This window comes from Thioalkalivibrio sp. ALE17, from assembly GCF_000425605.1.
In the GTDB taxonomy this organism is placed as follows: domain Bacteria; phylum Pseudomonadota; class Gammaproteobacteria; order Ectothiorhodospirales; family Ectothiorhodospiraceae; genus Thioalkalivibrio.
Genome location: NZ_AUDT01000002.1, coordinates 284,276 through 325,802, shown reverse-complemented (window position 1 = coordinate 325,802; position 41,527 = coordinate 284,276). Strand labels below are relative to the sequence as shown.

The 41,527-nt window shown below is 67.5% G+C and carries 45 protein-coding genes and 2 tRNA genes (1 of these 47 only partly in view); 25 read left to right on the top strand and 22 right to left on the bottom strand.

Annotated elements, in window-relative coordinates; genetic code table 11:
- Together H609_RS0103165 and H609_RS0103160 are read right to left on the bottom strand one after the other, a co-directional pair.
- A partial coding sequence (locus tag H609_RS0103165; protein WP_028484303.1) for a BCCT family transporter occupies positions 1–422 on the bottom strand: 422 nt, incomplete at its 3' end.
- Between the two features lie 375 nt (positions 423–797).
- The gene (locus H609_RS0103160) at positions 798–1,853 is read right to left on the bottom strand and encodes a porin (RefSeq protein WP_038036026.1); all 1,056 of its coding nucleotides are present in this window, start codon (positions 1,851–1,853) and stop codon (positions 798–800) included.
- Between the two features lie 370 nt (positions 1,854–2,223).
- Here H609_RS0103160 and H609_RS0103155 point away from each other — a divergent pair, with 370 nt between their 5' ends.
- The 8 genes from H609_RS0103155 (at position 2,224) to asnB (ending at position 10,032) form a co-directional block, all read left to right on the top strand.
- Positions 2,224–2,760: a MarR family winged helix-turn-helix transcriptional regulator gene (locus H609_RS0103155; RefSeq protein WP_028484301.1), complete on the top strand. Its 537-nt coding sequence runs from the start codon at positions 2,224–2,226 to the stop codon at positions 2,758–2,760.
- A 24-nt stretch (positions 2,761–2,784) separates the two neighbouring features.
- A complete protein-coding gene (locus H609_RS0103150; RefSeq protein WP_018876762.1) occupies positions 2,785–3,186 on the top strand; it encodes a hypothetical protein in 402 nt (133 codons plus the stop codon).
- 78 nt (positions 3,187–3,264) lie between these two features.
- Positions 3,265–4,506: a Zn-dependent hydrolase gene (locus H609_RS0103145; protein ID WP_018867657.1), complete on the top strand. Its 1,242-nt coding sequence runs from the start codon at positions 3,265–3,267 to the stop codon at positions 4,504–4,506.
- A 25-nt stretch (positions 4,507–4,531) separates the two neighbouring features.
- Positions 4,532–5,275 (top strand): cysteine hydrolase family protein, encoded by a 744-nt coding sequence (locus H609_RS0103140; RefSeq protein ID WP_018867658.1) that lies wholly within the window; start codon positions 4,532–4,534, stop codon positions 5,273–5,275.
- Positions 5,272–6,729 (top strand): sodium:solute symporter family protein, encoded by a 1,458-nt coding sequence (locus tag H609_RS0103135; protein WP_028484300.1) that lies wholly within the window; start codon positions 5,272–5,274, stop codon positions 6,727–6,729. The genes H609_RS0103140 and H609_RS0103135 overlap by 4 nt, the downstream gene beginning before the upstream one ends.
- Positions 6,726–6,848 (top strand): hypothetical protein, encoded by a 123-nt coding sequence (locus H609_RS14320; protein WP_018867660.1) that lies wholly within the window; start codon positions 6,726–6,728, stop codon positions 6,846–6,848. The genes H609_RS0103135 and H609_RS14320 overlap by 4 nt, the downstream gene beginning before the upstream one ends.
- A complete protein-coding gene (locus H609_RS0103125; protein ID WP_028484299.1) occupies positions 6,845–7,918 on the top strand; it encodes an aspartate carbamoyltransferase in 1,074 nt (357 codons plus the stop codon). The genes H609_RS14320 and H609_RS0103125 overlap by 4 nt, the downstream gene beginning before the upstream one ends.
- 95 nt (positions 7,919–8,013) lie before the next feature.
- Positions 8,014–10,032: an asparagine synthase (glutamine-hydrolyzing) gene (gene asnB, locus H609_RS0103120; protein WP_019584314.1), complete on the top strand. Its 2,019-nt coding sequence runs from the start codon at positions 8,014–8,016 to the stop codon at positions 10,030–10,032.
- A gap of 243 nt (positions 10,033–10,275) precedes the next feature.
- Here the strand turns inward: asnB and glnA are convergent, their stop codons facing one another.
- Complete coding sequence (gene glnA / locus H609_RS0103115; protein ID WP_018867663.1) at positions 10,276–11,685, bottom strand: glutamate--ammonia ligase; 1,410 nt, start codon at positions 11,683–11,685, stop codon at positions 10,276–10,278.
- Positions 11,686–11,903: 218 nt separating this feature from the next.
- Positions 11,904–13,127 (bottom strand): cation diffusion facilitator family transporter, encoded by a 1,224-nt coding sequence (locus H609_RS0103110; protein ID WP_018876757.1) that lies wholly within the window; start codon positions 13,125–13,127, stop codon positions 11,904–11,906.
- 162 nt (positions 13,128–13,289) lie between these two features.
- Between H609_RS0103110 and glyQ the strand changes: the two genes are divergently transcribed.
- From glyQ to H609_RS0103090, 4 genes are all read left to right on the top strand, one after another.
- Positions 13,290–14,234 carry a glycine--tRNA ligase subunit alpha gene (glyQ, locus tag H609_RS0103105; protein WP_018867665.1) on the top strand — a complete coding sequence of 315 codons (945 nt, stop codon included), beginning with the start codon at positions 13,290–13,292 and terminating at the stop codon, positions 14,232–14,234.
- Between the two features lie 62 nt (positions 14,235–14,296).
- On the top strand, positions 14,297–16,378 hold the full coding sequence (gene glyS, locus H609_RS0103100) for a glycine--tRNA ligase subunit beta (RefSeq protein ID WP_018876756.1): 2,082 nt from the start codon (positions 14,297–14,299) through the stop codon (positions 16,376–16,378).
- Positions 16,379–16,387: 9 nt separating this feature from the next.
- On the top strand, positions 16,388–17,143 hold the full coding sequence (locus H609_RS0103095; RefSeq protein WP_018867667.1) for a 1-acyl-sn-glycerol-3-phosphate acyltransferase: 756 nt from the start codon (positions 16,388–16,390) through the stop codon (positions 17,141–17,143).
- Positions 17,133–17,774 (top strand): hypothetical protein, encoded by a 642-nt coding sequence (locus H609_RS0103090; protein ID WP_018879234.1) that lies wholly within the window; start codon positions 17,133–17,135, stop codon positions 17,772–17,774. The genes H609_RS0103095 and H609_RS0103090 overlap by 11 nt, the downstream gene beginning before the upstream one ends.
- 152 nt (positions 17,775–17,926) lie before the next feature.
- On the opposite strand, the gene H609_RS0103085 is transcribed toward H609_RS0103090, so the two are convergent.
- The 7 genes from H609_RS0103085 to H609_RS0103055 all read right to left on the bottom strand — a co-directional run bounded on the left by H609_RS0103085 (position 17,927) and on the right by H609_RS0103055 (position 25,006).
- Positions 17,927–18,667 carry a ThiF family adenylyltransferase gene (locus H609_RS0103085; protein WP_018867669.1) on the bottom strand — a complete coding sequence of 247 codons (741 nt, stop codon included), beginning with the start codon at positions 18,665–18,667 and terminating at the stop codon, positions 17,927–17,929.
- On the bottom strand, positions 18,664–19,446 hold the full coding sequence (locus tag H609_RS0103080) for a TatD family hydrolase (protein ID WP_028484298.1): 783 nt from the start codon (positions 19,444–19,446) through the stop codon (positions 18,664–18,666). Before H609_RS0103080 ends, H609_RS0103085 begins: the two co-directional genes overlap by 4 nt.
- A gap of 10 nt (positions 19,447–19,456) precedes the next feature.
- Positions 19,457–20,491 carry an NADP(H)-dependent aldo-keto reductase gene (locus H609_RS0103075; RefSeq protein WP_028484297.1) on the bottom strand — a complete coding sequence of 345 codons (1,035 nt, stop codon included), beginning with the start codon at positions 20,489–20,491 and terminating at the stop codon, positions 19,457–19,459.
- Between the two features lie 17 nt (positions 20,492–20,508).
- On the bottom strand, positions 20,509–21,639 hold the full coding sequence (locus tag H609_RS0103070; protein ID WP_028484296.1) for an FIST C-terminal domain-containing protein: 1,131 nt from the start codon (positions 21,637–21,639) through the stop codon (positions 20,509–20,511).
- A complete protein-coding gene (locus H609_RS0103065) occupies positions 21,636–22,094 on the bottom strand; it encodes a hypothetical protein (protein ID WP_018867673.1) in 459 nt (152 codons plus the stop codon). Before H609_RS0103065 ends, H609_RS0103070 begins: the two co-directional genes overlap by 4 nt.
- A 134-nt stretch (positions 22,095–22,228) precedes the next feature.
- Positions 22,229–23,119 (bottom strand): phosphoribulokinase, encoded by an 891-nt coding sequence (locus tag H609_RS0103060; protein ID WP_018876750.1) that lies wholly within the window; start codon positions 23,117–23,119, stop codon positions 22,229–22,231.
- A gap of 48 nt (positions 23,120–23,167) precedes the next feature.
- The gene (locus H609_RS0103055) at positions 23,168–25,006 is read right to left on the bottom strand and encodes an SLC13 family permease (protein ID WP_018878800.1); all 1,839 of its coding nucleotides are present in this window, start codon (positions 25,004–25,006) and stop codon (positions 23,168–23,170) included.
- Between the two features lie 254 nt (positions 25,007–25,260).
- Between H609_RS0103055 and H609_RS0103050 the strand changes: the two genes are divergently transcribed.
- Positions 25,261–26,121: a universal stress protein gene (locus tag H609_RS0103050; protein ID WP_028484295.1), complete on the top strand. Its 861-nt coding sequence runs from the start codon at positions 25,261–25,263 to the stop codon at positions 26,119–26,121.
- A gap of 21 nt (positions 26,122–26,142) precedes the next feature.
- On the opposite strand, the gene trmB is transcribed toward H609_RS0103050, so the two are convergent.
- Genes trmB through thiS form a run of 3 tightly spaced genes read right to left on the bottom strand, consistent with a single transcriptional unit; the run spans position 26,143 to position 27,930 of the window.
- Positions 26,143–26,871 carry a tRNA (guanosine(46)-N7)-methyltransferase TrmB gene (trmB, locus tag H609_RS0103045; protein WP_028484294.1) on the bottom strand — a complete coding sequence of 243 codons (729 nt, stop codon included), beginning with the start codon at positions 26,869–26,871 and terminating at the stop codon, positions 26,143–26,145.
- Between the two features lie 2 nt (positions 26,872–26,873).
- On the bottom strand, positions 26,874–27,680 hold the full coding sequence (locus H609_RS0103040) for a thiazole synthase (protein WP_028484293.1): 807 nt from the start codon (positions 27,678–27,680) through the stop codon (positions 26,874–26,876).
- A gap of 43 nt (positions 27,681–27,723) precedes the next feature.
- Complete coding sequence (gene thiS, locus H609_RS0103035; RefSeq protein ID WP_018867679.1) at positions 27,724–27,930, bottom strand: sulfur carrier protein ThiS; 207 nt, start codon at positions 27,928–27,930, stop codon at positions 27,724–27,726.
- 66 nt (positions 27,931–27,996) lie between these two features.
- On the opposite strand from thiS, the gene H609_RS0103030 reads away from it, so the two are divergent.
- From H609_RS0103030 to H609_RS0103020, 3 genes are all read left to right on the top strand, one after another.
- Positions 27,997–28,070: transfer RNA gene (locus H609_RS0103030), tRNA-Gly, on the top strand.
- A gap of 103 nt (positions 28,071–28,173) precedes the next feature.
- Complete coding sequence (locus tag H609_RS0103025; RefSeq protein WP_018867680.1) at positions 28,174–28,611, top strand: Fur family transcriptional regulator; 438 nt, start codon at positions 28,174–28,176, stop codon at positions 28,609–28,611.
- Between the two features lie 63 nt (positions 28,612–28,674).
- A tRNA-Thr gene (locus H609_RS0103020) sits at positions 28,675–28,750 on the top strand.
- 32 nt (positions 28,751–28,782) lie between these two features.
- On the opposite strand, the gene H609_RS0103015 is transcribed toward H609_RS0103020, so the two are convergent.
- Entirely contained in the window at positions 28,783–30,069 is a 1,287-nt protein-coding gene (locus H609_RS0103015; protein WP_018880972.1) for a DEAD/DEAH box helicase, read from the bottom strand.
- 114 nt (positions 30,070–30,183) lie between these two features.
- Between H609_RS0103015 and trxA the strand changes: the two genes are divergently transcribed.
- The gene (gene trxA / locus H609_RS0103010; RefSeq protein WP_028484292.1) at positions 30,184–30,510 is read left to right on the top strand and encodes a thioredoxin TrxA; all 327 of its coding nucleotides are present in this window, start codon (positions 30,184–30,186) and stop codon (positions 30,508–30,510) included.
- Positions 30,511–30,699: 189 nt separating this feature from the next.
- On the top strand, positions 30,700–31,959 hold the full coding sequence (rho, locus tag H609_RS0103005; protein WP_018867683.1) for a transcription termination factor Rho: 1,260 nt from the start codon (positions 30,700–30,702) through the stop codon (positions 31,957–31,959).
- A 194-nt stretch (positions 31,960–32,153) separates the two neighbouring features.
- Here rho and H609_RS0103000 read toward each other — a convergent pair whose 3' ends face one another.
- From H609_RS0103000 to rph, 5 genes are all read right to left on the bottom strand, one after another.
- On the bottom strand, positions 32,154–32,402 hold the full coding sequence (locus H609_RS0103000; protein ID WP_018867684.1) for a transcriptional antiterminator, Rof: 249 nt from the start codon (positions 32,400–32,402) through the stop codon (positions 32,154–32,156).
- Positions 32,399–32,593, bottom strand: coding sequence for a CPXCG motif-containing cysteine-rich protein (locus tag H609_RS0102995; RefSeq protein ID WP_026279307.1), 195 nt, complete (start codon positions 32,591–32,593; stop codon positions 32,399–32,401). The genes H609_RS0103000 and H609_RS0102995 overlap by 4 nt, the downstream gene beginning before the upstream one ends.
- A complete protein-coding gene (gene hemW / locus H609_RS0102990) occupies positions 32,593–33,861 on the bottom strand; it encodes a radical SAM family heme chaperone HemW (protein WP_028484291.1) in 1,269 nt (422 codons plus the stop codon). Before hemW ends, H609_RS0102995 begins: the two co-directional genes overlap by 1 nt.
- A gap of 276 nt (positions 33,862–34,137) precedes the next feature.
- Positions 34,138–34,758, bottom strand: a complete 621-nt coding sequence (gene rdgB / locus H609_RS0102985; RefSeq protein ID WP_019584463.1) for an RdgB/HAM1 family non-canonical purine NTP pyrophosphatase — start codon at positions 34,756–34,758, stop codon at positions 34,138–34,140.
- A gap of 3 nt (positions 34,759–34,761) precedes the next feature.
- Positions 34,762–35,481 (bottom strand): ribonuclease PH, encoded by a 720-nt coding sequence (gene rph / locus H609_RS0102980; RefSeq protein WP_026279309.1) that lies wholly within the window; start codon positions 35,479–35,481, stop codon positions 34,762–34,764.
- An 84-nt stretch (positions 35,482–35,565) separates the two neighbouring features.
- Here rph and H609_RS0102975 point away from each other — a divergent pair, with 84 nt between their 5' ends.
- The 5 genes from H609_RS0102975 (at position 35,566) to H609_RS0102955 (ending at position 39,684) form a co-directional block, all read left to right on the top strand.
- Complete coding sequence (locus H609_RS0102975) at positions 35,566–36,429, top strand: YicC/YloC family endoribonuclease (protein WP_026280345.1); 864 nt, start codon at positions 35,566–35,568, stop codon at positions 36,427–36,429.
- 3 nt (positions 36,430–36,432) lie between these two features.
- On the top strand, positions 36,433–36,654 hold the full coding sequence (locus H609_RS0102970) for a DUF2835 family protein (RefSeq protein WP_018867690.1): 222 nt from the start codon (positions 36,433–36,435) through the stop codon (positions 36,652–36,654).
- A gap of 88 nt (positions 36,655–36,742) precedes the next feature.
- The gene (locus H609_RS0102965; RefSeq protein ID WP_018867691.1) at positions 36,743–37,174 is read left to right on the top strand and encodes an Hsp20/alpha crystallin family protein; all 432 of its coding nucleotides are present in this window, start codon (positions 36,743–36,745) and stop codon (positions 37,172–37,174) included.
- 211 nt (positions 37,175–37,385) lie between these two features.
- Positions 37,386–38,306 (top strand): DnaJ C-terminal domain-containing protein, encoded by a 921-nt coding sequence (locus tag H609_RS0102960; protein WP_018880194.1) that lies wholly within the window; start codon positions 37,386–37,388, stop codon positions 38,304–38,306.
- Positions 38,307–38,334: 28 nt separating this feature from the next.
- Positions 38,335–39,684: a DegQ family serine endoprotease gene (locus H609_RS0102955; RefSeq protein WP_028484290.1), complete on the top strand. Its 1,350-nt coding sequence runs from the start codon at positions 38,335–38,337 to the stop codon at positions 39,682–39,684.
- Positions 39,685–40,001: 317 nt separating this feature from the next.
- Here H609_RS0102955 and H609_RS0102950 read toward each other — a convergent pair whose 3' ends face one another.
- Both H609_RS0102950 and moaD read right to left on the bottom strand, forming a co-directional pair.
- Entirely contained in the window at positions 40,002–40,439 is a 438-nt protein-coding gene (locus H609_RS0102950) for a molybdenum cofactor biosynthesis protein MoaE (RefSeq protein ID WP_018866571.1), read from the bottom strand.
- A 1-nt stretch (position 40,440) separates the two neighbouring features.
- Positions 40,441–40,674 (bottom strand): molybdopterin converting factor subunit 1, encoded by a 234-nt coding sequence (gene moaD / locus H609_RS0102945; protein ID WP_018866572.1) that lies wholly within the window; start codon positions 40,672–40,674, stop codon positions 40,441–40,443.
- Between the two features lie 45 nt (positions 40,675–40,719).
- Here moaD and moaC point away from each other — a divergent pair, with 45 nt between their 5' ends.
- Together moaC and H609_RS0102935 are read left to right on the top strand one after the other, a co-directional pair.
- Entirely contained in the window at positions 40,720–41,208 is a 489-nt protein-coding gene (moaC, locus tag H609_RS0102940) for a cyclic pyranopterin monophosphate synthase MoaC (protein WP_018881938.1), read from the top strand.
- Positions 41,205–41,527: the start of an AsmA family protein gene (locus H609_RS0102935; protein ID WP_028484289.1), read on the top strand. The gene runs 1,858 nt beyond the window's last position; 323 of the gene's 2,181 nt are visible here — the first part of the coding sequence; it begins with the start codon at positions 41,205–41,207; its stop codon lies off the right edge, out of view. The genes moaC and H609_RS0102935 overlap by 4 nt, the downstream gene beginning before the upstream one ends.

The following is a 41,527-nucleotide window of genomic DNA, read 5'->3' as shown; positions in this document are numbered from 1 at the left end:
GGTTCGGCCACGCTCCAGAACATCAGGCCGATACCCATGCCGGCGGCAAACAGCATGGAGAACCAGGAGATCACGGAGAACTCCGGCTTGGCGTCCTGGCCGCCAATGCGGATGCGCCCGATCGGCAGCAGGATCAGGGCCAGACAGAACAGAACGAAGATGTTGCCGGCCGACAGGAACAGCCAGTCGAAGGTCTCGCCGATCCATTCGCGCGTGGCGCCGAGGTGTTCGTTGGCCTGTTCGGGGAACAGGAGGGAAAGGATGACAAAAAGGATAATCAGCGCGGCGCTAACGGCAAACACGGGGTTGTGCAGATCCAGCCCCAGCGGGTTGACGTTCTGTTCGCCGATCTCGTGATCGGTCTCGTAACGAGCCTCTAGCTCCTCGATCTCCTGTTTTGTATCTTCTGTGTTGTCGCTCATGGGCTCCTCCTGCGGATTGTGGCTACCTTGCCAGCTGGCGCATCAGGCGTTTTGTTGTTCTAAAGCCGTAGCTGACAGAGCGCGATTTTGTGCGGGCCGGATGGCCCTTGGTCATTGTTCGAGCTTGCCTGGGGAAACACTGATGAATGTACACGCTCGCGTTGGCACCCCAGGTTTTCCGAGACAAGGCGCGCCGTGCAGCGGGTAGAGGGTCTACCGGCCCGTTTCTGAAGGATCCGGGGCGCAACGCAGGATCGGGGAACCTGGGGAGCCAACGCGAGTGTGTACATTGATCAGTGTTTCCCTAAAGGCAGTGTAGGTGTGTTCCGCGCCGTATCGCACGGAACACACCGATTACAGCTCGGGCAGGTCAGCTTAGAAGCTGTAGTGCATACCCACCATGAAGACATTGTTGCTGCCGTCACCGGGCCCAAATCCGGCCGGATCACTACCGGTATCGCGGGCCTTCAGGGCAGGCACGGCACCGGTGGATTCCTCTTCGTAGTAGTACTCGGCGAACAGGGTCAGGCCGTCCATCCAGTTGAAGGCGTAGCCCAGGTGGAAGACGTCTTCGCCGTAGTTGTCCACGTTGGCGTAGGTACCATGGACGACATGCTGACCCATGGTATACGACGCGTAAATGTTGGCGGCGATATCGCCGTCGTCACCAAAGGCGCCAGCATCCTGGTCACTATCGATGTACTCCACCTTCGCGCCCATGGCCCACGGACCCATGCTGTGCATCGCCGAGACACCCCAGATCCGGGTGTTTTGCTCGCCGTTGGCATCGTCGACCCCGATCGAAAGCGTGGTATCACCAAAGCTGTAGGAGCCGGTCAGCTGGTAACGGTCATCCTGAGATCCCGATGCGTCCGCATATCCCGCGTTCGCACTGTAGGACGCGGCGAAGGAGAAGCCGTTAAAGTCGGGCGAGTAGTACATCAGGCTGTTGCTTTCGCGGAACGTGGTGTAGGTCGCGAAGCCACTCTGGTACGAGTAGAACATGTCCACCGGGAACGCGATGGCGTTGTAGTACGGCAGCCAGTCGCGGCCGTATGCAACGGTACCGAAGGCTCCACTGAGCCCGACCTTGCCGATTCGGATATCTTCGTCTTCACCGTTGAAGGGATCCTGGATCTTGCCGTTGGCCAGATCGATCGGTACTTCCAGCTGTGCGAAGGCGTTGACGTCCGAGTTGATCTCGTAGTTGGCGTTAAAGCCCATGCGCGAATAGGCGTCACGGAAACCGTCGTAGCTGTCGACGCCTTCCGGGTCGGCGGCTTCATACTGAAGGCGCAGAGAGCCGTAGAAATCGAACTCCACTCCGCCGGCACCTTCCTGCTGTGCAAAGGCGGCATTCGGGCCCAGGAATAGGGCCAGGGCAACGGCACCGGACAGGGGCGCCAGGGTCCAGCTCATCGTCTTCTTCATTGCGATTCCTCTTTATGGTCGAGCGGTTCGGTTGCCGCCAGTGGCCTCGGGGCCGACACGGCGTGCGCGTGGCATCTTCGGATCCAGCACGGTCGACTTTATAAGCGTTTTATAAATCGTTGTAAACAGGACACGACTGTGTGACAAGCTGTGGTGTAACCGCGACACCTTCCCCGTGTTCCTTTTCTTGCGCGAGGGCCTTCAGCCGACCGACGCCCCGTGCACCGGGACGGCTTCTGGCCGGGGGCAGGCTACCCAGTGCGCTAGTGTAGATCCCATGGCGGTATTTCCCCAGTCGGTGCGTAAGTTGCAATGGAACTATTTTTGTACAAAAATAACTAAACGAGTGATTCAATTGCGGGAAGTTTCGATGACATCCACCCAGGCCGTGCCCCAGGCACACGACAACGAATCCGGTGCCGCCGTCGGCGCGAGTGGCGAGCCGGATCTGGCGCGTTCGGTGATCCGCCAGTTGCGGGTGATCATCCGCGCGCTGCAGGGGCACTCGCGCACGGTCGAGCGGGCCTGTGGGATCAGCGCCTCGCAGCTGTGGGCCCTGTGGGAACTGCAGCGCACGCCGGGGCTTAACGTCAGCGACCTGTCGCGTCGGCTCTCGGTGCATGCCTCCACGACCTCCAACCTGCTGGACAAGCTGGAGCACCGCGGGCTGATCGAGCGCCGCCGTCCGGAAAAGGACCAGCGCATCGTGCGGCTCTATGTCACCGATGCCGGCCTCGAACTGCTGGACCAGGCCCCGGCCGCGCCGCAAGGCGAACTGAACCGGGCCCTGCAGTCGCTGCCGAAGGGGTGTCTGGAGGAACTCGACCAGAACCTCGACCTGCTGGTCGAGGCGATGAACACCACCGAGCCTCGGGCCGGGCTGCAACCGTTCGACGGCAAGGCCTGAGCCCGGGCCCGTCCGGAGGCTCCGATGCGCATCCTTCGCCCCCTCCTGCCCGCGCTGCTCTTCCTGCCGCTTGCGGTGGGCGCCCAGCCGGCCTTCGACGCCCCGCCGGAGCGCTCCACCGATGGCGGGTTCACCCTCGCCTGGGAGGCGGATGCGGCGGTGGTTCTGGAGCAGGCCTCGGGGCCGGATCACGCGGATGCCCGCGTGATCTACCAGGGCGGTGATACCAGCACCGTCATCAGCGGACTGCCCGATGGCGAGTACCGGTTCCGCCTGCGCGCCGCGGATGCGGATGACTGGGCCGACCAAACCACCGTCACGGTGGAGCATCACAGCCTGACCCGCGCCTTCGGCTTCTTCGCGGTGGGCGCGATCGTCTTCCTGGTCCTGATCGGGGCCATCCTGCGCGGGCGTCCGCGCGACTGATTCACCCGGTCCGTCCTGCCGATACGCTCGAGGCCCCGCCCTCGCGTAGCAGGGACGGACCCGTTTCCGGAGGGTTCCATGACGGATCTCAAGATCAACATGCAGCGCCTGCAACAGGACATCAACGACCTGGGCCAGATCGGCCGCGATGCCGACCGCGGCCTGCATCGCCGCGCCTTCAGCGAGGGCGACCGTGCGGGCCGGGAGTGGTTTCGCGGTCGCCTGGAGGCCGCCGGCCTGGACGTCTGGCAGGACGGTGCCGCCAACCTGCATGGTCGGCTGGACTATGACGGCAAGCGCCCGGTGGTCGCCATGGGCTCGCACCTGGACACGGTGCCCGGGGGCGGCCCGCTGGACGGAGCGCTGGGCGTGCTGATCGGGCTGGAGGTGCTGCGCACGGCCAAGGAGAACGCGGTCGATCTGCAGTACCCTCTGGAGGTGATCGATTTCACCGACGAAGAGGGTCGTTTCGGTGGCATGTTCGGCTCCCAGGCGATGGCCGGCAAGCTGACCCCGGAGAGTATCAGCCATGCCCGGGATCTCGAGGGCGTGACCCTGGTCGAGGCCATGGCCAACTGGGGCCTGAATGCCGACGACGCCCTGAGCGCACGGCGCGACCCGCACACCCTGCATGCCTTCATCGAGACGCATATCGAGCAGGGGCCGGTACTCGACCGGCGCGGCCTGAGCGTGGGCGTGGTCGAGGCGATTACCGGGTTGTTCAAGTGGGAGGTGCGCCTGAAGGGGCAGCCGAACCATGCCGGCACCACGCCGATGGACATGCGCATCGATGCCTTCCAGGGCCTGGCCGAGTTCGGCGGCGAGATCGATCGCCTGCTGGAGGAGCACGGCAGCCCGAATTCGCGTGCCACCATCGGGCGCGTGGAGCTCTCGCCCGGGGCGCCGAACACGGTGCCCGGGGTGGCGACCTTCTCCTTCGAGGTGCGCGATACCGACGAAAAGGTGCTGACCGCGCTGGCGCATGCGGCCCGTCGCACCCTGTCGAGCCTGGCCCGTCGGCGTGATCTGATGTTCGAATTCGACGTGCTCTCCGAGATCGACCCGGTGCGCTGCGATCCCGGCATTGTGCAGACCATCGAGGCGCAGGCCGAGCGCATGGGTCTGGAGTACATCACTATGCCCAGTGGCGCGGCCCACGACACCCAGAGCATGAGCCGGATCACCCGTACCGGCATGATCTTCGTGCCGAGCCTCCAGGGGCGTAGCCATTCCGCCGCGGAATGGACAAACTGGGAGGACATCGAGATCGGCGCCAACGTGGCCCTGCAAAGTGCCCTGGCGCTGGCGGCCCGGCAATAAACCCCGACGAAAGGAAACGCCCGGAATGGCCGACAACAACAACGTCTCCCGCCTGACCGACTACGACTCCCTGGACCCGCTTCGCGAGCAGTACCAGGAGAGCCTGATCACCACGCCGGTCCTGCGTCAGGAGCTGCGGGAGCACCACGTCGCGCTGCTGTGTATCGACCTCCAGTACCTGGATGCCGCGCGGGGCCACGGCGTGTTCGCGGATTCCGCCGAATCCGGTGTGCCGCTGGAGGCGCAGGAGTACTACTTCAACCGCCTCGAGCAGACCGTGCTGCCCAATGTGCGCCGCCTGCAGGACGCCTTCCGCGAGGAGGGGCTGGAGGTGATCCACACCCGCATCCGCTCGCTGACCCGCGACGGCCGCGACCGCAGCCCGGGCCACAAGCGCCTGAACCTGCACGCGGCTCCCGGCTCCAAGGATGCCGAGTTCGTCGAGCAGGTGGCTCCGGTGGGGGACGAGATCGTGCTGGACAAGACCGCCAGCGGGGTCTTCAACTCCACCAACCTGCACTACATCCTGCGCAACCTGAACATCTCCGCCTTGTTCATCGTGGGCGTGTACTCCAACGAGTGCGTCTCCACGGCCGTGCGGGATGCCTGTGACCTGGGCTTTTATGTCACCCTGATGGACGACGCGACGGCCACGGTGACGCCGGAGATGCAGAAGGCCACGATCACCACCATCAAGGACCGCTACGCCCGGGTGATGACCACGGACGAGGCGATCCGCGAGATCAAGAAGGTGCAGGAGGCCTCGTGACCGGTCTCGACGCCCCCATCCTGCCCACCTCCCTTGCCTGGGGGCTGCTGGCGGCGTTCAGCGTCCTCTGGGTGGTGCTGGGCTGGTGGCTGGGTCGTCGCAACAAGACCGCCGAGGACCACATGCTGGCGGGCCGCAATGTCGGCCTGGCGCTCGCCACCGCGACCGCGATGGCCACCTGGGTCACCGCCAATACCACGATGACCGCCCCGCAACTGGCGCTGCAGCTTGGTGTCTGGGGCATGCTCGGGTATTCGCTGGGTGCGCTGGGCCTGATCCTGTTCGCGCCGCTGGCGCGACGCATCCGCGAGCTGATGCCGCGCGGCTTCACCTCCGGGGACTTTATCCGCCTGCGCTTCGGCACCTTCACCTGGCGCGTGTTCCTGGTGGTCTCGCTGATCTACGCCTTTGGCTGGCTGGTCTCGATGGCGATGGCCGGCGGGGTGCTGATCAATGCCCTGGCCGGGATCGACTATCGCGTGGGCATGACCGTGATCCTGACCGTCTGCGTGATCTACACCCTGCTGGGCGGTCTGCGCGCGGTCATCGGGACCGACTTCATCCAGACGGTCATCATCATCGCCGGCGCGGCGTTCATCGCCTGGCTGACCATCGACAAGGTCGGCTTCGAGGCGATCCACTTCAACCTGATGGAAGAGCGCCCGGAACTGCTGAGCCTGCTGTTCCCGGCCGCGATCATGTTCCTGTTCAACAACCTGCTGTTCGGCGTGGGCGAGATCTTCCACTCCAACGTCTGGTGGTCGCGCGCCTTCGCCTTCGGGCGCAACGTGGGGTTTCGCGCCTACCTGTTCGGCGGCCTGCTGTGGCTGCCGATCCCGATCGTCGCCGGCTTCATCGCGCTGGCCACGCCGGCGCTGGGGATCAACGTCCCCGCGGCGGACATGGTCGGGCCGCTGGTGGCCGCCGAGGTGCTGGGTCTCACCGGTGCGATCGTCGTGTTCATCGTGGTCTTCGCCGCGCTGGCCTCCAGCCTCGATTCGCTGCTGGCGGCCACGTCCGACCTGGTGACCCGCGACATCTACCGCGGCCACATCCGTCCGCGAGCCAGCGAGCAGCACCAGTTCCGCGCGACCAAGGTAATCGTGGTGCTGCTGGGTCTGCTGACCTGGCTGGCGGCCAGCTATCGCGGCGAGATCCCGATCGTCGGCTCCCTGGCGGAGCTGCTGTACTTCACCGGGGCCTTCGTGGCCTCCGCGATCTGGCCGATCGTCGCCGGCCTGTACTGGAAGCAGGCGAACCCGCAGGGCGCGGCCTGGTCGATGATACTGGGGTCCGGTATCGGACTGGCCAGCTATTTCCTGATCGGGTTCTACGTGGCCGCGCTGGTCGGGGCCGCCGTCTCGCTGGCGGTGATGGTGCTGACCACTTGGCTGATGCCGCGGCCGTTCGACTGGGGCCGGCTGGCCCGTTCCGACGCCGAGGTGCCGGCATGACGATCTCGACAACCGCACTGTCCGTGATCGTGGTCATCGCCACCAGCGTGGCGACCCTGACCCCGATCCTGCTGATTGCCCTGTTTATCCGCGACTGGAAAAAAGGACGCCTCTGGTGAACTACACCGAAGATCCCCTGCACGTGCTCCACCCGAAAGACGGCGCCGCCGGTACCGACCGGCCGCGGGCGTTGCTGGATGCGGTGGAGGAAGACCCGGATCCGCTACTGAAGCTGGCCGCCGCACACGTGGTCTCCAGCCAGCAGTTCAACCGCGAGGAACTACTGCAGCTGTTCCGGCTGGCCGCCCAGTACGAGACCACGCCCGCCCTCATGCATCTGCCGCTGGCGGGCAAGATCCTGATCAGCGCGTTCTACGAACCGTCCACGCGCACGCGGTTGTCGTTCGAGAGCGCCTGGCACCGCCTGGGCGGGGCGGTGATGTCGATCACCGACCCCAAGAGCACCGGGATTGCCAAGGGCGAGTCGCTGGCGGACATCGCCGAGATGTTCAACAACTACGGCGACGTGCTGGTGCTGCGCTCCTCGGACGGCGAGGCCGCGCACAACATGCTGGAGAACCTGCGCATCCCGCTGGTCAACGCCGGCAACGGCATCGACGAGCACCCGACCCAGGCGCTCGCGGACGTCTACACCCTGGCCAAGTGGCGCCCGGAGCTGTTCACCGGCCCGGTTGTCCCGGAGGACCGCATCAAGGTCGGCATCATCGGGGTGCCCTCGCGCATGCGTACGGTACGTTCGCTGCTGCGCCTGCTGAGCCTGTTCCCCGAGGCGATCGAAGAGGTCGTGATCATCTCGCGCGAGGACGAGAACTTCGATCCCGGCCAGCGCGAGGAACTGGCGGAGGCCGGCCTGAACCTGCGCGTGGTGCACGAGCTGGACCCGATGCTGCCCGACCTGGACGTGGTGTACATCAACGCCATCGCCTGGGTGGGCGATACCTTCGAGTCCATGGGCGAGGGCCTGAAGCTGGACCGCAACTCGCCGCTGAAGAAGGGCGCGATCATCATGCACCCGCTGGCGCGCGGTGCGGAGCTGTCGACGGACCTCGATGACACCCCGCACAACTGGTACTTCGCCCAGGCGCGCGGGGCGGTGTTCGTGCGCATGGCGCTGCTGACCAGCGTGGTCCGCCGTATCAGCGCGGTCATGGACACCCCGGAAGACTGAACCTCGTAGTGAACTGAACCGCGAGTGGCGTGGCGCGCCGGAACGGACCGGGCCGCGCCCCGCTCGCACCGAACGGATAACCAAGGAGACATGCCATGTGTGGCATCGCCGGAATCTTTCACGCCGACCCGGACCGCAAGGTCGACCCGCAGACCCTGGTCAACATGGCCGCGATCCAGTATCACCGCGGTCCTGACGGCTTCGGCTACAAGACGCAGGACGACCGAGGCGTGGGATTCTCCCACGCGCGGTTGTCGATCATCGACCTTGACGAGAACCGCGGGCGCCAGCCGTTCTGCATGACCAACGGCGAGATCATGACCGCGGTCAACGGCGAGCTGTACGACTACAAGCGCATCCGCACCGATCTCACCTCGCGCGGGGTGAAGTTCCGCACCAAGAGCGATTCCGAGATGGTGATGCACCTGTACCAGCGCGAGGGGCTGGAGGATGCGGTGAAGCACTTTCGCGGGGAGTTCGCGATCTCGCTGTATGACCGCAAGCACGACCGGCTGATCCTGATCCGCGACCGCTTCGGCATCAAGCCGCTGTACTTTACCGAGGCCAACGGCAGTTTCGTGTTCGGCTCCGAACTGAAGGTGCTGTTCGCCAACCCCGATGTGCCGCGCCAGTTCGCCGATGACGGCCTGTACCACCAGCTGATGCAGACCATGGTGCCCGGCACCACCGCCTTCGAGGGCATCCACCAGGTGAAGCCGGGCCACATGGTCATCGTCGAGCGCGCCCACGGCAAGCTGAAGATCCGCCAGGAGAAGTACTGGGACATGGACTTCCCGCTGGCCTCCGAGCGCCCGCCCGAGAGCGAGACCGACGAGAACTACTGGATCGAGGGCGTGCGCGAGAAGCTGATGGAGGCCGTCCAGCTGCGCCTGGAGGCCGACGTGCCGGTGGCCTGCTACCTCTCCGGCGGGATCGACTCCTGCATCACCCTGGGGCTGGCCTCGGCCAGCCAGCAGTCGCCGGTCAAGGCCTTCACCATCGGCTTCGACAACGACGACTACGACGAGACCGCGATCGCCCGCGAGATGGCCGAGAGTGTCGGCGCCGATCAGGACATCATGACCCTGAACGCCGACCACCTCTACGACAACTTCGAAGAGGCGCTGTGGCACGCCGAGCGCACCATCTACAACACCCTCGGCGTGGCCAAGCTCCTGATGAGCCGCCACGTGAACAAGGCCGGCTACAAGGTGGTGGTCACCGGCGAGGGCTCGGACGAGCTGTTCGGCGGCTACCCGGCGTTCCGCCGCGACATGTTCCTGCACGGGCTGGATACCCTGCCGGAGGCCGATCGTCAGGCCTGGCAGCAGATGCTGAACGAGTCCAACGAGCTGGTCTCCGGCGCGATGCTGGCCGAGGACGAGGTGGATGACCCCGAGTTCACCCGAATGATGGGCTTCACCCCGTCCTGCCTGCAGCCGTGGCTGGCCGCGTCTGACCACGTGCCGGGCCTGCTGCATCCGAAGCGCCGCGAGCGCATGCAGGGCTACCAGCCGGGCAAGGCGATCGCCGATGCCCTGGACAACGACATGCTGGAAGGCCGGCACCCGCTGGACAAGGCCCAGTACGTCTGGATCAAGACCATGCTGGAGGGCCAGATCCTGACCTGGGGCGGCGACCGCATGGACATGGCCAACTCGATGGAGGCGCGCCCGCCGTTCCTCGATCACCACCTGGCCGAGTTCGCCGCCCACCTGCCGCCGACCATGCGCATCAAGGGCCCCACCGAGAAGTACGTGCTGCGCGAATCGATGAAGGGCCTGCTGCCGAAGGTGCTCTACGAGCGCGAGAAGTTCGCGTTCATGGCACCGCCGGCGCATACCGACCCGGTCAAGTGGGCCGCGATGAAGGCCCTGGCCGATCGCTACCTCGCGCCGGAGAAGGTCGAGGAGGCCGGTCTGCTGGATCCGGAGGGCGTGCGCCAGGTGTTCGAGCTGCACGAGTCCGAGGACACCCCGGCCGCGACCCAGGTCCAGCTGGACGCGGTGATCAACCACATGATCGGGGTGCAGGTGCTGTACGAGAAGTTCGTCGCCACCGACATCCCGGCGCTGGCACAGCAGAAGGCCGAGGAGTTCGGCTGGCACGCCTGATTGCCGATGACCGGTCAGAGGCCCGGGAGAGCCCTTCCGGTGCCACACGAGAAGGCCCCGCGGATCGACCATCCGCGGGGCTTTTTTTGCGATGCCCGATCCGGCATCGCCGGTCGTGGCGGCGATCGGGGCGTGGCCCGCCGGTCCTCGTGGAGCCCGAGCCCGGACACAAAAAAGCCGCCGGCCCCGGAGGGCGCGGCGGCGGATGGGCCTCGCGGCCCCGAGGGGCCGGAAGCGGGTGCCTTACAGGCTGTAGTACATGTCGAACTCGATCGGATGGGTGGTCATGCGCATCTGCGTGACGTCTTCCATCTTCAGGTCGATGTAGGCATCGATCATGTCGTCGGTGAACACGCCACCCTGGGTCAGGAACTCGCGATCCTGGTTCAGGGCTTCCAGCGCCTGGTCCAGCGAATGGCAGACCTGCGGGATGCCCTTTTCCTCTTCCGGCGGCAGGTCGTAGAGGTTCTTGTCCATCGCGTCGCCGGGGTGGATCTTGTTCTGGATACCGTCCAGGCCGGCCATCAGCATCGCGGCGAAGGCCAGGTACGGGTTGGCGGTGGAGTCCGGGAAGCGCAGCTCGATCCGGCGCGCCTTCGGGTTCATCACGAACGGGATACGCAGCGAGGCCGAGCGGTTACGGGCGGAGTAGGCCAGCATCACCGGCGCCTCGAAGCCCGGCACCAGACGCTTGTAGCTGTTGGTGGACGGGTTGGTGAAGGCATTCAGCGCACGGGCGTGCTTGATGATGCCGCCGATGTAGTACAGCGCGGTCTCGGACAGGCCGCCGTAGAGGTCACCGGAGAACAGGTTCTTGCCGTCCTTGGACAGCGACTGGTGCACGTGCATGCCGGAGCCGTTGTCGCCGACGATCGGCTTGGGCATGAAGGTCGCGGTCTTGCCGTGGATGTGGGCCACGTTCTGCACCACGTACTTCAGGATCTGCACCTCGTCGGCCTTCTGCGTCAGGGTCGCCGGGCCCACGCCGATCTCGCACTGGCCGGCGGTGGCCACCTCGTGGTGGTGCACCTCGGTCTCCAGACCCATCTCGGTCATCACTTCGCACATGGTGGAGCGGATGTCGTGCAGGCTGTCGACCGGCGGGACCGGGAAGTAGCCGCCCTTCACGCCTGGGCGGTGCCCGATGTTGCCGTCCTCGTAGACGCGCTCGGAGTTCCAGGACGCCTCCTGGGAGTCCACGCGGCAGTAGGAACCGGACAGGCTGGTACCCCACTTCACGTCGTCAAAGATGAAGAACTCGTTCTCCGGACCGAACAGCGCGGTGTCGGCGATGCCGGTGCTCTGCAGGTAGGCCTCGGCGCGGCGCGCCAGGGAGCGCGGGCAGCGGTCGTAGCCCTGCATGGTGGCCGGCTCAACCACGTCGCAGCGGATGTTCATGGTCATGTCTTCGAAGAACGGGTCGATCACGGCCGACTCGGCGTCCGGCATCAGGATCATGTCGGACTCGTTGATCCCCTTCCAGCCGGAGATCGAGGAGCCGTCGAACATCTTGCCTTCCTCGAAGGTCTCTTCGTCGATGTCGTGGGCCGGCATGGTCACATGCTGTTCCTTGCCCTTGGAGTCGGTAAAGCGGAAGTCGACAAAGCGCACTTCCTTTTCCTTGATCTGGTTCAGCACGTCGGCTGCGGACATGGGGGTCTCCTTGGTCTTCACTTGAGTCTTCGATTTTGGCCGGCCGGCCTTTTGGCCCCTGCACGGCTTCGTGGGTCATTATGCAGGCATCATGCCATCCGGCCCGATTCGGCCCGGGCGCGCGAAAAACGGGCACCCCGGGTGCCGCGCCGCCTCCGTTTTGCACCATCATGGTGCCGTATACGCACAACGATAGTGCTTGCTGGGGTGTGCCGCACCTAATGAGTGCACGGACGATAGAGTAGCGTGACCTCGCCCAGCATGTCGCCCACCTGCGGGTGGCCGTGCAGCCGGTCGGCCAGGGCCCGGGCCCGCGCCTCCAGATCCGGGGCCGCGGTTGCCCCGTCAAGGCGCAGGGTCAGCGTCATGTGCACCCGGCCGCCCAGGTAGTGCAGGGACAGGTGCTCCACCGCGTCCAGCTCCGGGGTGTCGGCCCAGGCCTCGCGCAGGGCCTCTACCAGTACCGGCCGTAACGGCAGCGTCGAGCTGCGCGCCTGCTCCGCGTCATTCTCCGGGTCCACGTGCACCGTGATGTCGTTGACCCGCTCATGCTCGTCGGTCACCGAATGGAACACCGCATCGGCGATCCGATGCCCCTCGGAGACCGAGATCATCGGCGCGACCTGGATGTGCACATCGGCCACCACGTCGCTGCCGTGGCGGCGGGTGCGCAGCATGTGCGCATCCTTCACCCCGGGCACGTCCAGGATGGTGCGGTGAATGCGATCCACCTTCTCCGGCTCCAGCGCGGTGTCGATCAGCTCCGCCGCGGCGCGCACGATCAGGCGCCCGGCGATATGCAGGATGAACAGGGCGACGATCAGCGCCGCCAGGGCGTCCGCCCACGGGAAGCCCGCCACCGCCGCACCCACGCCGACCAGTACGAACAGCGACGAGATTGCATCCGTACGGTGGTGCCAGGCATTGGCATCGAGCATCCGCGAGCGCAGGCGCTTCGCCACTCGGTGGGTGTACTGGTACAGGCCCTCCTTCGCGACCAGGGTCAGCGCGGCAAAGAAGATGGCCATATTGGCGGGACCGGTCATGGCCTCGGGGTCGACCAGCCGGCTGCCGGCTGCCCAGGCGATCCCCAGCCCCGCGGCTGCCAGAAAGACCCCGACGATCACCGTTGCGAGGGTCTCGATGCGGGCATGGCCGTACGGGTGGTCCTGGTCGGGGGATGCCGCAGCCTTGCGCGCGGCGAACAGCACGACACCGTCGGTGATGAGGTCCGACAGCGTATGCACGCCGTCCGCGACCAGCGCCTGCGAGTTCAGAAGCCAGCCGCTGAGCAGCTGCGCGACGGCCAGAAAGCTGTTCACGGTCGCGCCCACCAGTGTCACTCGGCGGGTGTCGCGGTAGCGCTGACCGTTCTCCGCGGTCACCGTCGGCTCCGAATTGGCGTGGGGCTCGCTCAGGGCGGTTCTCCCGAACCGGATCAAGCCTCCAGTATGGGCGCCTTCCCGGCTGGCGCAAAACCGTCTGCCGCCACAGGGAAGTGCCGACTCGCGCGGGCGTCTCCGCGTTTCGCGCTGACGCTGACGGTGGCCGCGGCCGAAGCCGGGCCGATATACTGTCCGCTTTGCCCTGACCCGGGATCCCGCATGGCGCACGAACGCACCCCGTCCAGCAGCAGCCCCACCTTCCAGGACCTGATCCGTCGCTTGCAGGACTACTGGAACGACCACGGCTGCGTGGTCCTGCAGCCCTACGACATGGAAATGGGGGCCGGCACCTTCCATCCGGCGACCTTCCTGCGCTCCATCGGGCCGGAGCCGTGGCGCGCGGCCTACGTGCAGCCCAGCCGCCGTCCTACCGACGGGCGCTATGGCGACAACCCCAACCGCCTGCAGCACTACTACCAGTTCCAGGTGCTGCTGAAGCCGTCGCCGCCGGACATCCAGGACCTCTACCTCGGCTCCCTGGAGGCGCTGGGCTTCGACACGCTCACCCATGATGTGCGCTTCGTCGAGGACAACTGGGAATCTCCGACCCTCGGCGCCTGGGGCCTGGGCTGGGAGGTCTGGCTGAACGGCATGGAGGTCACCCAGTTCACCTACTTCCAGCAGGTCGGCGGGCTGGACTGCCACCCGGTGTCCGGCGAGATCACCTACGGCCTGGAGCGCCTGGCGATGTACCTGCAGGGGGTGGAGAGCGTATTCGACCTGGTCTGGACCGTCGGCCCGGACGGCCGCCCGGTGACCTACGGCGACGTCTATCACCAGAACGAGGTGGAGCAGTCCACCTACAACTTCGAGCACGCTGACCGCGACGCCCTGTTCGCCGCCTTCGATCAGCATGCGAACGAGAGCGACCGCATGATCGAGCTGGGCCTGCCGCTGCCGGCCTACGAGCAGATGCTGCGCGCCTCGCACAGCTTCAACCTGCTGGATGCCCGCGGTGCGATCTCGGTCACCGAGCGCCAGCGCTACATCCTGCGCGTGCGCGAGCTGTCGCGAAACGTCGCGCAGAAGTATTACGAGTCGCGCGAGGCCCTGGGCTTCCCGTTGTGCGCCGATGACGACACCAACAAGCCCGACGCCGCCTGAACCCTATTTCCCGGATCGCGCGCCCTTGCGCGCGGTCGTGATGGACCCGACACGGACCCGACATGGCTGAAGCCCGCGAACTCCTGATCGAACTGGGCACCGAAGAGTTGCCCCCCGCCGCCCTGCCGCGCCTGCGTGACGCCCTGGCCGATGGCCTGGCCAACCGGCTGAGCGAGGCCGGGCTGGAGCCGGGCGTGCCAGAGACCTTCGCCACCCCGCGCCGGCTGGCGGTGCTGTTCCCGGACGTCCCGGGGCAGCAGCCGGACCAGTTGCAGGAGCGTCGCGGCCCGGCTGTGGCCGCCGCCTTCGATGACGCCGGCGAGCCGACCAAGGCGGTGTTGGGCTTTGCCCGCTCCTGCGGCGTGGAGGTCGAGCGCCTGGAGCGCGAGACCACCGACAAGGGCGAATACCTGGTCTTTCGCCAGATGCAGCCGGGCCGCGCCCTCGGCGAGCTGCTGCCGGAGATGCTGGAGGCCGCGCTCGAAGCCCTGCCCACGCCCAAGCGCATGCGCTGGGGCAGCAGCCGCACCGAATTCGTGCGCCCCGCGCACTGGCTGGTGGTCCTGCACGGGACCGAGGTGCTGGAGATGACGGTTCTGGAGCAGACCGCCGGGCGGGCCACGCATGGTCACCGCTTCCACCAGCCCGGCGCGCTGGAGCTGAAGCGCGGCAACGACTACGCCGAGCGGCTGCGCAGCCCCGGCTTTGTCGAGCCGTCGTTCGAGGCGCGGCGCGAGAATATCCTGGCGCAGGTGCACGAACAGGCCAAGGCCCTGGGCGGGCGTGCACTGGTGGATGCCGACCTGCTGGACGAGGTGACCGCACTGGTGGAGTGGCCGGTGGCCCTGACCGGCGGCTTCGACCCGCGTTTCCTGGATGTCCCGCAGGAGGCGTTGATCTCCACCATGCAGGACAACCAGAAATACTTCCCGGTGGTCGACGAGGCCGGGCGCATGCAGCCGCACTTCATCGTCATCAGCAACATCGAGTCGCGCGACCCGCATGCGGTGCGCGACGGTAACGAGCGCGTGCTGCGCCCGCGATTCGCCGATGCCGAGTTCTTCTGGCAGCAGGACCGCAAGAAGCGTCTGGAGGAACGGCTGGATGCGCTGGACTCCGTGGTGTTCGAGAAGCGCCTGGGCACGCTGCGCGACAAGTCCGTGCGGCTGGAGGCCCTGATGCAGCGCCTGGCCGGCCTGATGGGGCTGGATGCCGGGCTGGCCGCGCGCGCCGCGCGCCTGGCCAAGTGCGATCTGGTGACCCAGATGGTCTTCGAGTTCACCGAACTGCAGGGCACGATGGGCCGCTACTACGCCCTGCACGACCGCGAGGATGAGTCTGTCGCGGCTGCAATCGAACAGCACTACTGGCCGCGCCAGTCCGGTTCGGAACTGCCGGATGTCCCGCTGGCCCAGGCCCTGGCGCTGGCGGACCGCCTGGACACGCTGGTCGGGATCTTCGCGATCGGCAAGCAGCCCACCGGTACCAAGGACCCGTTCGCCCTGCGCCGCGCCGCGCTGGGACTGGTGCGCATCCTGGTCGAGCGCGAACTGCCGCTGGCCCTGACCCCGCTGCTGCAGGCCGCGGCCGAGCCGATCCGCGAACGGGTGCCGGAGGCCGACCAGGCGGTGGAGCCGGTCCGCGAGTACATCCTGGAGCGCCTGCGCGGCTACCTGCTGGAGCAGGGCCAGGCGCACGAGACCATCGAGGCAGTGGCCGCGGTCGCGCCCGATACCCCGCTGGACTTCGTCCGCCGCGTGCGCGCGGTCAGCCTGTTCCGCGAGCGCCCGGAGGCCGAGGCCCTGGCTGCGGCGAACAAGCGCATCCACAACCTGTTGCGCAAGGCCGGCGAGGAGGCCGAGGCCGACCTCGACCCCGAGGCCCTGGCGCTGGACGAGGAGCGTCAGCTTTACCAGGGCCTGCAGGCGGTGCGTCCCGGCGTCGAGCAGGCGGTGGCCGATGGTGACTACCTGCACGCCCTGGGCGAGCTGGCGGGCCTGCGCGATCGCGTCGATACCTTCTTCGACCAGGTGATGGTGATGGCCGAAGATGCCGCCGAGCGGCGCAACCGTCTGGCCCTGCTGCGTGAACTGCGCCGCGCGTTCGAGACCGTGGCCGACATCGGCCGCCTGGCCACGGGATAGCGCCGCCGCATGCTGCCCCTGATCCGCGGTCTGCTGTTCCAGCTCGGGTTCATCAGCTCGATGCTGGTCTTCGGCGTGCTGGTGCCACCGCTGATCTGGCCGTTCTCGCGCCGCATCCGCTACCGGGTGCTGACGCAGTGGGGGCGCTTCAATGTCTGGTGGCTGCGGGTGACCTGTGGCGTGGACTACCGGGTGCGCGGCGCCGAACACATCGATGCGTCGCGCCCGCATGTGGTGCTGTCCAAGCATCAGTCGGCCTGGGAGACCGTCGCCTTCGTCGCGATCTTCCCGATGCAGACCTGGGTGCTCAAGCGCGAGCTGATGCGTATCCCGGTCTTCGGCTGGACGCTGGCGATGATCGATCCGGTGCCAATCGACCGCGAAGGCGGGCGCCAGGCGCTGGAGAATCTGGTCACCGAGGGCCGGCAGCGCCTCGACGAGGGCCGCTGGGTGATCGTGTTCCCCGAGGGCACGCGCGTGGCCCCGGGCGAACACGGGCGCTACCGCCAGGGCGGCGCGATGCTGGCCGCGCGTACCGGTTACCCGGTGCTGCCGGTGGCGCTCAACAGTGGCAGCTTCTGGCCGAAGAAGGGCATCCGGCGCTACCCCGGCACCATCGAGGTGGTGATCGGCCCGCCGATCGAGACCGCCGGGCGCAAGCCGGTGGAGGTGCTGGCCGAGGCCGAAGAATGGATCGAGACCACCATGGCCGGGATCGAGCCGCGTCCCGCCCGTCCGTCATCGGAGCCCGCACATGGCGAATGAACCCGTGATCAGCGCGCCGCTGGTCGAACTGCGTGACCGGACCATTTACCGCATCGGGGATGGTTCGCCGGCGGTCTGGCTGATCGACGACCTCGAACTGGGCGGGATCCTGGTCAACGCGCCGGCGTATTCGGAACCCCTGCTGGCGGCGATCCGGGCCATCACCAGGCCCGCCTACCTGTTCCTGCCCAGCCGCCATGGGGCACAGGACCTGGAGGCCTGGCGGGCGGCTGGCCTCGAGACCCTGGCGTTCGAGGCGGAGGCCCCGGCGATCCGCGCGGCCGGCGGCGAGATCGATATCGCCTTCAACCGCAAGCAGCGCCTTTCGCGCACCATCGATTTCCTGCCGATGGCCGGGGTGACCGAGGGCACCTGTGCCCTGCGCCTGAAGAACCTGCCGGGAGTCGTGTTCTTTGGCCCGGCGCTGGCACCCGGGGCGGATGGCTGGCCCACGCTGACCCAGAATCCGGAGGACCATTCCTTCGAGGCGCGCCTGTTCGGCGCCCTGGGCGTGAAGGACCTGAAGTTTGCCTATGCCTTCTGCGACCGCTTCGATCCCGCCACCACGCAGTATGGCCCGGACGCCGACCAGCACATCCAGGCCCGCATCGAGGCGGTATTCGACGAATAGCATCTTCGTAGGGGGGCGGGTTGTCTTGGCCTGTAGGAGGCCAGCCCTCTGGCCGATGGGGTCGGGCCGTATCGCTCAGGGGGCTGAGCTCCCACAGGGCAGGACGGAACCCGTGGGTGCAGGGGTCTGACGGAGCAAGCCGTGTATAGCGGTCAGGCGCGGGCGATCAGGCTCTGGATTACGTGGCCGGCGGCGGTCAGGCCGAAGATCGCGGGCAGGTAGGAGATCGTGCCGTTGACCGAACGCGGCCGGCCGCCGTCCCCCACCGGGCGGTGTTCGGTGCCCTTGCGCGGCTGTTCGATGGAGAACACCACGGGGTAGTCGAGATGCGCGCCCAGGCGCCGCAGGCGCTTGCGCATCTGGCGCGCGAGCGGGCACACGCGCGTCCCCGCCAGCGGCCCCACGCGCACGGCGGTGGGGTCGATGCGCCCGCCGGCCCCCATGCTCGAGATCACGCCCTGCCCGCGCGCCTGGGCCGTCGCGACCAGCGCGGCCTTGCAGACGATGGAGTCGATCGCGTCGAGCACGAAGTCGGCATCCTCCGGGACCAGGTCGCCGACGGTATCGGGCTGGAGGAAGTCGTGGCGGATCGTGAGCTCGATTTCGGGATCGATGTCGTGGATGCGGTTCGCCATGATCTCGGTCTTGGGTCGGTCCACGGTGGAGCGCAGCGCGACCAGCTGGCGATTCAGGTTGGAGGCGCCCACCACGTCGTGATCCGCCAGGGTCATGCGACCGACGCCGGCGCGGGCGATGGCCTCGGCGGCGTAGCTGCCGACCCCGCCGAGACCGGCGATGAACACATGCCGGTCCCGCAGGCCGGCCGCAACCTCGTGCCCCAGCAGCAGGTCGGTCCGTTCGGTGTAGGGATTGTGGGGGGCGGCGGGACTCATGCGTCGGGACCGGTCGGAAGCCGGAGGACCCGGCGTGCGTTTTGTGACGTGATTATAGCCATCTCTTCGGGATCCATGTCCCGCAGGGCCGCGAGCCGGCGATTGACCTCGGCCGTCATCGCCGGTTCGTTGCGCTCACCCTGATGTCCGGCCAGGGGCTGATCGGGTGCATCAGTCTCCACCACCAGGGTCTCCAGCGCCGCGTCGCGCACCACGCGGTGCAGCTTCTGCGCCCGCTCGAAGGTCACCGGGCCGCCGATGCCCAGGCAGAAGCCCAGGTCGGCCGCCTGGCGGGCCTGCTGCGGGCTTCCGATGAACGCATGCAGGATGCCGGTCAGGCCTGGTTGCTGGCGCAGGCCCTTCAGCACCGCGTCCAGCGCGCGCCGGCTGTGGATAATCACCGGCAGGTCGCGTTCGCGCGCGATGGCCAGCTGCCGCGTGTAGAACCGCCACTGGCGGTCCCAGTCGAGACCCTCCTGATAGCCGTCCAGCCCGATCTCGCCGACCGCAATGGTCTCGGGGTGCGTGTCCAGCCAGGCCTCCAGCGCGTCGAGGTCCGCGTCCGCATGGTCCTGCAGGAAGATCGGGTGCAGGCCGTAGGCGACATGCAGGCCCGCGTGCTGGCGGTACAGGGCCTCCAGGTCCGGCCAGCGTGCCCGCGTAACGCCGGGCAGGACCAGCTCCTGAACCCCGGCGGCGCGGGCGCGGTCCAGCACGGCCGGGCGATCCGGATCGAACGCGTCCAGGTCCAGGTGGACATGCGTATCGATCAGGTTCATGGGGGGTGGCCTACGGACAGGGGTAGGTATAGCGGGCGTGGATGGCCTCGATGGCCTCCAGCACGGCGTCGGACAGGGTGATGTCCACCGTCGCGATGTTCTCGCGCAGCTGCTCCATGGTGGTCGCCCCGATCAGGTTGCTGGTCACGAAGGGCTGCTGGTTGACGAAGGCCAGCGCCAGCTGGGACGGGGTCAGGCCATGTTCGTGCGCCAGACGTGCGTACTCCGCGGTGGCGGCCAGGCCGGATTCGTTGCTGTAGCGCTGGAAGCGCTCGAACAGCGTCAGGCGTGCCCCCTCGGGCTTTGCCCCGTCCAGGTACTTGCCGGAGAGCATGCCGAAGGCCAGCGGCGAGTAGGCCAGCAGGCCGGCATCCTCGCGGATGGCCATCTCCGCCAGCCCCGCCTCGAAACTGCGGTTGAGCAGGTTGTAGGGGTTCTGGATGGAGACGATGCGCTCGGACAGGCCACGGTCATGGGCGCGGATCCACTTCATGAAGCCCCACGGGGTCTCATTCGAGATGCCGATGGTGCGCACGCGGCCGCTCTCGACCACCGCCTTCAGTGCCGCCGCGGTCTCCTCGATCGGGGTCGCGGCATCATCCGGCTTGTGGATGTAGCCGAGCTGGCCGAAGAAGTTGGTGGCGCGCGCCGGCCAGTGGACCTGGTACAGATCCAGGTAGTCGGTCTGCAGGCGCCGGAGGCTGTCGTTCAGGGCCTGCTCGATGTGTTCGCGATTCAGCTGCGGACCGCCGCGCAGGTAGTCGATCATGCCGGGGCCGGCGACCTTGCTGGCCAGCACCACCTGATCGCGGTTGCCGCGCTTGGCCAGCCAGTTGCCGATGTAGCTCTCGGTCAGGCCCTGAGTCTCCGCGCGCGGCGGGACCGGGTACATCTCGGCGGCATCGATCAGGTTTACGCCCTGGTCGAGGGCGTAGTCCAGCTGCTCGTGGGCCTCGGCCTCGGTGTTCTGCTCGCCCCAGGTCATGGTGCCCAGGCCAATCAGGCTGACCTCGATCTCGGTGCGTCCCAGTTTGCGGTATTGCATGCGGTCCCCTTGGCGGTTCAGGTGAACAGGGTCAGGACCCCGGTATAGCCGTACAGGCGGTTGGCGAAGATCTCGCCGTTGGCGAAGAAGCCGACCAGGGGCACGTCGCCCAGGTGTTTCTGCACGATGCCCAGTTCCGTGCCTTCCTGGGTGAATTGGTGGCGCCCGCGCCCCACGCAGGAGACATAGATCGCGCCGCGAATCCCGTTGGGCGCCTGGGCGCGGATCTGCTCCAGCATGCGCTCGAGGTCCTCGATGGCCGCCTGGCCGTCGCGGCGCACGAACAGGATCTGCGAGCCCGGCTCGAGCATCTCGCCGACGGCCAGCACCTGCTGGTCCAGGTCGATCCCGATGATGTTGCGCACGCGGTAGTCGCCGGTGTCCGACCCCTGGATCGGGAAGCCCACCAGGATGTAGCCCAGTGCCCGCTCCAGGTCGCGCGACAGCACATCGCCGATGATGCCCTTGAACGCCGGCAGGGCCTGCTGGCCGTCCAGGCGCACGATGATATTGCGCCAGGTCTCGGTCAGCTCGTGCTGGCCCGGGAGAGGCGTGCAGCCCTGGCTGTGGCGCGCGGCGATCGGGACATCGTCGCGCAGCGCCAGCCCGGTGATGCCGGAGGCGGCGACGCCGTCGGCGATCTGCACCACGCCGTCGTCCCCGGAGTTGACGCCGCCGGTCGCGAACCAGGCGGTGCGCTCGCCGATCTCGGTCAGGATGCCCTCCAGCCCTTCCATGCGCGGGTCGGCGTTGAGGATCAGCCGGCCCGGGGTCTGCGGGTCGAGGAACCCGTCGAGTTCCTTCACGAGCTCGTCGAAGCCGCGCACCGGGTGATAGATCACGCGGACGCTGGCGGCCGGAAACTCGCCGATCATCAGGGTCGCGCCGGTCTGTTCGTAGAGCTCGTCGTGCGGGCCGATCACGGCCATGGCCATGCCGCCGACGAAGTGATCCACCCCCAGCCCCTCGCGCAGGTGTTTCAGCAGGGTGCGGGCGTGGCGGCTGAGCGCGTCGGAGAGGTAGATGAAGCCGACCCGCACCTGATCCCCGGCGCGCGGCGGCTGTTCGCCCAGCTCGGCGATCAGGGCGTCGGCCAGGGCCCGGGGTTCATCGCCGCGGGCGGTGGCACTGCGAAAGGCATTGGTCATAAACCGAGTTGCTCCAGCATGCTCAGGGCCTCGTTGTCGTCGACCGGCAGGCCGGGGTGCGCGTTCAGGCCGCCGTCTTCGGTGAAGACCAGGCGGGCGTGGTGGCGGGTGTCCAGTTCTTCCAGGAACCAGGCGATTTCCGAGGGATGCACCGCGTGGTCCCCGCGCATCAGGTGACGGACCAGGATGGCGTCCTCGCGCACGTCGAGAAACAGGGGCTGCGGCAGCTCCAGTGGCAGGATATGGGTCTGCACCAGCCACTCCACGGGGCTCGGCCGCCGTCGTGGCAGCGGGCGGCTGTCGATGCGGAAGTGCCCGCCGCCGCCCGGCTGCTTCAGGAGCTCCTCCAGCCAGTCGCCGGTGAAGCCCTGGTGAACGATCAGCGAGCGACCGGTGTAGCGGCCGCGAAAGCGCTCCATCTGCTGGGCCGGCCGCGGCCCGAAGAGTCCGAACACGCCTACTCCGTCCTGTCCGTTAAAGCCTGAATCCTAGCGGAATGGCGGGCCCGAAACGAAAAAAGCCCCGCCGGAGCGGGGCTGGGGAACTTCCCGGGAGCCGGGGAGACGCCGGGCGGGCGCCTCCCGGCAAATCAGCCGCGACGCGACAGCATGTCGTGGATGATCGGGCCGAGGATGACCTCCATCGCGAAGCTCATCTTCCCGCCCGGGACCACCAGGGTTTTGGGGTTGGACATGAAGGAGTCCGGGATCATGTTCAGCAGGTAAGGGAAGTCGATGCCGAACTTCGTCGGGTCCTTGAAGCTGATCACCACCATGGACTCGTCCGGGGTCGGGACCGCACGGGCGATGAACGGGTTGGAGGTGTCCACGGTCGGCACGCGCTGGAAGTTGATGTCGGTGTAGCCGAACTGCGGGGTGATGTAGTTCACGTAGTCCGGCATGCGCCGCAGGATCGTGTCCACGATGGCCTCGGCGGAATACCCGCGCTCGGCGTTGTCGCGGAAGATCTTCTGGATCCACTCGAGGTTCACGATCGGCACTACGCCGATGCCCAGGTCCACGTGCTGCGCGGCGTTCACGTTACCGTCCACGACCAGGCCGTGCAGGCCCTCGTAGAACATCAGGTCGGTGCCCGGCTGGATCTCTTCCCAGGGGGTGAACTCGCCCGGGCCCAGATTGGTGCCGAGGCGCTGGTTGTGCTGCGCGGCTTCCTCGTCGGAATGCAGGTAGTAGCGCTTCTCGCCCTGGCCGGTCTCGCCGTAGGTCTTGAACAGGCCCTCGATGCGATCGAACAGGTTGGCCTCCGGGCCGAAGTGCGAGAAGTGGTGATTGCCCTCGTCCGCGGCCTTCTGCATGGCTTCCTTCATCGCCTTGCGGTCATAGCGATGGAAGCTGTCGCCCTCGATCACGACCGGGTTGATCTGCTCGCGACGGAAGATCGACTCGAAGGAGCGCTTTACGGTGGAGGTGCCGGCACCCGAGGAACCGGTCACCGCAATCACGGGATGCTTCTGGGACATGGGATTTCTCCTTGCAAACGGGTTGCACAAAGGTCGTTGAAAGAAAGCCTAGAAAATCAGATTGAGCATGAACATGGCGACCACGGCGAACAGGATGGTCATGATGCCGCCGGCCTTCATATAGTCCTTCACCCGGTAGCCGCCGGGGCCCATGATCAGGGCGTTCACCTGGTGGGTCGGGATCAGGAAGGAATTCGAGGTCGCGATCGCGACGGTCAGCGCGAACACGCGCGGGTCGGCGTCCATGCCCGCGGCCTGCGCGGCGATCGCGAAGTTGATCGCCAGCGGCACCAGCAGCACGGTCGCGCCGACGTTGGACATGACCAGAGTGAAGAACGTGGCCAGCGCGAAGATCGTCGCCTGCAGCACCCAGGGCGGCACGGTCCCCAGCATCTCGAGCGTGTTCTGCGCGATCCATGCCGCGGTACCGGTGTTCTCCACCGCCATCCCCAGCGGGATCAGCGAGGCGAGCAGGAACACCGTCTTCCAGCTTACCGCGCGATAGGCACTGTCGAGGCTGATCACGCCGGTCAGGATCATGCCCAGCGCGCCGGTCAGCAGGGCCACCGACAGCATCAGGTCGGTGAACACGATCAGGCCCACGGTCAACGCCAGGAAGAACAGGGCATGCGGCACCTTGGACGGGCGCAGTTCCTCGTGCGGGTAGTCCGAGGTGATCACCACGAAGTCGCGATCCTGTTCCAGGCGCGCCAGGGATTCCCAGGTGCAGTGCACCACCAGGATGTCGCCCGGTTCCAGCGGGATGTCGCGCAGGCCCTCGCCATAGGTCTCGTTGCCGCGCTGGATGCGCATCACCGACAGCCCGTAGGTCTGGCGCATGGCCAGCTCGGTCACGGTCTTGCCCGCCAGGTTCGAGCCCGGCGCGATCGCCACCTCGGCGACCCCGGAACGTCCGCTGTCCAGGGCGTTGGCGAACACGTCCAGATTCGTCGAGGGGCGCTTGCGCGTGCCCTCGCACAGCTTTTCCATCCGCGCGGGGCTGGCCAGCACCGCCAGATGCGAGTTGGCCTGGATCTCGTAGCCGGTCCACGGCGCCATGCGCAGCTCGTCGCGGACGTAGGTCCCGACGATCGCGATGCCGGTCTCGCGTTCGATCTCGGCCACCGTGCGCCCGACCATTGGGTCGTTTTCCGGGACGAACAGCTCGTGGATCTCGTAGGACAGGCCGTACACGCGCTGGAAGTAGTCCTGCGCGTTCTCGCGCTGCGCCGACTTGGTCTTGACCGAGGGCAGGACGAAACGCCCCAGCAGCACGAAATAGACGATCGCCGTGGCCAGCAGGGCCAGGCCGATCGGGGTCACGTCGAACAGCTGGAACGGCTCCATGTCGGAGGGCAGCAGGTCGTTCAGCAGGATCAGCGGGCTGGAGCCGACCAGGGTGATGGTGCCGCCCACGATCGCCGCGAAGCCCATCGGCATCAGGAGGCGCGACAGCGGGATGTTCAGGCGGTTGGAGATGCGGCTCATCACCGGCATGAACAGCGCGGCGGCGCCGATGTTCTGCATGAAGCTGGAGATCACGCCGACCGTGCCGGAGACCGTCGGGATGATGCTCTTCTCCGTGGTGCCGCCCACCCGCATGATGAACGCCGCGACCTTGTGCATGACGCCGGTCTTGTCCAGGCCGGCGCCAATGATCATCACCGCGATGATCGAGATCACCGCGTTGGAGGCAAAGCCGCTGAACAGTTCCTCCTGGCCGACCAGCATCCCGAGCCCTGGCACCAGCGTCAGCAGGCCCAGCAGCACCATCACCGAGATGGCCGCGAGGTCCACCCGGATGATTTCGGATACAAACAGGAAGATCGTGAACGCGAGCAGCGCGAGCACCACGATCATCTCGGTGGTCAGCGTAAGGTTTTCCATGTTCCAGTCGTGTCCTGAAGACCCGCGCCGGACGGCGCGTGGCCGGAAGCCGAAGGGGACGCGCGCCGGGCGCGGGCGCCGAGGCGGGTCGGAGGAAACGGGTTCCGCCTTTCCCTTGAAAGCGCGGGATTATTTCATCCCGCGGGCACGGACGCAAAAAACGCGCCGTGGATGGCTGCGCCATGGCACTCGCCGTGCTGGCGTTTGCCGGCATGTCGGTTATGCTGAGCAAAAAGTCCAGGTGGAGACCCCGTATGTCCGAATCCGATGCCCCGCTGTGCCGTTTCGAGACCATTGTCCTGGCGACGGATGGTTCCGAATTCAGCGTAGCCGCCGAGAATGTGGCGCTGGACCTGGCGCAGCGCTGCGGCGCGCGCCTGGTGGTCGCCCGCATCATTCCAACGGACACCCAGCACGACGCCCTGTCGCCGCCGCGCAGCCACGAGGCGAGCGTGGCCGGCCAGGCCGATCTGGATGCGCTGGAGAAGCGCGCCCGCGAGGCGGGCATCGACGCCTCGATGATCCTGCGCCACGGGGTCGACCGGCATCAGGAGATCGTCGCCATTGCCGAGGAGTACAAGGCCGGCCTGATCGTGATCGGCCGGCGTGACCGGGGCGATCTGTCACGCCTGATGGTGGGCGACGCCACGCGCAAGGTAATCGGTCTGGCGCCCTGCAACGTGATGGTCGTCCCGCGCGGTGCCGAGGCCCCGCACCGCGGGCTGCTGGTCGGGACCGACGGCTCCGAACTGGGCGACCAGGCGGTACGGGCTGCGATCGAACTGGCGGGTTACTGCGACCTGCCCCTGACGATCGCCACGGTGGCGGTGCCGGGCCAGAGCGACGAGCGCCGCCAGGAGGGCGTGGCGGCGGTTCAGCGCCTGCAGGGCGAGGCGCGCGAGCAGGGCCGGAAGGCGGATGCCACCACCGAGGAAGGCCGGCCGGAGCTCGCGCTGGTGGAGATCGCCCGGCGCGACCAGCGCGACCTGATCGTGCTCGGCAGCCATGGCCGCACCGGCCTCAAGCGCCTGCTGATGGGGAGTGTTTCCGAGCGCGTGATCGGCGGGGCCGAGTGCCCGGTGCTGGTGGTCAAGAACGCCTCAGGGAAACCCTGAAATCAGCGGTTCCCTGAGGCCTCAGGCGGGTTCGTTCGTCCGCCGGTAGAGCAGATCGGCGACCTGATGGCCGCGGCCGACCCCGCGGCGCTCGAACTTCGTCACCGGGCGTTCCGGCGGCCGACCCGGCGCCGGAACCGGGCCGTCCGGCGCAAACCACGGCGCGCATTCCTGCATCACCGCGACCATGTGCTCGGCATACTCGGCCCAGTCGGTGGCCAGGTGCAGCCGCCCGCCCGGCCGGATACGCGTCGCCAGATGACGCACGAAGGCCGGCTGGATCAGGCGCCGCTTGTGGTGGCGCTTCTTGTGCCAGGGGTCGGGGAAGAACACCTGTACGCAGTCCAGGCTGCCCGGCGCCAGATAGTGCTCCAGCAGTTCCACCGCATCGGCGTCGCTGACGCGTACATTGGTCAGGCCGCGCTGTTCCACCTCGCGCAGCAGATGCCCGACCCCGGGCCGGTGCACCTCGGTGCCGATGAAGTCGCGTTCCGGCTGCTGGTCCGCCTGCTCCGCCAGGCTCTCGCCGTCGCCGAAGCCGATCTCCAGCGTGACCGGCGCCGTGCGCCCGAACACCGCCCCCAGATCCAGGGGCGCCGCGGGCTCCGGGAGCTGCAGGCCGAAGCGCGGCAGCAGTTCGTCCAGCGCGCGTTGCTGGCCCGGCGTCAGCCGGCCCTCGCGGCGCACGAAGCTGCGGATACGTCGGTAGAACGGCTTCCCGTCCGCCGCGGAATCGATCGTTTCGACCATGTTCAGCTGAAGAACAGGCCGGTCTGCGGCGAGGAGGCCGAGGCGTAGCGGCGCGGCGCCATGCGCCCGGCCAGGAAGGCCTGGCGCCCGCCGATGATCGCGTGGCGCATGGCCGAGGCCATCATCACCGGGTTGTCGGCGGCGGCGATGGCGGTGTTCATCAAGACGCCGTCACAGCCCAGCTCCATCGCGATGGCGGCATCCGAGGCGGTACCGACGCCGGCATCCACCAGCACGGGGACCGTGGCGTTTTCGACGATCTCGCGGATGTTGTAGCGGTTCTGGATGCCCAGCCCGGAGCCGATCGGCGCGGCCAGCGGCATGATCGCCAGGCAGCCGATCTCTTCCAGGCGCTTCGCCAGCAGCGGGTCGTCGGTGGTGTAGACCATTACGTCGAAGCCCTCGGCGACCAGGGTCTCGGCGGCCTTCACGGTCTCGAAGACGTCCGGGTACAGGGTCTTTTCGTCGCCCAGCACCTCCAGTTTCACCAGGTTGTGCCCGTCCAGCAGCTCGCGCGCCAGGCGGCAGGTGCGGATGGCGTCCTCGGCGTTGAAGCAGCCGGCGGTGTTCGGCAGCAGCGTGTAGCGCTCCGGCGAGATCACGTCCAGCAGGTTGGGTTCGTCCGGATTCTGGCCGATGTTGGTGCGGCGGATCGCGACGGTCACGATCTCCGCGCCGCTGGCCTCGATGGCATCGCGGGTCTGGTCCAGGTCGCGATACTTGCCGGTGCCCACCAGCAGGCGGGAGGTGAACTCGCGCGAGCCCACGCGGAAGAGATCGTCGGCAGACGCGGCGGCCGGTTCGGTCATGGTAATTCCTTCGTTGAAAGTAGTTACGGACGGGGGCTCGGACTCATCCGCCCCCAATCGCCTGCACGATCTCCACGCGATCGCCGGGATACAGTGGGTGCGCGGCGTGTTCGCTGCGCGGCACCAGCTCCTCGTTGACCTCCACTGCCAGGCGCCGGCCACCGAGGCCGCGTGCCTCGATCAGCGTGGCCAGCGTGGCCTCGCGATCGTCGGGGAGCTCGAAGGGTTCGCCGTTCAGCTGGATCTGCATGGTTCTTCGTCCGGCGTTCAGGACCGTTGAGCCGGAGGCCGACAAGGCCTACAATCGCCGGCTCAAGCGGGTGTAGTTCAATGGTAGAACGGGAGCTTCCCAAGCTCTTAATGTGGGTTCGATTCCCATCACCCGCTCCATCTTTTCGTATTCTATCAGGCTTCCCGGCCGTATCGATCGCCTTGACCTGTCTCAGGGGCGGGATATGGACTTGCTCCAGAGCCCTGTTATATCTTCGGAATCATGAACATCGACTCCCACAATCCGGATCTGCTGTCGGTCGACGCGGCGCGCGAGCTCCTGCGCGAACATGCGATTTCCCCGACCGAGCAGCGCGTCGAGATTGCCCGCGTGATGTTCGCCCGCCATCAGCACCTCAGCGCCGAGCAGATCCTCGCGCAGTTGGTGCGGCATTCCTCGCGGGTTTCCAAGGCCACGGTCTACAACACCCTGAACCTGTTCGCCGAGAAGGGCCTGGTACGCGAGGTCCTGATCGACCCCGCGAAGCTGTTCTACGACTCCAACCTGAATCCGCACCACCACCTGTTCCATACCGATACCGGTGAACTGGAAGACGTGGACCCGGCGCGGATCGACATCTCCGACCTGCCCCCGCTGCCGGAAGGCAAGGAACTGCAGGGTGTGGATGTCGTCATCCGTGTGGGCAGCCGGCGCTCCTGAATCCGGTCGTCCGGCCCCGCCGGATTGTGGTCGATCCCGGCCCCCGCTATCATGTCGCGCTTCGCCGGTGTAGCTCAGTTGGTAGAGCAATCGATTCGTAATCGATAGGTCGGAGGTTCGACTCCTCTCGCCGGCACCATTTTCCCCTGCGCCCGGTGCGGCGCGTCTGCGTCAGTTTCGGCCGCCGCGCTGCGGGCGACCGCCGCCGGAGCGCGGGCCACCCCGGCCACCTCCGCGCCGATCGTCGCGCGGCTTGCGCGGACGCGGCTTCGGTTTCACGGCATCCTGGAACAGCCGCTCGGGGTCGACGCTCGCAGTGGGGATGCGCTCGCCCAGATAGCTCTCGATGTCCGGCAGGTAGAAGGCCGAGTCCTCGCAGCCGAAGCTGATCGCGTCGCCCTCGGCGCCGGCGCGGGCCGTGCGCCCGATGCGGTGCACGTAATCCTCGCCGGACTGCGGCAGGTCAAAGTTGAAGACGTGACTGACCGCGGGGATGTGCAGCCCGCGCGCGGCGACATCGGTGGCCACCAGAAAGCGGTACTCCCCGGAGGCGAACTGTTCCAGCAGGGTCTGGCGCTTGCGCTGTGGCACGTCCCCCGACAGCAGGGCGGCCTTCTGCTCGTTCGCGTTCAGCCAGTCGCAGACCTTCTCGGCGCCATGCTTGGTGTTCACGAACACGATCGCGCGCTCGGGCTCCAGGTCACGCGCGAGCCCCAGCAGCAGCGGGATCTTCTCGTCGTTGGCCGGGTAGTAGATCACCTGGCGCACGCGGTCCGCGGTCAGGGTCTCGGCCTCGACCTGGACCTTCTCCGGGTTGTTCATGTGCTCGAAGGCCAGCTCCATCACGCGGTAGGACAGCGTGGCCGAGAACAGCATGGACAGGCGCTCGCCGGGGGGTGCGCAGCGGCGCATCAGGAAGCGCACATCCTTGATAAAGCCGAGATCGAACATGCGGTCGGCCTCGTCCAGCACCACCACTTCGGTGTATTTGAGGCCGAAGACCTTCTGTTTGAAGTAGTCGATGATGCGCCCCGGTGTCCCGATCAGGATGTCCGCCCCGGCCTCGAGCTGCTCGCGCTGCGTGTCGTAGCCGGTGCCGCCGTAGGCCAGGGCCAGCTTCAGCCCCGTCTCCGCGCCCAGCGACTCGGCATCCTTGTGGATCTGGATGGCCAGTTCGCGGGTCGGCGCCAGGATCAGGGCGCGCACGTCCGTGGGGCGGCGGTTCGGCGAGGGCGCCTGGCGCAACAGCCGATTGAAGGTCGCGATCAGGAAGGCCGCGGTCTTGCCGGTCCCGGTCTGCGCCTGGCCGGCGACGTCGCGCCCGGCCAGGGCGATCGGCAATGTCTGCGCCTGGATCGGGGTGCAGGTCTCGAAACCGGTGGCGCGGATGCCCGCCTGGACGGGTTCGGGCAGATCGAGCTGGTCGAAGCGGGGCGTGTCCTGGGCGGTTTCGGTCATCGGGTTCCTCGGGTGCTGCCTGTTACTTGAACTGTCCGGCGCTGATCGTCGATAGTAAGGCCGAGCAGCCGGCGGTGCGGGCTGTTCCCCCAACCCAAGTCATGAGGGCTCGGAGTGAGCGACAAAATTGTTTACACATCGGACGCCGGTTTTGACGAGGACGTCCTGAAGGCCGACCAGCCCGTCCTGGTGGACTACTGGGCCGAGTGGTGCGGTCCCTGCAAGATGATCGCGCCCATTCTGGACGAAATCGCCGAAGAATACGCCGGCAAGGTCAAGGTCGCCAAGCTGAACATCGACGAGAACCCGTCCACGCCGCCGAAGTTTGGCATCCGCGGGATCCCGGCGCTCATGCTGTTCAAGGGCGGCGATGTCGAGGCCACCAAGGTCGGTGCCCTGTCCAAGTCGCAGCTGACCGCGTTCCTGGACCAGCACCTGTAATATCCGCGCCTGGCGGTCCGCCGCCAGGCCCAGCAGGCGCATGGCTTCGCCGGGCTTGCCCCGCGCCGCCGCCTCGCTTACCATCGAACGAGTTCGAGTGGCCGCCAGGCCATTCCCTGCCTCCTTCCAGTCAATCCGTGCGGCCACCCCCGGTCGCCGATCATCCACGTTGAATACAGCACCCCACGCATGAATCTGACCGAATTGAAGCGGATGTCCGCTGCCGATCTCGTGGCCTTCGCCGAAGAAAAGGGCATCGAGAACATGTCCCGCGCGCGCAAGCAGGAGATCATCTTTGCCCTGCTCAAGGCCCACGCCAAGAGCGGCGAGGCCATCTACGGCGACGGCGTCCTCGAGATCCTCTCGGACGGCTTCGGCTTTCTGCGCAGCGCCGACAGCTCCTACCAGGCCGGCCCGGACGACGTCTACGTCTCGCCCAGCCAGATCCGCCGCTTCGGCCTGCGCACCGGGGACACCATCTCCGGCAAGATCCGCCCGCCCAAGGACAACGAACGCTACTTCGCACTGCTGAAGGTCTCGGAGATCAACTTCGAGCCGCCGGAGAACGCCAAGCACAAGGTGCTGTTCGAGAACCTGACCCCTCTGCATGCCAACGAGCGCATGCGCATGGAGCGCGGCAACGGTTCCACCGAGGACATCACCGCCCGCGTGATCGACATCGTCGCGCCGTTCGGCAAGGGCCAGCGCGGCCTGATCGTCTCCCCGCCCAAGGCGGGCAAGACGCTGATGCTGCAGAACATCGCGCAGAGCATCGCCGCGAACTACCCCGAGTGCTACCTGATCGTGCTGCTGATCGACGAGCGCCCGGAGGAGGTCACCGAGATGGACCGCATGGTCCAGGGCGAGGTCGTCTCCTCCACCTTCGACGAGCCGGCCCAGCGCCATGTGCAGGTCGCCGAGATGGTGATCGAGAAGGCCAAGCGGCTGGTCGAGCACAAGCGCGACGTCGTCATTCTGCTGGACTCCATCACCCGCCTGGCGCGCGCCTACAACACCGTGGCGCCGAGCTCCGGCAAGGTGCTGACCGGCGGCGTGGACGCCAACGCCCTGCATCGCCCGAAGCGCTTCTTCGGCGCCGCGCGCAACGTGGAAGAGGGCGGCAGCCTGACCATCCTCGCCACCGCGCTGGTGGATACTGGCTCCAAGATGGACGAAGTGATCTACGAGGAGTTCAAGGGCACCGGCAACATGGAGGTGCACCTGGAACGCCGCATCGCCGAGAAGCGCATCTACCCGGCGATCAACGTGAACCGCTCCGGCACCCGCCGCGAGGAACTGCTGACCGCCCCGGACGAGCTGCAAAAGCTCTGGATCCTGCGCAAGTTCCTGCACGGCATGGACGACATCGAGGCCATGGAATTCCTGCTCGGCCGCATGCAGTCGTCCAAGACCAATTCCGAATTCTTCGACCAGATGAAGCGCAGCTAGCTGAGACCCGCTGCGGCCGCCTCTGCCTCGAAAGGCAAGGGCGGTTTACAGGAAGGTTCGAAGAACGGAAGGTTTCAGGGCTATCCGGGTAGGGCCGAGGCCTCGTGGGTCGGCCCATCGCCGGAGGCTGTTACAGGCCCATTTTGATCCGTTCTTCCCGTCTTCATGTCTTCCTGTAGAGTGCCTTTTGGTGTTCAGCCCGAGACGGGTTCGAAGCTGATCAGGCGGTCCAGGCGCCACCACTGCCGGCGGCCCGCGGTGTCGCGCAGGATCAGGTATTCGGCACCGCGCCGGGTGCGCAGGTCCAGCGGGCGCACGATCGCGATCCGGTCCATCTCGCCGCGCCGCCAGTGCGTGCGCAGAAACTGCCCGCGCACGATCGCCAGCTCCAGCTCGGAGTAGCGCTCGCAGGCAATCGGGGTATAGGGCGGCGCTTCGCTCACTCGCCCTCCCGTCGGGCCTCGATGCGCGGGATTTCCTCGTCGCCGGCATCCTCGCGGCGGAACACGATGGGGGCACAGCACACCGCGCAGTCCTCGATCCACTCGCGGTCGTTGCTGACCATGTCCACCGTGGTCTCGCCGGGCTCGCCGCACCAGGGGCAGGCAAAACCGACAAACTCGACGGGACGCATCATCGACCCTCCTCCCGGCCCGCGGGCCAGGCGATCGGCGTGGTAACCGAGTCCTGCGGTGTCCCTTCCGGAAGAAAACGTTCCAGCACGTTGTTGAGAAACGCCAGGCCCCGTTCCGTGGCCTGCAGCCGTTCCGGATCCGCGACCAGCAGCCCGTCCGCACGCAGTTCCGAAAGTGCGGGTTCCAGCATCGCCAGTGGCAGGCCGCAGCGCGCCTCGAAGCTCGCGGCCGGCACGCCCTCCACCAGCCGCAGCGCGTTCAGCAGGAACTCGAAAGGCCGCTCCGCCGTGTCTACGGCCTGATCCTTGTGCGTCTGCGGCGCGGCCAGCCAGGCCTCGGGCTGGCGCGGCTTCATGCGGCGCAGGATCGCGCCCTGATGGACCTGCGTCAGCTTGCCGTGGGCCCCGGCCCCGATGCCGAGGTAATCGCCGAAGGTCCAGTAGTTGCGGTTGTGCCGACATTCCTGCCCCGGACGTGCATAGGCGGATACCTCGTATCGAGTATAGCCAGCCGCCGCCAGATGGGACTGGCCGCGGGCAAACAATTCCTCGATCGTCGCATCCTCCGGCAGCTCGGGCGGGCGCGCCGCGAACAGGGTGTTCGGTTCCAGGGTCAGTTGATACCAGGAGATATGTCCCGGGTCCTGCTCGATCGCCGCCTGCAGATCCGCGATCCCGGCCGCGACCGACTGCCCCGGCAGACCGAACATCAGGTCCAGGTTGATGGCCTCGAAGCCGGCGGCACGGGCATGCTCCACCGCGCTCAGGGCCTCCGCCGCACCGTGAATGCGCCCCAGGCGCGCGAGCATCGCGTCGTCGAAGCTCTGGATGCCCAGCGACAGCCGGTTGACCCCCGCCTCGCGGTAGCCGCGGAAGTAGGCGCGGTCGGCGGTCCCGGGGTTGGCCTCCAGCGTCACCTCGCAGTCCGGTCGCAGCGGCAGTCGGGCGCGCAGGCCGGAAAGCAGAGCATCCAGCGCCTCCGGCGGGAACAGGCTGGGGGTGCCGCCGCCAATGAAGACGCTCTCCAGTCGCCGGCCCCAGATATCCGGCAGCTGGCCTTCCAGGTCGCGCAGCAGCGCGTCCACGTAGTCATCGAAGGGCGGCTCGCCGCGCGGCTCGTGCGAGTTGAAGTCGCAGTACGGGCACTTGCGCACGCACCAGGGCAGGTGCACATACAGCGCCAGGGGCGGCGGATGGTTCAACGCGGCAGTCATGTGCGAAGCATAGGCGAGGGGGCGGGTGGCGTCGAAAGGACCCAGTCCCGCCATTGCGGCCTTGCGCGCCGGTGGTCCCCTGGCGACCGCCACAGCGCTGCGCGCCTCGCGATGACGGGGACAGGAAGCACAGTCATCGCGAGCGCCGCAGGCGCGTGGCGATCTCCCCGGCCTGGCCCCGACGCGGGTCCGAACATGCGCCGGGGTGTCGTCGGGAGGTTGCCACGGCCCCTGTGGAGCCTCGCAACGACGGGAAGTCCGCGTCATCACGAGGCGCGCAGCGCCGTGGCGATCTCTCCGGGTGGCCCCGGTGCCGGACGGCGTGGGTTGTCAGGCCGGCGGGTTGCCCATGCGCTCGCGCAGAGCGCCCCCGAGTTCTTGCAGGGCCTGACCGCGATGGCTCAGGCGGTTCTTGGTCTCCGGGGGCAGCTCGGCCGAGGTGCAGCCCTCCCGGGGCACGAAGAACAGGGGGTCGTAGCCAAAGCCCTCGGCGCCGCTGGCCTGTTCCGCGATGCGCCCGGGCCACACCCCCTGGGCGATGATCGGCGCCGGATCCTCGGCATGCTCCAGGTACACCACGACCGCGCGGAACCGTGCGCCGCGCTGTTCCGGCGGTACGCCGGCCAGTGCCTCCAGCAGCTTGGCGTTATTGGCCGCGTCGTCGCCATCGGGGCCGGCATAGCGCGCGGAGTAGATCCCCGGCTGGCCGTGCAGGGCATCGACCTCCAGCCCGGAGTCGTCGGCAATCGCCGGCAGCCCGGTGTGGCGAGCGGCGTTGCGCGCCTTGAGGATCGCGTTCTCCACGAACGTCAGTCCGGTCTCGTCGGCCTCGGGCACAGCGTGCTCGGACTGTGCCTCGACCGCCAGCCCCAGCGGTTCCAGCAGGGCGCGGATCTCGCGCAGCTTGCCGGGGTTGCCGGTGGCGAGGACGACGCGGCGCGCCTCACTCATGGTTCAGCCCTCTGCGAGCACGGCGCGCTGGGCCTCGCAGATCTCCTGGATGCCCTTCTCGCCCAGGTCCAGCATCTGGTCCAGCTCGTCGCGGCGGAAGGCGTGGCCCTCGGCTGTGCCCTGGATCTCGATCACGCCCCCGGCCTCGTTCATCACCAGGTTCAGGTCGGTCTCGGCCTGCGAGTCCTCATCGTAGTCGAGGTCGAGTACCGGTTCACCGCCGCAGATGCCCACCGAGATCGCGGCGACCTGGCCGTGCAGCGGATCCTTGCGGATCAGGCCCTGCTCGCGCGCCTTGCGGATGGCGTCGTGCAGCGCCACGTAGGCCCCGCTGATGGAGGCGGTGCGGGTGCCACCATCGGCCTGGATCACGTCGCAGTCGACGATGATCTGGCGCTCGCCCATGGCCTCCAGGTCCACCACCGCGCGCAGCGAGCGGCCGATCAGGCGCTGGATCTCCATGGTGCGGCCGCCCAGCTTTCCGCGCGCGGCCTCGCGCACCATGCGGTCATGGGTGGAACGCGGCAGCATGCTGTATTCGGCGGTGACCCAGCCGCGGCCCTTGTTCTTCAGCCACGGCGGCACGCGCGACTCCACCGTGGCGTTGCACAGCACGCGGGTATCGCCAAACTCCACCAGTACGGAACCCTCCGCGTGGCGGGTGAAATGGCGGGTAAAACGCACGGGGCGCATTGCGTCGGCTGTTCGGCCACTGGGTCGCATGCTGTGATCCTTGCTAGATTTGAGTGGGGCGCAGTATACGGGCCGCCACCGCCACACGCAGCAGGGATCACCATGGAGGGACGCATGATCACCAGTATGACCGGATTTTCCCGGCACGCGATGAGCCTGGACGCGGGCGTGTTCGACTGGGAGCTGAAGAGCGTCAACCACCGCTATCTCGAGCTGCGTATCCATCTTCCCGATCACCTGCGTTCGCTGGAGGCCGAGGTGCGCAGCCGCCTGAAGGCCCGCCTGGCGCGCGGCAAGGTGGATGCGGTCCTGCGCGACCGTGGCCAGGCCGACAACGCCCCGGAAGCCTTCGATCACGAGCGCGTCCGGGCGCTGATCGGGGCCTGCGCCTCCATCGAGCGCATGATGCCGAACCCGGCGCCGGTCTCGCCGCTGGACGTCCTGCGCTGGCCGGGTGTGCTCCAGGGCAACGCCGATGTCGGCGAGAGCCTCGCGCAGCCCCTGCTGGCGGGCTTCGACGACGCGCTGGAGGCCCTGGTCACGATGCGCACGACCGAGGGCGCGGCCCTGGCCGACGGCATGCGCTCGCGCCTGGACGCACTCGCCGAGCACGCCCGGGCGATTCGCGCGCGGCGCCAGCCGATGCTGGACGAGCAACGCGGCCGCATCCTCGCCCGGATTCACGAGCTGGACCTGAATCTGGATCCGAAGCGTCTGGAGCAGGAAGTCGCCCTGCTGGCCCAGCGCATGGACATTGCCGAGGAGCTGGACCGCATCGACGGCCATGTGGCGGCCGTGCACGAGGTCCTGGATCAGGGCGGCCCCAGCGGGCGGCGGCTCGACTTCCTGATGCAGGAGTTCAACCGTGAGGCCAACACCATCTCGTCCAAGTCGCATGACCTGGAGATCACCCGCGCCACCGTGGAGATGAAGGTCCTGATCGAGCAGCTGCGCGAGCAGGTGCAGAACCTGGAATAGCCCATGCGCCGGTTTCGCCTGCGTCTGGCCATATCGCGCCAGGAGATGGAGGACTACTACACGGGTCGCGCCGCAGTGGTCTTCGCCCAGGCCGACAGCGGCGAGAGCGTGCAATTCCCCGCCCGGCTGCTGCGCAGCCACCTGGATCAGCGCGGGGTACACGGCGTGTTCGAGCTGGTCACCGACGACGATTACAAGCTGCGCGAGTTTCGCCGTCTCGCGTAACGGGGTTGCCCCCAGGCCCTTGAAAACGCGGGATGTGTCCCTACGTCTATGGGTGAGTCAGATGACACCCGCACAAGGAGGGAACGCCATGACCATGACCCGTTACGAACCGTTCAGCCTGCTCGGCCAACTGTCGCGCGAACTCGGTCGCATGCCGGACATGCCCGGCACCGAGGACTCCGCCGCGACCTCCGACTGGGCCCCCGCGGTGGATATCCGCGAAGAGACCGATGCCTACGTGCTGCATGCCGACATCCCCGGGGTGGACCCGAAGGATATCGAGCTGCACATGGAGAACGGCGTGCTGACCCTGCGCGGCGAGCGCAAGCACGACAGCGAAGAGGAGAAGAACGGCTACAAGCGCATCGAACGCGTGCGTGGCACCTTCTTCCGCCGCTTCTCGCTGCCGGATACGGCCGACGCCGAGAACATCTCCGCGCGCAGCGAGAACGGCGTGCTGGAGGTGCGCATTCCGAAGCAGGCCCGCGTGCAGCCGCGCCGGATCCAGATCGAGAGCTGATCCGGCCCCACCGGCCCGGCAGGATATCCCTGACCGGGCGCAACATGGGCGCTGCCCCGGGGGTTCCCGTGGTGGCGCCCGGTTTTTTAGGCCCCGAGGAGGCGCGGTTTCGTGTCTCCCTGGGTGACAGCCGCATCCCGGCTATCATGATCGCCATGACCGCAGGCGGGATCCGGGTGTCACCCGAGGACGCAATCGTTCGAGGAACGCAATGGAATACAAGGACTACTACAAGATCCTCGGTGTGAGCCGCGACGCCAGCCAGGACGAGATCAAGAAGGCCTACCGCAAGCTGGCGCGCAAGTACCATCCGGATGTCAGCAAGGACCCGGACGCCGAGACCCGCATCAAGGAGGTCAACGAGGCGTACGAGGCCCTGGGCGATCCGGAAAAGCGCAAGGCCTACGACCAGCTCGGTTCCAACTGGCGCCAGGGCCAGGACTTCCGCCCGCCGCCCGGCTGGGACGGCTGGACCCAGCACGGCGGGGCCCGCGGGGGCGCCGGAGCCGGGGCCGACTTCGGCGGCTTCTCGGACTTCTTCGACTCCATCTTTGGTGGCGGCGGCATGGGCGGTGGTCGCCGCCGTTCGGGCGGGGCCGGCTTCAACATGCGCGGGGCCGACCGCGAGGGCCGGGTGGAGATCACTCTGGACCAGGCGCTCAAGGGCACCGAGGTGTCGGTCAACGATGCCGAGGGCCGGGTCCAGCGCGTGCGCATCCCCGCCGGGGCCCGGGACGGCTCGCGCCTGCGCGTGCGCGGCCAGGGCGACCCGGGGGTCGGCAGTGGCGGCGCCGGCGACCTGCTGCTGGAGATCCGGGTCAAGCCGGACAGCCGCTACACCCTGGACGGCCGCAATCTCTACCGCGAGATCCCGATCACGCCCTGGGAGGCCGCGCTGGGCGCGACCATCGAGGTCCCCACGCCGCATGGCTGGGTCAATCTGAAGGTTCCGGCCGGCTCGCAGTCGGGCAAGCAGATGCGCCTGAAGGGCAAGGGCCTGCCGGGCAAGCCGCCGGGGGATCTCTACCTGAAGCTGATGGTGCAGGTGCCGCCGGAGGAAGAGGCCGGCGACTGGTACCGCAAGATGGCCGAGAAGTCGTCCTTCGCCCCGCGCGCCAACCTGGCGCCCTGATAATCGGAACCCCGTTCGAGGAGCGCCCATGCGTCGGCTTGTTCCCCTCCTGATCCTGGCCCTGACCCTGTTCGGGGCCGCACCGGCCACCGCCCAGCTACCGGCCGCGGTGGATGGCCAGCCGCTGCCATCGCTGGCACCGATGCTCGAGCGGACCATCCCCGGCGTGGTCAATATCGCCACCCGCGCCCGCGTGGTGGAATCGGTCAGCCCGCTGTTCGACGATCCCTTTTTCCGCCGCTTCTTCGATGTCCCCGAGCGTTCGCGTGAACGTGAGCGCCAGGGCCTGGGCTCCGGGGTCATCGTGGATGCCGGGGCCGGCACCATCCTGACCAACAGCCACGTGATCGCCCGCGCCGACACCATCCTGGTCACGCTCTTTGACGGCCGCCAGTACGAGGCCGAGGTGGTAGGCACCGACCCGGCCACCGATGTCGCCGTGATCCGCATCGACGCGGAGGACCTGCAGGCGATCCCGCTGGCCGACTCCGACGACCTGCGCGTGGGCGACTTCGTGGTTGCCATCGGCAACCCCTTCGGCCTCGGTCAGACCGTGACCAGCGGCATCGTCAGCGCCCTGGGCCGCAGCGGCCTGGGCGGCGCCGGCTTCGAGGACTTCATCCAGACCGATGCCTCCATCAACCCGGGCAACTCCGGCGGGGCGCTGGTCAACCTGCGCGGCGAGCTGGTCGGCATCAACACCGCCATCCTCGCGCGGGGCGGCGGCAACATCGGCATCGGCTTCGCGATTCCCGCCAACATGGCCAGCCAGATCCAGGAGCACCTGCTGGCCGAAGGTCGGGTCGAGCGCGGCGCGCTGGGCGTGGAGATGCAGGACCTCACCCCGGCGCTGGCCCAGGCCTTCGGTCTGGACCTCTCGCAGGGCGCCGTGATCACCCGCGTGGTGCGCGGCTCGGCCGCCGAGCGCGCCGGCCTGGCCCACGGCGACATCGTCCTGCGGGTGGACGGCCAGACGGTGCGCAGCGCGAGCGACCTGCGCAACCGCCTGGGCCTGCTGCGCGCCGGGTCCGAGGTGGATCTGGACATCCTGCGCGACGGGACGGAACGGCAGATCGTCGCGCGACTGGATCGCCCGGAAGAGCGGCGCATCGAGGGGGCGGCCATCCACCCGCGGCTCGACGGCGTACGCCTGTCCGAGACCGCAGGAAACGACGGTCGCAGCCGCGTGGCGGTCATCGCGGTGGAGCCCGGCACCGCCGGGGCGCGGGCCGGCCTGCGCCCCGGCGACGTGCTGCTGGCGATCAACCGCCAGCGCATCGAGCGCCTGGCCGACCTGCCGCAGCAACTGGCCGCCCACCAGACCCTGGAACTGCAGCTGCGCCGCGGCAACCAGACCCTCTACCTCACCCTGAGGTAGGTGAGATCACTACCGGCGACGGCTTTTGTGGGAGCGGGCTTGCCCGCGAATGCTCCTGCCAAAGCCGGACGCGGGCGGGGGCTTCGCGGGCAAGCCCGCTCCCACAAGAATGCTTCCATCGCGCAACCCCCATGTCTCGTCATCCCGGCTCTCCGCTCCGCCGCGGCCGGGTTGACGAGGGTGTAGGGACGTATGCGAGCGGGAATCCCGAGGCCCTGGCCCGTCCCTGCAGGAGCCTGCTTGCAGGCGAATGCTCCTGCCCGTGTCCGGCTTTGGCAGGGGCTTCGCCTGCAAGCAGGCTCCTGCAGGGGTGGGGTTCAGAAGCCTGGGGTGTTTTTCTCCACCCAGCGCTGGGTGCCGTCGGTGAGGGTCTCGCGCTTCCAGAACGGGGCCTCGTGCTTCAGGCGTTCCAGAATGTCGCTGCAGGCGTCGCGGGCGGCCACGCGGTGGGCCGACCAGGTCGCCACCAGCACCAGGGCGTCGCCGGGGCGCACGTCGCCCACGCGGTGGGCCACATGGCAGCCCAGCAGCGGCCAGCGCGCCTCGGCTTCGGCGACGATGCGTTCCAGCTCGCGCTCGGTCATCCCCGGGTAGTGCTCCAGGAACAGCCCGGTCACGTCCTCGTCCTCGTTGAAGTCGCGCATGCGGCCGACGAACACGCTGGCGGCGCCACGCGCGTTCGCGGGGATGGCCGTCTCGGCCTGCCGGACGATCTCCCAGGGGTCGAAGTCGTCGGTGTGGATCTCGACCGCCACCCTAGCCCCCGGTTACCGGCGGAAAATAGGCGACCTCGTCCCCGTCGCGCACCGGCGTCTCCAGGCTGGCCTGTTCCTGATTGACCGCGGCCATCAGGCGCTCCGGCGGGGCCTCCTGGTGGAGGTGCTGCCACAGCCCGCCAACGGTCATGCCGCCGGCGGGGAGTTCCGCCTCTTCGTTCGGGCGGCCCAGTTCCTCGCGCAGACGCGCGAAATAGTGAACGTGTACGGTCATTCCGGCCCCTGTAAACATGGCTGCGAGTCAAGCATTATAGCCATCATGAACGAATTCACTCACTTCGATGCCGCAGGCCATGCGCACATGGTCGATGTCGGCGAAAAGTCCGTCACCCACCGCGTGGCGGTCGCCGAGGGGCGCATCCATATGCAGCCGGATACCCTGCAGCGCATCCGCGAAGGCCGCCATGCGAAAGGGGACGTCCTCGGCATTGCCCGGGTGGCTGGCATCATGGGGGCCAAGAAGACCGGCGACCTGATCCCGCTGTGCCACCCGATCGGCCTGACCCGGGTGGCCCTGGAGCTGGAGACGGAAGATACCGCCGTGCGCGTACAGGCCACCTGCGAGGTGCACGCGCAGACCGGCGTGGAGATGGAGGCGCTGACCGCCGTGTCCACCGCGCTGCTGACGGTCTATGACATGTGCAAGGCCGTGGATCGCGGCATGCAAATTGATGGTGTTCGCCTGCTGGAGAAACGCGGGGGCCGCAGTGGCACCTGGCGGGCCGAACCGAAAGGAGATTCCGAATGAAATGGATCAAGCGCCTGCTGGGCCTGATTGCCGTCCTGATCCTGCTGGCCATCATCGTGGCCGCGTACCTGCTGGTCACCTTCGATGCCAATGACTACAAGGAGCGCATCGAGGCCGAGGTGCAGGAGGCCACCGGCCGTGAACTGACCCTGTCCGGGCCGATCGGTCTGACCCTGTTCCCCAGCCTCGGGCTGCGCCTGGAAGAGGTGCGCTTCGGCAACGCCGAGGGCTTCGGCGACGAGCCGTTCGCCGAGGTCGACGTGGTGGATGTCGCGGTCGCGGTAATGCCGCTGCTGCGCCGCGAGCTGGAGGTTCAGCG

What these genes read in the sequence shown, in the direction of transcription:
- H609_RS0103160 (WP_038036026.1), bottom strand. Translation starts at nt 1,853, where the DNA reads ATGAAGAAGACGATGAGCTGGACCCTGGCGCCCCTGTCCGGTGCCGTT.
- H609_RS0103155 (WP_028484301.1), top strand. Translation starts at nt 2,224, where the DNA reads ATGACATCCACCCAGGCCGTGCCCCAGGCACACGACAACGAATCCGGT.
- H609_RS0103150 (WP_018876762.1), top strand. Translation starts at nt 2,785, where the DNA reads ATGCGCATCCTTCGCCCCCTCCTGCCCGCGCTGCTCTTCCTGCCGCTT.
- H609_RS0103145 (WP_018867657.1), top strand. Translation starts at nt 3,265, where the DNA reads ATGACGGATCTCAAGATCAACATGCAGCGCCTGCAACAGGACATCAAC.
- H609_RS0103140 (WP_018867658.1), top strand. Translation starts at nt 4,532, where the DNA reads ATGGCCGACAACAACAACGTCTCCCGCCTGACCGACTACGACTCCCTG.
- H609_RS14320 (WP_018867660.1), top strand. Translation starts at nt 6,726, where the DNA reads ATGACGATCTCGACAACCGCACTGTCCGTGATCGTGGTCATCGCCACC.
- asnB (WP_019584314.1), top strand. Translation starts at nt 8,014, where the DNA reads ATGTGTGGCATCGCCGGAATCTTTCACGCCGACCCGGACCGCAAGGTC.
- glnA (WP_018867663.1), bottom strand. Translation starts at nt 11,685, where the DNA reads ATGTCCGCAGCCGACGTGCTGAACCAGATCAAGGAAAAGGAAGTGCGC.
- glyQ (WP_018867665.1), top strand. Translation starts at nt 13,290, where the DNA reads ATGGCGCACGAACGCACCCCGTCCAGCAGCAGCCCCACCTTCCAGGAC.
- glyS (WP_018876756.1), top strand. Translation starts at nt 14,297, where the DNA reads ATGGCTGAAGCCCGCGAACTCCTGATCGAACTGGGCACCGAAGAGTTG.
- H609_RS0103095 (WP_018867667.1), top strand. Translation starts at nt 16,388, where the DNA reads ATGCTGCCCCTGATCCGCGGTCTGCTGTTCCAGCTCGGGTTCATCAGC.
- H609_RS0103090 (WP_018879234.1), top strand. Translation starts at nt 17,133, where the DNA reads ATGGCGAATGAACCCGTGATCAGCGCGCCGCTGGTCGAACTGCGTGAC.
- H609_RS0103085 (WP_018867669.1), bottom strand. Translation starts at nt 18,667, where the DNA reads ATGAGTCCCGCCGCCCCCCACAATCCCTACACCGAACGGACCGACCTG.
- H609_RS0103080 (WP_028484298.1), bottom strand. Translation starts at nt 19,446, where the DNA reads ATGAACCTGATCGATACGCATGTCCACCTGGACCTGGACGCGTTCGAT.
- H609_RS0103075 (WP_028484297.1), bottom strand. Translation starts at nt 20,491, where the DNA reads ATGCAATACCGCAAACTGGGACGCACCGAGATCGAGGTCAGCCTGATT.
- H609_RS0103070 (WP_028484296.1), bottom strand. Translation starts at nt 21,639, where the DNA reads ATGACCAATGCCTTTCGCAGTGCCACCGCCCGCGGCGATGAACCCCGG.
- H609_RS0103060 (WP_018876750.1), bottom strand. Translation starts at nt 23,119, where the DNA reads ATGTCCCAGAAGCATCCCGTGATTGCGGTGACCGGTTCCTCGGGTGCC.
- H609_RS0103055 (WP_018878800.1), bottom strand. Translation starts at nt 25,006, where the DNA reads ATGGAAAACCTTACGCTGACCACCGAGATGATCGTGGTGCTCGCGCTG.
- H609_RS0103050 (WP_028484295.1), top strand. Translation starts at nt 25,261, where the DNA reads ATGTCCGAATCCGATGCCCCGCTGTGCCGTTTCGAGACCATTGTCCTG.
- trmB (WP_028484294.1), bottom strand. Translation starts at nt 26,871, where the DNA reads ATGGTCGAAACGATCGATTCCGCGGCGGACGGGAAGCCGTTCTACCGA.
- H609_RS0103040 (WP_028484293.1), bottom strand. Translation starts at nt 27,680, where the DNA reads ATGACCGAACCGGCCGCCGCGTCTGCCGACGATCTCTTCCGCGTGGGC.
- thiS (WP_018867679.1), bottom strand. Translation starts at nt 27,930, where the DNA reads ATGCAGATCCAGCTGAACGGCGAACCCTTCGAGCTCCCCGACGATCGC.
- H609_RS0103025 (WP_018867680.1), top strand. Translation starts at nt 28,174, where the DNA reads ATGAACATCGACTCCCACAATCCGGATCTGCTGTCGGTCGACGCGGCG.
- H609_RS0103015 (WP_018880972.1), bottom strand. Translation starts at nt 30,069, where the DNA reads ATGACCGAAACCGCCCAGGACACGCCCCGCTTCGACCAGCTCGATCTG.
- rho (WP_018867683.1), top strand. Translation starts at nt 30,700, where the DNA reads ATGAATCTGACCGAATTGAAGCGGATGTCCGCTGCCGATCTCGTGGCC.
- H609_RS0102995 (WP_026279307.1), bottom strand. Translation starts at nt 32,593, where the DNA reads ATGCGTCCCGTCGAGTTTGTCGGTTTTGCCTGCCCCTGGTGCGGCGAG.
- hemW (WP_028484291.1), bottom strand. Translation starts at nt 33,861, where the DNA reads ATGGCGGGACTGGGTCCTTTCGACGCCACCCGCCCCCTCGCCTATGCT.
- rdgB (WP_019584463.1), bottom strand. Translation starts at nt 34,758, where the DNA reads ATGAGTGAGGCGCGCCGCGTCGTCCTCGCCACCGGCAACCCCGGCAAG.
- rph (WP_026279309.1), bottom strand. Translation starts at nt 35,481, where the DNA reads ATGCGACCCAGTGGCCGAACAGCCGACGCAATGCGCCCCGTGCGTTTT.
- H609_RS0102975 (WP_026280345.1), top strand. Translation starts at nt 35,566, where the DNA reads ATGATCACCAGTATGACCGGATTTTCCCGGCACGCGATGAGCCTGGAC.
- H609_RS0102970 (WP_018867690.1), top strand. Translation starts at nt 36,433, where the DNA reads ATGCGCCGGTTTCGCCTGCGTCTGGCCATATCGCGCCAGGAGATGGAG.
- H609_RS0102965 (WP_018867691.1), top strand. Translation starts at nt 36,743, where the DNA reads ATGACCATGACCCGTTACGAACCGTTCAGCCTGCTCGGCCAACTGTCG.
- H609_RS0102960 (WP_018880194.1), top strand. Translation starts at nt 37,386, where the DNA reads ATGGAATACAAGGACTACTACAAGATCCTCGGTGTGAGCCGCGACGCC.
- H609_RS0102955 (WP_028484290.1), top strand. Translation starts at nt 38,335, where the DNA reads ATGCGTCGGCTTGTTCCCCTCCTGATCCTGGCCCTGACCCTGTTCGGG.
- moaD (WP_018866572.1), bottom strand. Translation starts at nt 40,674, where the DNA reads ATGACCGTACACGTTCACTATTTCGCGCGTCTGCGCGAGGAACTGGGC.
- moaC (WP_018881938.1), top strand. Translation starts at nt 40,720, where the DNA reads ATGAACGAATTCACTCACTTCGATGCCGCAGGCCATGCGCACATGGTC.